This is a genomic window from Monashia sp. NPDC004114, assembly GCF_053603855.1.
In genome coordinates, this window is sequence record NZ_JBSGGK010000016.1 from 1 (window position 1) to 53,838 (window position 53,838).

The 53,838-nt window shown below is 68.9% G+C and carries 58 protein-coding genes (1 of these 58 only partly in view); 26 read left to right on the forward strand and 32 right to left on the reverse strand.

The window, feature by feature from the left end; all coding sequences use genetic code 11:
- Positions 1–595: 595 nt before the first annotated feature.
- Together ACWEOW_RS18525 and ACWEOW_RS18530 are read right to left on the reverse strand one after the other, a co-directional pair.
- Positions 596–1,267 carry an alpha/beta hydrolase gene (locus ACWEOW_RS18525; protein ID WP_452270707.1) on the reverse strand — a complete coding sequence of 224 codons (672 nt, stop codon included), beginning with the start codon at positions 1,265–1,267 and terminating at the stop codon, positions 596–598.
- 172 nt (positions 1,268–1,439) lie between these two features.
- Complete coding sequence (locus ACWEOW_RS18530; RefSeq protein WP_452270708.1) at positions 1,440–2,537, reverse strand: hypothetical protein; 1,098 nt, start codon at positions 2,535–2,537, stop codon at positions 1,440–1,442.
- Between the two features lie 220 nt (positions 2,538–2,757).
- Here ACWEOW_RS18530 and ACWEOW_RS18535 point away from each other — a divergent pair, with 220 nt between their 5' ends.
- Positions 2,758–3,012, forward strand: coding sequence for an alpha/beta fold hydrolase (locus ACWEOW_RS18535; protein ID WP_452270709.1), 255 nt, complete (start codon positions 2,758–2,760; stop codon positions 3,010–3,012).
- A 108-nt stretch (positions 3,013–3,120) separates the two neighbouring features.
- Here ACWEOW_RS18535 and ACWEOW_RS18540 read toward each other — a convergent pair whose 3' ends face one another.
- The 5 genes from ACWEOW_RS18540 to ACWEOW_RS18560 form a co-directional block, all read right to left on the reverse strand.
- A complete protein-coding gene (locus ACWEOW_RS18540; RefSeq protein WP_452270710.1) occupies positions 3,121–3,291 on the reverse strand; it encodes a hypothetical protein in 171 nt (56 codons plus the stop codon).
- 43 nt (positions 3,292–3,334) lie between these two features.
- Entirely contained in the window at positions 3,335–6,640 is a 3,306-nt protein-coding gene (locus ACWEOW_RS18545) for a family 78 glycoside hydrolase catalytic domain (RefSeq protein WP_452270711.1), read from the reverse strand.
- Positions 6,641–6,868: 228 nt separating this feature from the next.
- Entirely contained in the window at positions 6,869–7,408 is a 540-nt protein-coding gene (locus tag ACWEOW_RS18550; protein ID WP_452270712.1) for a hypothetical protein, read from the reverse strand.
- 572 nt (positions 7,409–7,980) lie between these two features.
- On the reverse strand, positions 7,981–8,673 hold the full coding sequence (locus tag ACWEOW_RS18555; RefSeq protein ID WP_452270713.1) for a DNA-binding response regulator: 693 nt from the start codon (positions 8,671–8,673) through the stop codon (positions 7,981–7,983).
- Positions 8,666–9,823 carry a hypothetical protein gene (locus ACWEOW_RS18560; protein WP_452270714.1) on the reverse strand — a complete coding sequence of 386 codons (1,158 nt, stop codon included), beginning with the start codon at positions 9,821–9,823 and terminating at the stop codon, positions 8,666–8,668. Before ACWEOW_RS18560 ends, ACWEOW_RS18555 begins: the two co-directional genes overlap by 8 nt.
- A gap of 346 nt (positions 9,824–10,169) precedes the next feature.
- Between ACWEOW_RS18560 and ACWEOW_RS18565 the strand changes: the two genes are divergently transcribed.
- A complete protein-coding gene (locus ACWEOW_RS18565; RefSeq protein ID WP_452270837.1) occupies positions 10,170–10,781 on the forward strand; it encodes an NADPH-dependent F420 reductase in 612 nt (203 codons plus the stop codon).
- A 76-nt stretch (positions 10,782–10,857) separates the two neighbouring features.
- On the opposite strand, the gene ACWEOW_RS18570 is transcribed toward ACWEOW_RS18565, so the two are convergent.
- Complete coding sequence (locus ACWEOW_RS18570; RefSeq protein WP_452270715.1) at positions 10,858–11,421, reverse strand: hypothetical protein; 564 nt, start codon at positions 11,419–11,421, stop codon at positions 10,858–10,860.
- Complete coding sequence (locus ACWEOW_RS18575; RefSeq protein WP_452270716.1) at positions 11,418–11,741, reverse strand: PadR family transcriptional regulator; 324 nt, start codon at positions 11,739–11,741, stop codon at positions 11,418–11,420. The genes ACWEOW_RS18570 and ACWEOW_RS18575 overlap by 4 nt, the downstream gene beginning before the upstream one ends.
- A gap of 68 nt (positions 11,742–11,809) precedes the next feature.
- Here ACWEOW_RS18575 and ACWEOW_RS18580 point away from each other — a divergent pair, with 68 nt between their 5' ends.
- Positions 11,810–12,361 carry a hypothetical protein gene (locus ACWEOW_RS18580; RefSeq protein ID WP_452270717.1) on the forward strand — a complete coding sequence of 184 codons (552 nt, stop codon included), beginning with the start codon at positions 11,810–11,812 and terminating at the stop codon, positions 12,359–12,361.
- Here ACWEOW_RS18580 and ACWEOW_RS18585 read toward each other — a convergent pair.
- On the reverse strand, positions 12,304–12,645 hold the full coding sequence (locus tag ACWEOW_RS18585) for an ArsR/SmtB family transcription factor (protein WP_452270718.1): 342 nt from the start codon (positions 12,643–12,645) through the stop codon (positions 12,304–12,306). The genes ACWEOW_RS18580 and ACWEOW_RS18585 overlap by 58 nt on opposite strands.
- 85 nt (positions 12,646–12,730) lie before the next feature.
- On the opposite strand from ACWEOW_RS18585, the gene arsM reads away from it, so the two are divergent.
- Entirely contained in the window at positions 12,731–13,597 is an 867-nt protein-coding gene (arsM, locus tag ACWEOW_RS18590) for an arsenite methyltransferase (protein WP_452270719.1), read from the forward strand.
- 42 nt (positions 13,598–13,639) lie between these two features.
- On the opposite strand, the gene ACWEOW_RS18595 is transcribed toward arsM, so the two are convergent.
- From ACWEOW_RS18595 to ACWEOW_RS18605, 3 genes are read right to left on the reverse strand one after another with little or no spacing between them, the layout of a single operon-like run.
- Positions 13,640–14,074 carry an arsenate reductase ArsC gene (locus tag ACWEOW_RS18595; protein ID WP_452270720.1) on the reverse strand — a complete coding sequence of 145 codons (435 nt, stop codon included), beginning with the start codon at positions 14,072–14,074 and terminating at the stop codon, positions 13,640–13,642.
- A gap of 58 nt (positions 14,075–14,132) precedes the next feature.
- A complete protein-coding gene (locus ACWEOW_RS18600; RefSeq protein ID WP_452270721.1) occupies positions 14,133–14,750 on the reverse strand; it encodes an arsenate reductase ArsC in 618 nt (205 codons plus the stop codon).
- Positions 14,747–15,511: an aquaporin gene (locus tag ACWEOW_RS18605; protein WP_452270722.1), complete on the reverse strand. Its 765-nt coding sequence runs from the start codon at positions 15,509–15,511 to the stop codon at positions 14,747–14,749. The genes ACWEOW_RS18600 and ACWEOW_RS18605 overlap by 4 nt, the downstream gene beginning before the upstream one ends.
- A 61-nt stretch (positions 15,512–15,572) precedes the next feature.
- Here ACWEOW_RS18605 and ACWEOW_RS18610 point away from each other — a divergent pair, with 61 nt between their 5' ends.
- The 3 genes from ACWEOW_RS18610 (at position 15,573) to ACWEOW_RS18620 (ending at position 17,955) form a co-directional block, all read left to right on the forward strand.
- Positions 15,573–16,244 carry an arsenate reductase/protein-tyrosine-phosphatase family protein gene (locus ACWEOW_RS18610; RefSeq protein ID WP_452270723.1) on the forward strand — a complete coding sequence of 224 codons (672 nt, stop codon included), beginning with the start codon at positions 15,573–15,575 and terminating at the stop codon, positions 16,242–16,244.
- 278 nt (positions 16,245–16,522) lie between these two features.
- Positions 16,523–17,350, forward strand: a complete 828-nt coding sequence (locus ACWEOW_RS18615; protein WP_452270724.1) for an alpha/beta hydrolase — start codon at positions 16,523–16,525, stop codon at positions 17,348–17,350.
- Positions 17,347–17,955 carry an alpha/beta hydrolase gene (locus ACWEOW_RS18620; RefSeq protein ID WP_452270725.1) on the forward strand — a complete coding sequence of 203 codons (609 nt, stop codon included), beginning with the start codon at positions 17,347–17,349 and terminating at the stop codon, positions 17,953–17,955. Before ACWEOW_RS18615 ends, ACWEOW_RS18620 begins: the two co-directional genes overlap by 4 nt.
- Positions 17,956–18,075: 120 nt before the next feature.
- Here ACWEOW_RS18620 and ACWEOW_RS18625 read toward each other — a convergent pair whose 3' ends face one another.
- The 5 genes from ACWEOW_RS18625 to ACWEOW_RS18645 all read right to left on the reverse strand — a co-directional run bounded on the left by ACWEOW_RS18625 (position 18,076) and on the right by ACWEOW_RS18645 (position 21,922).
- Complete coding sequence (locus tag ACWEOW_RS18625) at positions 18,076–18,714, reverse strand: HdeD family acid-resistance protein (protein WP_452270726.1); 639 nt, start codon at positions 18,712–18,714, stop codon at positions 18,076–18,078.
- An 18-nt stretch (positions 18,715–18,732) separates the two neighbouring features.
- On the reverse strand, positions 18,733–19,167 hold the full coding sequence (locus tag ACWEOW_RS18630; RefSeq protein WP_452270727.1) for a hypothetical protein: 435 nt from the start codon (positions 19,165–19,167) through the stop codon (positions 18,733–18,735).
- A 302-nt stretch (positions 19,168–19,469) separates the two neighbouring features.
- Positions 19,470–20,306 (reverse strand): alpha/beta hydrolase, encoded by an 837-nt coding sequence (locus ACWEOW_RS18635; RefSeq protein WP_452270728.1) that lies wholly within the window; start codon positions 20,304–20,306, stop codon positions 19,470–19,472.
- Positions 20,307–20,328: 22 nt separating this feature from the next.
- A complete protein-coding gene (locus ACWEOW_RS18640) occupies positions 20,329–21,117 on the reverse strand; it encodes an SDR family NAD(P)-dependent oxidoreductase (RefSeq protein WP_452270729.1) in 789 nt (262 codons plus the stop codon).
- 4 nt (positions 21,118–21,121) lie between these two features.
- A complete protein-coding gene (locus ACWEOW_RS18645; RefSeq protein WP_452270730.1) occupies positions 21,122–21,922 on the reverse strand; it encodes an alpha/beta hydrolase in 801 nt (266 codons plus the stop codon).
- Between the two features lie 207 nt (positions 21,923–22,129).
- Between ACWEOW_RS18645 and ACWEOW_RS18650 the strand changes: the two genes are divergently transcribed.
- From ACWEOW_RS18650 to ACWEOW_RS18675, 6 genes are all read left to right on the forward strand, one after another.
- Complete coding sequence (locus ACWEOW_RS18650) at positions 22,130–23,122, forward strand: LysR family transcriptional regulator (RefSeq protein WP_452270731.1); 993 nt, start codon at positions 22,130–22,132, stop codon at positions 23,120–23,122.
- A 138-nt stretch (positions 23,123–23,260) separates the two neighbouring features.
- Positions 23,261–23,587, forward strand: coding sequence for a three-helix bundle dimerization domain-containing protein (locus tag ACWEOW_RS18655; RefSeq protein ID WP_452270732.1), 327 nt, complete (start codon positions 23,261–23,263; stop codon positions 23,585–23,587).
- Between the two features lie 56 nt (positions 23,588–23,643).
- Positions 23,644–24,483, forward strand: coding sequence for a nuclear transport factor 2 family protein (locus ACWEOW_RS18660; protein WP_452270733.1), 840 nt, complete (start codon positions 23,644–23,646; stop codon positions 24,481–24,483).
- Between the two features lie 173 nt (positions 24,484–24,656).
- A complete protein-coding gene (locus ACWEOW_RS18665; RefSeq protein ID WP_452270734.1) occupies positions 24,657–25,346 on the forward strand; it encodes a VOC family protein in 690 nt (229 codons plus the stop codon).
- Between the two features lie 91 nt (positions 25,347–25,437).
- A complete protein-coding gene (locus ACWEOW_RS18670) occupies positions 25,438–25,908 on the forward strand; it encodes a hypothetical protein (protein ID WP_452270735.1) in 471 nt (156 codons plus the stop codon).
- A 67-nt stretch (positions 25,909–25,975) separates the two neighbouring features.
- Positions 25,976–28,762: an AAA family ATPase gene (locus ACWEOW_RS18675; protein ID WP_452270736.1), complete on the forward strand. Its 2,787-nt coding sequence runs from the start codon at positions 25,976–25,978 to the stop codon at positions 28,760–28,762.
- Positions 28,763–28,844: 82 nt separating this feature from the next.
- Here the strand turns inward: ACWEOW_RS18675 and ACWEOW_RS18680 are convergent, their stop codons facing one another.
- Entirely contained in the window at positions 28,845–29,426 is a 582-nt protein-coding gene (locus ACWEOW_RS18680; RefSeq protein ID WP_452270737.1) for a COG4315 family predicted lipoprotein, read from the reverse strand.
- 318 nt (positions 29,427–29,744) lie between these two features.
- Between ACWEOW_RS18680 and ACWEOW_RS18685 the strand changes: the two genes are divergently transcribed.
- The 3 genes from ACWEOW_RS18685 to ACWEOW_RS18695 all read left to right on the forward strand — a co-directional run bounded on the left by ACWEOW_RS18685 (position 29,745) and on the right by ACWEOW_RS18695 (position 34,016).
- Entirely contained in the window at positions 29,745–30,689 is a 945-nt protein-coding gene (locus tag ACWEOW_RS18685) for a hypothetical protein (protein WP_452270738.1), read from the forward strand.
- 339 nt (positions 30,690–31,028) lie between these two features.
- Positions 31,029–32,729, forward strand: a complete 1,701-nt coding sequence (locus ACWEOW_RS18690; protein WP_452270739.1) for an alkaline phosphatase family protein — start codon at positions 31,029–31,031, stop codon at positions 32,727–32,729.
- A 117-nt stretch (positions 32,730–32,846) separates the two neighbouring features.
- A complete protein-coding gene (locus ACWEOW_RS18695) occupies positions 32,847–34,016 on the forward strand; it encodes a pyridoxal phosphate-dependent aminotransferase (RefSeq protein WP_452270740.1) in 1,170 nt (389 codons plus the stop codon).
- 8 nt (positions 34,017–34,024) lie between these two features.
- Here ACWEOW_RS18695 and ACWEOW_RS18700 read toward each other — a convergent pair whose 3' ends face one another.
- The 3 genes from ACWEOW_RS18700 to ACWEOW_RS18710 are packed head-to-tail and all read right to left on the reverse strand — an operon-like array spanning position 34,025 to position 36,018.
- On the reverse strand, positions 34,025–34,387 hold the full coding sequence (locus tag ACWEOW_RS18700) for a hypothetical protein (protein ID WP_452270741.1): 363 nt from the start codon (positions 34,385–34,387) through the stop codon (positions 34,025–34,027).
- A 1-nt stretch (position 34,388) separates the two neighbouring features.
- Entirely contained in the window at positions 34,389–35,771 is a 1,383-nt protein-coding gene (locus ACWEOW_RS18705; RefSeq protein ID WP_452270742.1) for a DUF4331 domain-containing protein, read from the reverse strand.
- Position 35,772: 1 nt separating this feature from the next.
- Positions 35,773–36,018 carry a hypothetical protein gene (locus tag ACWEOW_RS18710; RefSeq protein WP_452270743.1) on the reverse strand — a complete coding sequence of 82 codons (246 nt, stop codon included), beginning with the start codon at positions 36,016–36,018 and terminating at the stop codon, positions 35,773–35,775.
- A 321-nt stretch (positions 36,019–36,339) separates the two neighbouring features.
- Between ACWEOW_RS18710 and sigK the strand changes: the two genes are divergently transcribed.
- Positions 36,340–36,942: an ECF RNA polymerase sigma factor SigK gene (gene sigK / locus ACWEOW_RS18715; protein ID WP_452270744.1), complete on the forward strand. Its 603-nt coding sequence runs from the start codon at positions 36,340–36,342 to the stop codon at positions 36,940–36,942.
- The gene (locus ACWEOW_RS18720; protein WP_452270745.1) at positions 36,939–37,838 is read left to right on the forward strand and encodes an anti-sigma factor; all 900 of its coding nucleotides are present in this window, start codon (positions 36,939–36,941) and stop codon (positions 37,836–37,838) included. Before sigK ends, ACWEOW_RS18720 begins: the two co-directional genes overlap by 4 nt.
- A 39-nt stretch (positions 37,839–37,877) precedes the next feature.
- Here the strand turns inward: ACWEOW_RS18720 and ACWEOW_RS18725 are convergent, their stop codons facing one another.
- A complete protein-coding gene (locus ACWEOW_RS18725) occupies positions 37,878–38,615 on the reverse strand; it encodes a phosphotransferase family protein (RefSeq protein ID WP_452270746.1) in 738 nt (245 codons plus the stop codon).
- A 183-nt stretch (positions 38,616–38,798) separates the two neighbouring features.
- Here ACWEOW_RS18725 and ACWEOW_RS18730 point away from each other — a divergent pair, with 183 nt between their 5' ends.
- Positions 38,799–39,689 carry a hypothetical protein gene (locus ACWEOW_RS18730; protein WP_452270747.1) on the forward strand — a complete coding sequence of 297 codons (891 nt, stop codon included), beginning with the start codon at positions 38,799–38,801 and terminating at the stop codon, positions 39,687–39,689.
- 103 nt (positions 39,690–39,792) lie between these two features.
- Here the strand turns inward: ACWEOW_RS18730 and ACWEOW_RS18735 are convergent, their stop codons facing one another.
- The 3 genes from ACWEOW_RS18735 to ACWEOW_RS18745 all read right to left on the reverse strand — a co-directional run bounded on the left by ACWEOW_RS18735 (position 39,793) and on the right by ACWEOW_RS18745 (position 42,399).
- Positions 39,793–40,191 (reverse strand): SHOCT domain-containing protein, encoded by a 399-nt coding sequence (locus ACWEOW_RS18735; RefSeq protein ID WP_452270748.1) that lies wholly within the window; start codon positions 40,189–40,191, stop codon positions 39,793–39,795.
- 141 nt (positions 40,192–40,332) lie between these two features.
- Positions 40,333–41,523 carry a threonine synthase gene (locus ACWEOW_RS18740; RefSeq protein WP_452270749.1) on the reverse strand — a complete coding sequence of 397 codons (1,191 nt, stop codon included), beginning with the start codon at positions 41,521–41,523 and terminating at the stop codon, positions 40,333–40,335.
- A 120-nt stretch (positions 41,524–41,643) separates the two neighbouring features.
- Positions 41,644–42,399 (reverse strand): hypothetical protein, encoded by a 756-nt coding sequence (locus ACWEOW_RS18745; RefSeq protein WP_452270750.1) that lies wholly within the window; start codon positions 42,397–42,399, stop codon positions 41,644–41,646.
- A 182-nt stretch (positions 42,400–42,581) separates the two neighbouring features.
- Here ACWEOW_RS18745 and ACWEOW_RS18750 point away from each other — a divergent pair, with 182 nt between their 5' ends.
- Both ACWEOW_RS18750 and ACWEOW_RS18755 read left to right on the forward strand, forming a co-directional pair.
- On the forward strand, positions 42,582–44,381 hold the full coding sequence (locus ACWEOW_RS18750) for an SLC13 family permease (protein WP_452270751.1): 1,800 nt from the start codon (positions 42,582–42,584) through the stop codon (positions 44,379–44,381).
- A gap of 116 nt (positions 44,382–44,497) precedes the next feature.
- Positions 44,498–44,797, forward strand: coding sequence for a hypothetical protein (locus tag ACWEOW_RS18755; protein ID WP_452270752.1), 300 nt, complete (start codon positions 44,498–44,500; stop codon positions 44,795–44,797).
- A 28-nt stretch (positions 44,798–44,825) separates the two neighbouring features.
- On the opposite strand, the gene ACWEOW_RS18760 is transcribed toward ACWEOW_RS18755, so the two are convergent.
- Both ACWEOW_RS18760 and ACWEOW_RS18765 read right to left on the reverse strand, forming a co-directional pair.
- On the reverse strand, positions 44,826–45,485 hold the full coding sequence (locus tag ACWEOW_RS18760; RefSeq protein ID WP_452270753.1) for a hypothetical protein: 660 nt from the start codon (positions 45,483–45,485) through the stop codon (positions 44,826–44,828).
- A gap of 135 nt (positions 45,486–45,620) precedes the next feature.
- Positions 45,621–46,268 carry a TetR/AcrR family transcriptional regulator gene (locus tag ACWEOW_RS18765; protein ID WP_452270754.1) on the reverse strand — a complete coding sequence of 216 codons (648 nt, stop codon included), beginning with the start codon at positions 46,266–46,268 and terminating at the stop codon, positions 45,621–45,623.
- Positions 46,269–46,306: 38 nt separating this feature from the next.
- Here ACWEOW_RS18765 and ACWEOW_RS18770 point away from each other — a divergent pair, with 38 nt between their 5' ends.
- Both ACWEOW_RS18770 and ACWEOW_RS18775 read left to right on the forward strand, forming a co-directional pair.
- Positions 46,307–46,714: a nuclear transport factor 2 family protein gene (locus tag ACWEOW_RS18770; RefSeq protein WP_452270755.1), complete on the forward strand. Its 408-nt coding sequence runs from the start codon at positions 46,307–46,309 to the stop codon at positions 46,712–46,714.
- Positions 46,711–47,661, forward strand: coding sequence for an SDR family oxidoreductase (locus ACWEOW_RS18775; protein WP_452270756.1), 951 nt, complete (start codon positions 46,711–46,713; stop codon positions 47,659–47,661). The genes ACWEOW_RS18770 and ACWEOW_RS18775 overlap by 4 nt, the downstream gene beginning before the upstream one ends.
- Here ACWEOW_RS18775 and ACWEOW_RS18780 read toward each other — a convergent pair.
- Together ACWEOW_RS18780 and ACWEOW_RS18785 are read right to left on the reverse strand one after the other, a co-directional pair.
- Entirely contained in the window at positions 47,555–48,232 is a 678-nt protein-coding gene (locus ACWEOW_RS18780) for a nucleoside/nucleotide kinase family protein (protein WP_452270757.1), read from the reverse strand. The two genes, ACWEOW_RS18775 and ACWEOW_RS18780, sit on opposite strands and share 107 nt — an antisense overlap.
- A 6-nt stretch (positions 48,233–48,238) precedes the next feature.
- Complete coding sequence (locus ACWEOW_RS18785; protein WP_452270758.1) at positions 48,239–48,922, reverse strand: DNA alkylation repair protein; 684 nt, start codon at positions 48,920–48,922, stop codon at positions 48,239–48,241.
- Between the two features lie 234 nt (positions 48,923–49,156).
- On the opposite strand from ACWEOW_RS18785, the gene ACWEOW_RS18790 reads away from it, so the two are divergent.
- Positions 49,157–49,444, forward strand: a complete 288-nt coding sequence (locus ACWEOW_RS18790; RefSeq protein ID WP_452270759.1) for a hypothetical protein — start codon at positions 49,157–49,159, stop codon at positions 49,442–49,444.
- An 89-nt stretch (positions 49,445–49,533) separates the two neighbouring features.
- On the opposite strand, the gene ACWEOW_RS18795 is transcribed toward ACWEOW_RS18790, so the two are convergent.
- Together ACWEOW_RS18795 and ACWEOW_RS18800 are read right to left on the reverse strand one after the other, a co-directional pair.
- Positions 49,534–51,930 carry a phosphoketolase family protein gene (locus ACWEOW_RS18795; RefSeq protein WP_452270760.1) on the reverse strand — a complete coding sequence of 799 codons (2,397 nt, stop codon included), beginning with the start codon at positions 51,928–51,930 and terminating at the stop codon, positions 49,534–49,536.
- Positions 51,931–52,069: 139 nt separating this feature from the next.
- Positions 52,070–52,243 (reverse strand): CsbD family protein, encoded by a 174-nt coding sequence (locus ACWEOW_RS18800; RefSeq protein ID WP_452270761.1) that lies wholly within the window; start codon positions 52,241–52,243, stop codon positions 52,070–52,072.
- Between the two features lie 250 nt (positions 52,244–52,493).
- On the opposite strand from ACWEOW_RS18800, the gene ACWEOW_RS18805 reads away from it, so the two are divergent.
- Entirely contained in the window at positions 52,494–53,516 is a 1,023-nt protein-coding gene (locus ACWEOW_RS18805; protein ID WP_452270838.1) for a cation diffusion facilitator family transporter, read from the forward strand.
- A protein-coding gene (locus tag ACWEOW_RS18810; protein ID WP_452270762.1) for a methylated-DNA--[protein]-cysteine S-methyltransferase crosses the window boundary here: on the forward strand, positions 53,513–53,838 show its 5' portion. 187 nt of this gene lie beyond the right edge of the window; the window shows 326 of its 513 coding nt (coding positions 1–326); it begins with the start codon at positions 53,513–53,515; the stop codon falls past the right edge of the window. Before ACWEOW_RS18805 ends, ACWEOW_RS18810 begins: the two co-directional genes overlap by 4 nt.

The window sequence follows — 53,838 nt, forward strand, 5'->3', positions numbered from 1 at the left end:
CGCCGGACGGCGCCGGCCTCAAGGCCACGCCGCTGCGCGGTCGACCAGGTCGAGCCTTGACCCCGGCACACTGACCCGGCGCGGATCGCCATGGCGCGCAGCCGCCCCCACGGCTCAGCCATCCCCGGTCACCCCGGGTGTCAGGCAGGTACCGGTCACGTTCTGTCGCGCGGGTGCCGAACCTTGACAGTAACGCAGCCGCCCGCGCGACGAGGTCCAGAGAAGCGGCTACCGAGTCCACGTCGTCCGGGAAGAGGGTAGGCGACCAGGCGAGGCGGACGAACCAGCGCGGTGAAGCCGCAGGGACCGCGTCTGATCCTCGGACACTCTCACCACCCACGCGTTTGCCCCGCACCGCCGAGTCGGCCGGTCCCGGTCACACCGTACGACCGTTGGGCGAGCGAGCATGCCCGCCCGTCGAGTCGGCTTGGCGTCGACCCTGATGTCGAGCGACGGCGGGCCGGTCACGGCGGGGCCGGCCGTCCGTGCCGAGGTGACCGCAGGCTCGGGAATTTCGGTGGTCGAGCTGACGCGGCGTTCGGTCCGCTGATGGTCGGGCGTTCGCGCGCAGAGCGGCACAGTGCGTTTGCGTACCTCATCCTCCGAACGCCCAGTCGACCATCAGGGGAAACTCACGACGCCAGAAGATGTCGCCATGTGAGCCGGCACGCTCCTTCATGGCGACGGTTGCGCCCGCTTTCACGAGCGCGGCCGCCCACAAAGTCGCGTTCCTGAGGAAGAACGGCTCCTGGGTGCCTCCAATCAGGTACGCACGCGGTAAGTGCTCTGGCAGTCTCTCCGGCGGGTGATATCCCGCCCCCGGCGAGGCGCACAACACCGAGCCAAAGATGTCGGGGTGCCGCAGCCCCAAGGCTAGGGCCAGCTCCCCACTCGCTGAGACACCCAGCACGGCGGTGCGTTCAGCGGGTATCGCCACTCCCCACCGCGTCGCCACCCAAGACCTCACATCCTCTATAAGGAATGCCTCGTGCGCCCCGAACCGGTCTGGGTCGAACCCCGGTGAGTATTCGTCGAGCCGAAGTGTCTCATCGGCGTGCCGGTGGACGCCCACAACCATCGTGGCCGGGAGGCCGGTCCCTGCGAGGTCAGCGCCCCAACGCGAGAGAACCTGCCCGTCCCCGGCGAAAACGATCGCCTCGGGCCGATCGGGCGGGACGTATACGGTCACTTGTCGACCACCGTCGTAGTCGTACGTCTCGGTGATGAACTCGCCCGAAACTGCGTCGGCGAGTGGTCGGTCCTCCACACGGAGATCGTCGCATGGTGAGGTCACCCCGCCGATCAGTGCCCGGCCCGCCATCGGCTGAGCGAGCACAACCGACCGCTATGTCCACGCAGGTGTGCGCGTTGTGGAGTCATGCTCTCGCGCTGCTCAGGGTAAGTCGGCGTACCCCAGTGTCGCCGTCGTTGCGCACCGCTCAACGAGTCTTGCCCGTCGCCGCCGCCTCAATGAGCGAAACGAGATTGGTCCTGGACCCGTCGTGTCCCATTCTCGGTCGCGCCTCGACGGCAGCCTGCGCCAGCTTCTCGCGATCCCCGGGCGACAGTCGAGGCATAGCGCCAAGCCCGGCCCTCAATGCGTGGTACTGCTCGAAGTTTGATGACGGATTGGAAATTGTTTTCACAAGGAGATCGACGTCAACGAGCTCAGGCCGTGCCTCCATGAACCCAAGAGCTAAGATGTGGTCTCCGGCCCGCTCTCCTCGCAGGAGGTCAGCAACATGGTCGGGCTCAAGGGAAATCTGTTTCGCAAGGTTTCGCGCGGCTTCGACGCTCCGCTCCATCTGACGTGTGCGTTCCGTGCCTGGGCGCATGTTGAGTCGCGTCATTTCGTAGTCTTGAGCAATCTCCGTCCTACGTTCGATCAGGTTTTGCGCCTCTTCCCGAAGCTGGTTCGCCGTATCGACATCACCCTCGGATGAAGCCCGCTGGGCCTTGGTCATCAGGTCGATCACCTGAGCACTCGTGTCGGCCTCCGCCATGCGCTTCCCAAGCCAAAGTCGCGCCGAGAGCCAGCCGCCAATAAACCCGGTTGCCACAGCGGACACGACCAGCGCCCCGGCGAAGACGACACCCGACGTGCCCGGGCTCAGGGATGGACCAATCGCAGCAAACAGCCGCCCAGCGGCTGAGGCGATAGCTGGAAATTGTGTCAATCCAATTCCAACCAATATCTTCGTGAGCCAGTCGCTGATCTGTTCGAGATTCGTATTTGCCACGATGAGAGAGGCGCGCTCATCCTGGATTGATGGTCTGGGCCGATCAGCGGTAAGGACCCGTGGGACTCCGAAGATGAAACCCACCAATGCACCGCTCAACAGTGAAGCCGCCGATATCAAACAACTTGTCGAGAACGTGGCAAGAGGTTCGCGTTGCTGCGCTGCGTAAAGCGCTAATATCAAGACCGCGAGTGCACCCAGACCCAGGATCCAGCCTGGGAAGTCCCAGAGACGACCAAGCCATTCCGGAATTCTTCCCCTGGAGCCACTGGCATTGGGCTCTAGAGAGTCGGCCACTGCTCGCTCCGTCCTAGTCTCTACCCGGGGAATACGTTCCCATTTAGTGTAGGACACCCTCGAGGATCGTTCACAAGATTAGTGAAAAGGGGTGGAGGTGATCGCTTCCAGGTCAAGGCTGTGATCCCCCGCGCGAGGATGACGAGTCCACGGTCGGCCAATTCGCCGAGGGCCCTCGGGGCTTGCGCCCCACGAGTTCGGGGCCGCCATGGCGCCGTCGATGTTCTCGCCATCGGCCGGGGGTGACCCGGTCAGCGCCTTCATCGACAGTCTGAGGGCGGTCCGTCCTGATGGCTTCCGAGCCATGACCCGGGCCTGCTTCGAGGACCAGAGCCATGTCCTTCCCGAGATCGACGTGCCAACGCTGCTGATGTACCCCGACCACGACGTGCGCGCACCCGCCGCGGTCGGCGAGGCCATTCGCGCGGCGGTGCCCAGTTCCGAGCTCGTCGTGCTTCCGGACCAGGCCACGTGAGCTCGGTTGAAGCCCCCGGCGACGTCACCCGAGAGCTGCGACGCTTCCTGCACTCGGTCGAGCGCCGGAGAGGCTGATCACAGGTCGTGCTGAGGCCAGCCGAGAGTGTCATGGTCCTCCGCGCTGGGCAGACCGCGCGATGACCGGGCCGGCCAGGGCGAAGATCGCCGTCAGCCAGACCGTGGGCGCCTTCATGTCGCCGACCAGCGCCTGGCTCTGGTCGACCTCCTGCCTGGAGCGCGATCCGGCCCGACGAGGAGAACCGCAGGTCAGCGGCATACTGACCTGCGGTTTCCTGGGGAGAGGGGACGGGGTATGCCGGTTACGTCCCGTTCCCCGGCAGGCGCGGGGCCTCGGTGCAGACCGTCGTCAGCCGGTCGAGGATGGCGGCCGCGGGCTGGGCGGTCGCCGAGAACACGTGGCAGCCGGCCAGCACGTCGGTGAAGGTGACATAGCCGCCCTCGGGAGTCGCCCAGCTCGGCCGGCCGTCGATGTAGACCCTGGTGCGCGAGGTCTCGGTGGTGGGCACGGCGACCGTGGCCCGGGTGTTGCCGGGCACCGACGCGACCAGCGTCGCAGTCCCGCCGTCGCCTTGGTCGAACGCCGCCCCGACCGACCCGCGCACGGTGGGCACACGGAGGGAGGCCCACTGCAGGCTCCCGGGCTGCGGCTTGATCGTGAACGCGGCATACCCCGGCTGGTCGGGCTGGATCCCGAAGAGTCCGGCGGGAACGACGAACGCCGGCGACGCTGCCCACGGATGTGAGTAGCTGAGGTTGGACTTCTCTGCGGCGTCCCAGGCCTCCATCGTCGCCCCGGCGCCCAGCGCGATCATGTGTAGCCAGCTGTGGGTCCCGGTGGAGGTCAGCAGGTCGAGCGCAGCCTGGCCCTGCCCACCGTCGTACAGTCCCTTGATCAGGAACCCGGCACAGTAGACGCTGCAGGCCAGTCCGCGGCTGGCGACATAGCTGGCAGCGCGTTCGGCCTGGTCCAGCTGGGGCACCCCGAAGGCGAGCGCGAACGCACTGGCCTGCACGGCGAAGTGCCCGGTCCGCTGCAGCGACCCGTCGGCACCGTCGTCGTATGCGCCCTTGACGGGGTCGTAGAGGTAGGTGTTGATCGCGTCCCGCAGGGAGGCAGCCTGGTCAGCCCACCGCTGGGCATCGGCGTCGCGGCCGATCGCCGTCGCCAGCTGGGACATGTCCACGAGAGCCCGGTAGGAGATCGCGTTGACCACGGTGTTGTTCTCGCGGAAGACGTAGCCGTCGCGCTGGCTCTGCGGCCAGTCGACGATGTCCTCGTCCGTGGAGCCCTTGCATCCGTTGACGCCGTCGGCGCCACACGGCTTGTCGACCAGATGCGTCGTCGGGTTCCACCACTTCTCGGTGGGCAGCTTGGTGACCAGGTTGTCGTAGTAGGCGGCGACCTGCTGCGTGTCACCGGTCTGCCGCCAGGCGTCGTGCACTGCGAGCACGACGAACACAGGCCATTCGGTCGGCCAGGTGCGGTTGGTCTTGAAGTAGTCCATCGAGTAGCGACCCAGGGACAGGTCGTCCATGAGGTACAGCGACGACATCTGCTGGAGGTAGCTGTCGGCCTCGTAGTTCGTGCGCTCCCGCTCGTAGGAGTCCGTGTAGAAGTTCTGGTTCACCGCCTCGATCGTGTGCTTCGACAGGTCGTACACCTGGACGACGCTCGGGTCGGAGGCCTGGAACTGGGAGGCGTCCGGGTCGAACGGGTACACCAGCGCAAGCGCCCGGAAGGACTGCGGCGTCAACGGGACGGGCGAGTCGACCACCTCGACGTACCGGAAGGTCCGCAGCCCCCAGGTGTCGAGGTGCTGCGCTCCGTCCTTGAGGGTCGGCGTGTCCAGGTATGTCGCCCCGGAGCGCGTCTTGTAGCGGACCGCGCCGTTCTCGACGACCTCGCCGAACCGCAGCTGCACCGACTGTCCGGCGTTGGCGTCGCTGATGTCCCAGCTGACGCCGCCGAGCCAGGTCCGTCCGAAGTCGACGATGTAGTGTCCACCGCCGAGGTCGGTGATGGACGCCGGCGCGTGCTCCTGCTGGGTCACCTTCGACATCGGGGCCGCCTGCAGGTTCGGGATCGGACTGCGCTCGACGGCGGGATGCCACGCCGATGCGTCGAAGCCGGGCTGATCCCAGCCGGAGGGGTACTCCCGCTCGTCGATGTTCTCCTTCGGCGCCGTGTAGCTGGAGGTGCCGTAGGACCCTGCGTCCGGGTAGACGAGGCTCCCGGACATCGCCCGCCAGTCGCTGCCCGTGCCCACGACGTCGCGTGTCCCGTCGGCATACTGGATGACGAGGCTGGCAATGAGCCGCGGGTCGGACGCCCGCGAGTAGGCCTGCGCTGAAAGGGTGTTCGCGCCACCCTGCCGCAGCAGGGGGGTAACGTCGAAGCCGTCGTAGCGGGTCTCGCTGCCCATGGACGCCGTGGGGCCCAGGCCCACGAACGTGCCGTTGACGGCGAACTTGTAGACGTACTGGCGTGAGGCCGACCAGCTGGTGGCGGTCGCGAAGAGGCTCGCCCAGGCGATCGGCTTGTCTGGCAGGGTGACGTCCTTGCGCAGCAGCGCCCACTCGTTGCCGAATCCCTTGAGGAGGCAGGACTGCCCCTTGCCGACCTCGAGCGCCCCGTTGACGACGGAGCCGCAGGCGAACGGGTTGGTGGCGCTGGAGAAGTCGGTGGCGAAGAGCTCGCGCCCGGTGCCGTGCTGGATCACCTGGACGTTGTCGAACCGGCCGGACTCGGTGCTGCCGTTGCGGAAGCCGATGATCCCGCTCGAGAACAGCGCGAGCGTGCGCTGGTCGACCTGGGTCCCGTTGACCGTGGTCGTGATGGTGGACCCGTCAACAGCGATGTCGACGTGGACCGGGCGACCGAGGGTGATCATGCCTGCGGGCAGGGCGACCGGGTCCAGCGCCGTGTAGCTGCCGCCGACAAGCCGGTGCGGGACCAGCTGGTTCCGGTCGGCACGGAACTGCCACATGTAGGCGTCGCCGCTGTCAGGAGACCGGAAGAAGACCCCGGTCGCGACTGACGTGACGGTGAGGTCGAAGGAGGCTGTGTAGTCGGTCCAGTCCGAGGTGCGCGAGGGAGTCCAGACCGGCGTGGCGCCGGACCAGCTCGACCCGGGGCCCGTGCCGAACCAGGACACGTCCGACCACGGCATGACCTCGTCCGCGTCGTTCCACACCCGGACCGACCAGAAGTACCGCTCCGAGCCTGAGAGCGCAGGACCGGCGTAGCGAATGCCGGTCTGGTCGGCGGAGACCACCTTGCCCGTGCTCCACACGTCGCCCTGGTGGGCGTCGGCCAGGTCCTTCGTGCTCGACACGACGATCTCGTAGGCGTGCTGGGCCCGGATGGCGGGCAGCTGCCACGAGAGCGTGACCGCCGCGAGGTCCTCGAGATCCGCCGGTCGGTCCCGGCCGTCGGCACGCAACGCCGAGGTCGCCTCGTGGTTGCCGCCGGGAGCCGCGTTCGCGCCGAGCGTGGACGGGGCTAGGCCTCCGACGGCAAGCACCGCGGCGAGGAACGCGAGGATGCCGGTCCGCTTGCGCCGGGACAGCCACGAAAGGGACGGGCGCAGGGAGCGAGTGCTCACGGAGGTCCTCCAGCTCATCGAGTGAGACGTCGTTGTCATCCACGTCGTGCGCCCATGACGCTAGATGAAATGTTTCAACCGAGCAAGAGGCGTCCACCGCTGGTTTGCCACCCCGTAGTGGTCACGCGACTCGTAACGTTTCACCGACTCCAGCACGTTGATGCTGTGTGGTGCCAAAGGCCCAGCTGGGCGTCCCCCTGGCACCACACAACCGATCCGCCCCGGGGATCACGTCACGACGTAGTAGGTGTAGTAGCTGCAGTAGTTGAATCCGCAGTCGTGGTAGACCGCCTTGATCCGCTTCTGCTGGTAGTGCGCCTGCGTGACGGCGTCGGCGAGGTTCGGCGGAGCGCCGCATCCCAGCGAGGCAAGGTAAGAGAGCGGCAGGTAGCGGCACACGTTGTTGATGTTGTTGATCGCCTTCCAGAGGGTCTCGACATCAGTGCGCGAGTAGTAGAACGTGTAGAGCGTGTAGATCGGGTCCGCCACGACCGGGTAGCGGAAGTTGGCCGACCGGTGCTCCACCACCTGGATCAACGACGGCCCTCTCACGACATACCTCGTGGGGACCGGGCGACCGTCGGCATCCTTAGCCCACGGCGCCCTGAACACACCAAGCGTCGTCCCATCGGCGTCGACGGCCTTTGCGCCTGAGCCGTCCGCTACCAGACGAGCTCCGGACGGGAGGCCGATCGGGTAGTCGTATGTGGATGGGGCCTCTTGGTTGCTGATCACGGTGAGAAGCTGGACGTCCCCGCTTTCGTGCACGACAGGAACTGTGCTGCTGCCGTTGCGGTTGTCGAACGAGGTCAATCCGTCTCGTGATCCGCTGGCGGCGTGCGCGTCATGGGCGAAAGGAAGCCCGATAGTCACTGTTCTGCCGGCGCGGATGGTGAGCCCGGCGGTTGCGTCGCGAGGGATGCTGACGCTCAGCGGCGCACCGCCGACGTGGGCGGCCACGCTCCCCGGAAGAGACGTCTCCGCGTCATGCAGGGCATCCGGCGCGACGGCCTGGATGGCATCAACGGCAGCACTATCCGGCGAGTCCGCGAACGCCGTCGGCCCCGTGGCCGCCAACGCCAGCAGCGTCGCCGCGGTAGCCGCGAACCGTGCAAATGCGGTGCCCTTCGGGCCCGACCCTGGTTTCGGCTCGATCCTGTACTTGCGCAAACCTGACCTCCACTTCGTGGTTGATGCCGCACTCCCGTGCGGCGGTAGAAGATCGATGCCGCGTGCTGCGGCCCGACCCGAACCAACCCTTCTGGAGGTGGCGTCGTCCGGGTACCCCCGGAAACGGGGGGTCCGGCGTCGATGCGGGCCGCCTTCGGAGAGGGATCGCGTCACGCGGGTTCGTCGTCGAACAGGTCCCCCGGTCCAACGCCGAAGGCGTGCTCGATGTCGCCGGCGCTGGTGTCGCAGAGGTAGTCGCGTAGCTTGAGACAGGCGGCCTGGTAGTGCTCGCGAGCCACACCTTCGGTGATGAACAGGGAGCCGGAAATGTCGTTCCAGTGGCGGCCGCGCGCGCGGGCGGAGATGACCTGGCGCTGACGAGGGCTCAGCTCAAGGCGGGCTCCGCGTCGGTCGAGCAGCTCGGTGAGCCCTACCAGCGACTGGGTCACGACGACCTGTCCCTTGGCGATGTCATGCACGGCCCGTGTCGCGACCTGGGGCGGGTCGGACTTGTGGACCACGCCGCTCGCCCCGGCTCGGAGACACATCGCGAGGACGAGGGCACGCCGTTCGTCCGTGTAGAGGCAAACACGGTGCCCCTGTGCGCGCAGGCTGCGGATTGCGGTCCGGCCCTGCTGGGTCGAGTGAGTCCCTGGTCGCGGACCGCGCAGCAGGAGGTCGAGCACGACTACGTCGCAATCCCGGGGGCTGGTGTCGAACTCCTCGACGCTGGCAAAGGTGCCCACGACCTCAAGGCCCGGATGGACGAGCGCGAAACCACCCCGGATCACGGTGCTGTCGTCGATAACAGCCACCCTGATGGGCGGCCCGGCGGGGACGTTGATCGAGCTCGGCTCAACCATGCGCTGCCCGTCTTGTTTGATCGACCTCCAGCCTGGTCGTCTCACAGACAGCTCCTGCGATGACCACCGACGTGCCACGACCCGGGGCCGAGTGGACCGCGGCAGAGACACCGACCGCCGAAAGCGCCTCTCGTACTTGGGTCTTCAAGCCGAATCCGAGCGCGCTGCTGGCCCGGTCGAATCCGACACCGTCATCGGCGATCACGATCTCCCAGCTCGACCCGTCGGTGTCTGCGTGGATGACGACCTGGGTCGCGTTCGCGTGAAGCCGCACGTTGTGCAGCGCCGTCGCGACGGCGCTGCGTGTGGCTGCCCGCACCTCTGGATCGAGCACGACCGCGCCGCCGAGGTCGACGGCCAGCTCGAGCGGCAGGTCGTCGAAACCCTCGAGCGCGGTTGCGATCATGCCACCCACGGTCGAGCGGTCGTCGACGTCGTCGTGGCCGACGACCAGCTGGCCGGTGAGATAGTGCCTCAGGCGCTTGGATTCCCGGTCGGCTTGGCGCCTGAGGCCCGGCAGCACCTCGGCTGGCGTGCCCTCGTCGGACAGCAGTCGCAGGATGCTCGTCGCGTCGTGGACGGTGAGCTGATAGCGCTGAAGCTCGAGGGCGCGGGTGGCGGCGATCGCGTCAACCCGGGCCTGGTCGGCGTCCGCAGCGAGCGCACGCAGGTAGTGGACGAAGAGGGCTATGACGACGGCATAGCCGGGTAGGGTGAGCGCGTCGTTGAGGTTCGTCTCCCACGTAGAGGTCCCCGCCGCGGTCGTCCAGGTGAAGTACCAGGCTCCCAGGGCCATCGAGATCAACGCTGCGGCGACCGGCCTCAGCCAGGTCGAGGCGAGCGCCACGACGTTGACGGCATACCCGGCAGCCCACGATTCCCACGTGCCCACGACGTGCGTGATGGGCAGGAGCAGGTTCATCGCGGGCAGCGCGACCCATGCGAGGGCGAGGTCAGGTACGTGCCATAAGCCCGGGCGAACCGCCCGCCTCAATGCGCACTGGATGATGAGAACGATCGATATCGCCACCGCCGCCCCGACGAGCGCAAGGTAGGCGACGGGGCGGCTCGAGAGGCGTGCCCCCGACGGCGCGCTGACAACGATCTGGACGAGGACCACGAGTCTCAGTGCCGCGGCGACGATTGCCATGCCTGCTTCGGCGCGAGGGGCCGAACCTGGCGCGTTCATGGAAGCGGCTGGCAGATCCACGAGCGACATCGTGACGGACAGTCCGGCACCATGCTCGCATTCAGGAAGCCCGTCGCCAGCCGCTGATCCACACCGGCAGGCGATGGCGGTTTTCGCAGATGCGGATCCGGGCCCGTGTCGGGGCCAACCGAGAGCATGTCGCCGACATGGGCGGGCACGAGCTGCGTCTCTGTAGGTGATCGCGTCCACTCTGGTATGCGGTCAGGGCTCCGGGCCAGCGCAAGACGGGCGGTGGTCCGGGGCCGCGGCCGACATGTGAAAGGCTCGATGAGTGACGACGATCGCAGTGCTTGGAACCGGTCCTGTCGGGCAGACCCTCGCCAAAGGCCTGACCGCTGAGGGACACACCGTCGTCCTGGCAAGCCGAACTGGCAGGTCGGTAGACGGCTGGGGCGGCGAGACCGCAACTTTCGCAGAAGCCGCTACGGCCTCAGACGTGGCAATCCTCGCAGTCAAAGGCTCGGTCGCGGAGGAGCTCGTCGGCGCCCTCTCGGCCGAGCTCGAGGGCAAGATCGTGCTCGACACCACCAACCCGATCGCAGACAAGCCACCCACCGACGGAGTCCTGAGCTACTTCACCAGCCTCGACGAGTCACTGATGGAGCGACTGCAGCGGCGCGCCCCACTGGCGCGCTTCGTCAAAGCGTTCAACAGCGTCGGCAACGCCCGCATGGTCCACCCGTCCTACAACGGAACACGACCCACGATGTTCATCGCCGGCAACGACTCACCGGCCAAGGACGAGACCACGGCCCTGCTGGACAGCCTCGGTTGGGACGTCGAGGACATGGGCACGGCAGCTGCGGCGCGCGCCATCGAGCCCTTGTGCATGCTCTGGTGCATTCCCGGGCTCAGGGGTGGAAGCTGGACCCACGCCTTCAAGCTGTTGCGGGACTGAGGGTCGGGCCAGAGCCGCCAGCTGCCTGCCCGGTGCTCCCGAGACCACCCGGTCCCGGCCGCCCTCGTCACGCTCGCTAGACCGTGCGCAGCGCAGTGAGCGTGTACGTGATTCTGGACAGGCTGAGCGCCACGGCGACGACGGTTGCTGGTGCGGGTGCACCCAGGGCGATGACCGTTGCCACAGCCGAGACGTCGAACGGAACGAGCGCGTATGCCGCGGACACCGAGGCGGTGCGCGTGGCTCGGTAGCGCAGCCGTCCGGTCGACGTGACGAGCAGGGTGACGACGACCGCCAGCAGCACTGCGGCTCCGAGGACGCGCACTGGCGTGCCGAGCGCGGACCGCAGCGAGGGCTGGGTCAGGAGCGCGGCTGCCCAGGATGCGCCGAACGCCGGCCCGGTGATGACGAGGGCTCGGGCGAACCGTCGACCGGGCGCGCGTGCGGCGAAGGCGGCGCAGATCGTCGCGGCGTCTCCGAACTCGGCGACCGTTGCCGTTGCGGCCTGGTCGGGGTCGAGCGATCGGCGCTGTGCGGCATACGTCTCTGCGTAGCCGTCGGCCAGCTCGGCGACGAAGGGCTCAGGCAGCTCATCCGCCAGGGCTGCGAGCTCGGCGTCGATGAGCGGGTGGGTGGTCATGACTGAGGTCCGAGCGCGACGGTGATGGCGGTGGACAGGCGATGCCAGTCCCGGCGCTCCGCATGCAGGGCCCGGCGACCGGCGGCGGTGAGCCGGTAGGTGCGACGACGTCGTCCTCCGACGACCGACCAGTCACCAACCACGAGGCCCGCGCTCTCGAGTCGGTGCAACGCTGGGTAGATCGTGCCGGTGGGCAGGTCGACCTCGCCGTCGGTCGAGTCCCGGAGTGAGTCGCGGATCGCGTAGCCGTGTCGCGGGCCTGCCTCCAGCGCGGCCAGCAACATCCCGTCCAGATGGCCCTTGAGGCGTTCTGCCCTCATAGGTAGCGATCCTACGCTTCGATGCGTAGCATTGGTATGCATAGCGTTACTACTCATGGGGGGTGACGATGGCTGGTGAGTCGCTTCTGCCGGAAGGTGTCAGCACCTCCTTCCTGGTCGTCCTCGCCGTGCACATCGCGGGCGGCCTGACCTGTGTCGTCTGCATCGCGGGTGCCGCCGTGTCGCGCAAGGGTGAGCGGCGGCACGTGCGCTTCGGACAGACCTACCTCTGGGCGTTGGCTGTGGTGACCGTGACCATGCTGATGCTGGGGATCATGCGCTGGCCGCGGGACAACCACCTGGTGGCGCTGGGGATCGCATCCGCTGTCGCCGGCTGGATCGGGCTCTCGATGGCAAGGCGGACGAGACCCCTCCTGCGGCGGCACGCCTGGTCGATGGCGAGCTCGGCGATCCTGCTGTTCACGGCTTTCTATGTCGACAACGGGCCGAACCTCCCGGTCTGGAAGCTCCTGCCTCATTGGGCCTTCTGGGTGCTTCCGGCACTGGTCGGCATTCCGCTCACGGCCTTCGCCGTGCACCGCAACCGAGCGCGGCTTGCCGCCTACTCGACCGACAACAGGGCCGACAACGCGGCCAGGGCGTCGGGCTGGATCCAGTAGTAGACGTAGGTCCCGCGTCGTTCGCAGTCGACGATGCCGGCGTCTCGCAGGGTCTTCAGGTGGTGGGAGATGGTGCCGGACGACAGGTCGAAGGCGGGTGTGATCTCGCAGACGCAGAGCTCGGGCTTGGCCGCGATCATCGAGGCCATCTGGAGCCGGGCGGGGTCGCCGAGTGCTTTGAACATCGGCGCGATGCGCTGGGCCTGCTCGGCAGTGACCGGGCTGGTCGCCATGCTGCAGCACGAGGTGTCGGCGGTCGGCGGCGAGGAGTCGAGGATGGTCACCCGCCTATCTTGACAGATATCAAATCAGAGCGCCATAGTGGCAGTGGCAGTTGATTCGATGATCATCAAGACAAGGAGACATGCGATGTCCAGCGGTACGCAGTCCGACGAGCAGGTCCGAGAAGCCGTCCGCGAACGGTACGCCTCGGCGGCACGGTTGTCGCTCACCGGCACGAGCTCAGGCGGCTGCTGCGGGAGCGGCTCGTGCTGTGGCGAGGCGGGGAAGGCCACAGCGATCGACCCGATCACCTCGGGCCTCTACGACGAAGCAGACACCCCGTTCGACGCCGCGTTGGCGGCCTCCCTGGGTTGTGGCAACCCGACGGCGCTGGCCGAGCTTCGCCCCGGTGAAGATGTCCTGGATCTCGGCTCGGGCGGTGGCCTCGACGTCCTGCTCTCCGCGCGGCGCGTCGCCCCGGACGGCACGGCATACGGGCTGGACATGACCCCCGAGATGCTCGAGCTCGCCGAGCGCAACCGCGCCGAGGCCGGCATCGAGAACGCGCGCTTCATGCTCGGGGCGATCGAAGAGGTGCCGCTGCCCGACGCGTCGGTCGACGTCGTGATCTCCAACTGCGTCATCAACCTGAGCCCTGACAAGGACGCGGTGATCGGCGAGTCGTTCCGTGTGCTTCGCCCGGGTGGCCGGTTCGCCGTGTCCGACATCGTCCTGCTGCGCGACATCCCGGACAGCCTGCGCGGGGTCATGGCGCTGTGGACCGGTTGCATCTCGGGCTCGCTCCGGGACACCGAGTTCGTCGACAAGCTCCAGTCGGCGGGCTTCGCCGACGCCTCGGTCGAGGTCACCCGTCGCTACGACCGGTCCGAGCTCGAAGGAATGGCGGACGAGCTCGACGCCAGCCAGCTGCCCCAGGGCATGAGCCGGGCCGACGCCGTCGCGGCGCTCGACGGAGCGTTCGCCAGCGCGTTCGTGCGGGCGGCCAAGCCCTGATCCAGGCGCTCGCGAGGTTCCAGCCGGTAAGCAGCGGTTGGATCAGCCCGCGAGGTCGACGGGCTCGACGTCGAGCTCGGCCAGCAGAGCACGCACACGGTCCTTGATCTCGTCGCGGATGGGGCGCACGACCTCGACTCCCTGACCGGCCGGGTCGTCGAGCTCCCAGTCCTCGTACCGCTTGCCGGGGAAGATCGGGCAGGTGTCGCCGCAGCCCATGGTGATGACGACGTCGGAGGCCTGGACCGCCTCGGTGGTGAGGATCTTGGGCTTCTCCGCGGAGATGTCGATGCCCTCCTCGAGCATCGCCTCGCGGACGGCCGGGTTGATCCGCTCGGCCGGGGCGGAGCCAGCCGAGCGGACCTCGACGGCACCACCGGACAGATGGTGGGTGTATGCCGCGGCCATCTGTGAGCGTCCGGCGTTGTGGACGCACACGTAGAGCACGGAGGGGCGTGGGCTCTGGTCAGCAGTCATCGGTCGGCCTTCTGGGTCGGGTCTGGGGTCGGTTGTGGTTGGTGGGAGAGGATGGGTGTCAGTCGAGGATCTCGCGCAGCAGAGTGGTCACGCGGGCCTGGATGTCGTCGCGGATCTCCCGGACGACCACGATGGGTTGCCCGGCTGGGTCCGCGACCTTCCAGTCCTCGTAGCGTTTGCCGGGGTAGATCGGACAGGCGTCGCCGCAGCCCATCGTCACGATGACGTCCGCGGCGCCGACAACGTTGTCGGACAAGGGTTTCGGGTACGGCGTCTGCAGCGAGATCCCGCGCTCGGCGAGCACGTCGATGACGAGCGGGTTCACCTCGTCGGCTGGGGCTGACCCGGCCGAACGGACGTGGACCCGATGCGCCGAAAGGTGCTCCGCCAGGGCCGCGGCGAGCTGGGACCGGCCTGCGTTGTGGACGCACACGAACAGCAGCTCCGGCACGGTCTTGGCGATCCGGCCCTGGGCCTGCGCGGCCGCCATGAGCTGCTCGCGCGCCTGCTTGGCAACGAGGATCGGCAGGAACGTCGGGATCCTCGAGACCGGTTCCAGGATGTCCCTGGCTGCGTTCACCGCCGCCGCGACGCTCTCGTGGGAGAACACTCCCTCGTACGCGTAGGACAGGTCGTCGACGATCGCGACGTACGGGTCCTTGCCGGTGATGGTCATGAGGGACTCCTTTCGCTGAGGCTCTCGGCCGCACCGACGGTGTGCGGCAGGACGACGTTGTCCGCGGCCCGGCTCGCGTCCGGGTAGAGCCCGAGGGTCACCACAACGCCGACGACGAGCCCGACGAGCTGGGCCGCGATGAACGCGGCGGCCGATCCGGGGGCGATCCCGGCGAAGGTGTCGGAGAAGATGCGGCCGACGGTGACGGCGGGGTTGGCGAAGGAGGTCGAGCTGGTGAACCAGTACGCGGCGCCGATGTAGGCACCGACAGCCGGAGCGGCGACCACCGCGCGGCCCGATCGGGCCAGGGCGAAGATCAGGGCCACCAGGAACGTGGTGGCCACGACCTCGGCGAGCAGGTGCCCAGCGGAGCTGCGGTCCTTCGTCGAGACCGAGGTGCCGACCTCGAACATCAAGTTCGCCAGGATGCACCCGAGGATGCCCCCGACAACCTGGGCCACGGCATACAGGCCTACGTCCGGAAGGCTCAGACCACGGCTGGTGGTCCGGCCCAGGAACCAGTCGGCGAGCGAGACGACGGGGTTGAAGTGCGCGCCCGAGATCGGGCCGAACAGCAGGATCAGCACGGTCAGCCCGAGCACGGTGGCGGTGCTGTTCTCCAGGAGCTGGAGACCGGTGTTGCCCGGCGACAGCTGCTGGGCAGCGATGCCCGATCCGACGACGACCGTGACGAGTAGCGCTGTGCCGATGAGCTCGGCGAGCAGGCGGCGGGTCAAGGGCGGCTGGGCGAGGGTGCTCACGGCCCCATATTGACGCTGACATAGCAGGTCAGTCAAACTTGACTCAATGGATACTGAGCAAATGCGAGAGCTAGTGCGGCGCGCTGAGGCGCATGCCGCCCTGGGTGACGTGACCCGGCTGCGGATTGTCGAGCTGCTCAAGGTCGGCGATGTCTCGGCGTCCGAGGTGGGCGCTGCCCTCGGGATCCCGTCCAACCTGCTCGCCCACCACCTCAACGTCCTCGAACGGGCCGGGCTGGTCCAGCGTCGACGGTCCGAGGGAGACGCGCGACGCACCTACCTGTCCCTCGTGCGGGAGACCACGTCGCTCGATGGCGCCGGGATGACGGATGCCGCTGCGGCCGCGAGGCGGGTGTTGTTTGTGTGCACGGCCAACACGGCGCGATCGCACCTCGCGGCCGCCTTGTGGCGGCGCGCGAGCCGGGTCCGGGTGGCGTCCGCGGGAACCCACCCCGGCGAGCGAGTCAACCCGCGTGCGGTCGCCGTCGCGGCGCGGCACGGGCTGAAGGTTCCGGAGGTCGCACCCCGGCTCCTGTCCCAAGAGATCCGAGAAGGCGACCTGGTCGTCACGGTGTGCGACCGAGCCCACGAGGAGCTGGGCGAGCTCGGGTGGGCGCACTGGTCAGTCCCGGACCCCGTCGTGGTCGATGCCGACGCGGCGTTCGAAGCGGCATACGACGAGCTGGCGGCACGCGTGGACGCCCTGGCCCCACGAGTAGCCAGGACGACCTGAACCGTCCGCCAGACTTCGTGCTGGGCATGGCCTCAGCCGACTGTGCAAGGAGCGTGGTCGCCGCTCACGCCCAGGTGGGCCTCGGGACCGCAGCACCTGAAGGGCCGACGCGGGTCTCACGAGCGCTCGATCGGCTCAGCGACGTCGCAGCGCTCACGGGTCGGTGACCCAGATCCGCGTCGGTGACCCAGGTCCGCGTCGGCGACCCGCCCGCTGGGGGTTGCGCCCGCTGTCAGCAGAGTCCCAGCATGGATTCAGCCGCCTCGGAAGGAGTAATCATGAGTGAGCCGACGACCAACGTCCTGCCGATCGTGCTGATCCACGGGCTCTGGATGACGCCCCGCAGCTGGGACCGGTGGGCGGAGCGGTACCGGGCGAAGGGACACGAGGTCCTCGTGCCGGCGTACCCGGGATTCGAGATCGAGGTCGAGGCGCTGCGCGAGAAGCCCGAGATCATCGCCGAGGCAACCGTCCCGGCGACCCTCGACCATCTCAGCGAGGTCATCGAGAGCCTGGATCGACCGCCGATCATCATGGGCCACTCGTTCGGCGGGACCTTCACCCAGCTGCTCGTCAACCGGGGCCTGGGCGCCGCCGCCGTGACGATCGACTCGGCCCCACCCGAGGGCGTAAGGGTCAACCCGCCGTCCCAGATCAAGTCCCTCTTCCCGATCCTGCACAACCCAGCCAACCGGCATCGCGCGGTCGGGTTCACCAAGGAGCAGTTCCACTACGCGTTCGCCAACACGATCAGTCGCGAAGAGTCCGACGCGGCATACGACCTCCTCCACATCCCGGCACCGGGCAGCTGGGTGTGGGCATACGGACTGATCGCCAACTGGAAGCCGGGGCACCAGGAGACCTGGGTCGACTACGACCTGGACGACCGGGCTCCGCTGCTGTTCATCTCAGGCGGCAAGGACCACCTGATGCCGCCGTCGGTGATCCGCTCGAACGCGAAGAAGTACCGCAACTCCGAGGCACTCACCGACACCTACGAGTTCCCGGAACGCTCACACTTCACCGGCGTCGAGCCCGGCTGGGAGCAGGTCGCTGACTACGCGCTCGAGTGGGCGACCACCCACGCGAGAACAGCGCAGGGGTGAACTCGCTACGCAACCTGCTGAGCGACTCCGCCACTATTGCGGACTTCCTGTCCACGCTCACCGGACCCATCGTGCTGGTCGGCCACTCCTATGGCGGGGCTGTCATCACGAATGCTGCGACCGGCAACGCCAACGTCAAGGCGCTCGTCTACGTCGACGCCTTCGCGCCCGACGGGGGCGAAACGGTGTTCCCGCTGGTCGGCGAGGGCTCGGCGCTGAACGCGCCACCTGACACCGTCTTCGACTTCGTGCCCTACCCGGGCGCCCCGGCCGGGGACGTCGACCTCTACCTCGAGCACGACCTGTTCATCACCTCGTTCGCCTCGGGCGTGCCGTCCCGAGAGGCGAATGCACTGTATGCCGCCCAGCGGCCGATCGCGTTCAGTGCGGGCACAGTGCCAAGCGGGCCTCCCGCCTGGAAGACGATCCCGTCCCGGTACGTCCTCGGAACCGAGGACCAGATCATCACACCGACCGCCCAGGAGTTCATGGCCACACGGGCCGCAGCCAGGATCACGCGTGTCAAGGCCGGCCACCTCAGCATGATCTCCAGGTCGCCTGCCGTGACCAGCGTCATCGAGCAGGCCGCGCGGTCGACCCAGTGACCCGACCGGAGAACTGGGCGAACACGGAGGTCGGACGCGGCATGGACGCGGACCGGGGCGGGGTGGCCTAGGTGCACACCCCGCCCCCTCCGACCCGCGCCACAGAGGACACGAACCGGGTCAGCTGACCGGCGCAAGCTGCTTGCGCGAGTCGCTCTCGTCGACGGTGCCGGTGAGCTCGTCGAACCTCTGGGGCAGGCTCTTGACGACGAGCGAGACCGCGATCTCCAGCACGCCGTAGAGCATCGCCGAGAAGCCGATCGCGAACACCGCCGCCAGGAGCGTGATGTCGGGACGCGTCAACAGGTACAGCGCGACGACGACCTCGAGGATGCCGGCGACCAGGATCAGGCCCCAGTACGGCAGCACGCTGCGGCTGCCTACCGAGCCGACGATGGCCATCGTGCCGCGGAACAGCAGCAGCCATCCGATCGAGAAGGCGACCACGAGCAGGGCCGGGCCGGGCCAGATGAACACGCCGACGCCGACGAACGCCTCGACGATCCCGAGCACGATGGACCAGGTGCGCAGCGACCCGTCGACCGGGATGCTGAACATCGTGAAGATGCCGCGAACGATCAGGACCGTCCCGACGAAGACGACCAGGCTGTCCACGGTCCACTGCGTGAACACGACGATGGCGCCGGCGACGATGCCGACCACTCCCGTGGTCAGCAGCACCCACCACCCCTTGCTGACGGCCTCGATCTGGCCGCGCGTCCAGGTGCGGAGCTCGGTGACTGGGCTGGTGACGATCATGGGTATCCCTTCTTTCCTTCAGTTGTGCTGCAGCTGGGCAGCGAGATCGTCGGCCTCCATGCGGGCCAGGGTTGCCTGGAGGACGGCGTAGTCGGCCTCCTCGACGGCGGCGTACGTGTAGTCGATGACGTACGACGCGTATGCCGCGGCCTCGTCCGCGTCCAGCTGGGCGGCTTCGAGGTCGCGCTTGGCGGACTGCTCCTTGATGCGCTTGCGCATCGTGGTGAGGTTCTCGTCCCACGCACGACTCACGTCCGTCCACCACGCGGAGACCTCGGCCTCGGTGGCGGCCACGGACTCACGCAGCGCCTCAGCGTTCTTCTTCGACGTTGCTTCGGCCTTCGCAACCTCGTGCTCGAGGTCGGCCCGGGCCTTCGTCCGGGCGTCCGATGCGTGCTGTTCCAGTTCCTTGGTGCGCTCGGCCAGGCGGCTGAGCTGTTCTGACAGGGACATTTCCGGTTCCTTTCCGTTCCAGGCTGTGCTGGTCGGCTGGTTGGTTGTTGTAGCGGTGGTGGTTGCGGTGGTGCTCGCCGCTTCCTGCTTGTGGTGAGTGCTCCACCACCACCGACTTTCGCCATGTCACGAGCGCGTCGCACCAGGGATGAACCCTGGTCAACCCCCTGGGGGCGAGATCGTCGCGGAGCGTGAACCGGAACCCACCGCTCCGACGGCACCCCACGTGACGACGTCAGGGCAGCGGGCATGACGCAGCGCCGGAACCGGATGGACCGGCGCCGGCGCTGGGCACTGCCTACTCAGCCAGCCGAGGCCGCCTGTTCGATCAGCTTGACGAACCTCGTCGAGTAGTGGGTGAAGCCGCCGGCGTGGCTGGCGTCATCGAACGTCACGACGGTCGAGCCGGCCCGGGCTGCCATGTCCCGCTGGAGCGCCGGGTCGATGACCCGATCGGCGGCCGACACGGCGTACCACGACGGCAGGTCGCGCCACGCCACCGGGCCAGACGGCGTGAAGAGGATGCCGAGGCTCGTCGGGGTCTGGGCGGCCGCCATGGACCCGGCGAGCTTCGGGTTGAGGTCCTGGGCGAAGTCGTCTCGGAAGTTGGCCGGGTTGATCGTCGCGAACGAGAACTGGTCGACGATCAGGTGGCCGGGGGCCAGGAATGCGGCCGGTGCGTAGCCGACACCGAGTCCGGCGATGCTCTCGCCCTCGTCCGGGACGAAGGCTGCGGTGTAGACCAGCCCCGTCACGTCAGCGCGCCCCGCCGCGGCGTCGGACACGACGAACCCGCCATACGAGTGGCCGACGAGGAGCTTCGGTCCGGGGATCGCGTTCAGCGCCGCGCGGACGGTCGCGACGTCGTCACCGACGCCGGTGAGTGGGAGCGCAGGTGTCACAGTCGTGTAGCCGTCCTTCTGCAGTCCGGCGGTGACCTCGCTCCAGGCCGAGGGCGCAGAGAACGCGCCGTGGACGAGCACGATCGTGGGCCGCTGCGGGCTGGCCTGGGCCGAGGTCTGCGGGGTGAGGCCGACGAGCGTCACGAGGGCTGCGACGGTGGCGGCGACGAGGGCGAGCGCGCGGCTCCTTCGACGTGTGCGGTCAGCGGACGGCATACGGATCGACTTGTGGGACATGGGTTCTCCTCGAGCAGACCGGTCAGAGAGTGGCGACGAGGCCGCCGTCGATGGTGACGTCGGCGCCGGTGATGTTGGCCGCGGCGTCGCCGGCGAGGAACGCGACGAGGCGGGCGATCTCGACAGGTTCGGTGAAGCGGCCCGTCACCGACGCGGCCGCCGCGTCAGCCGCGATGTGTGCAGGGTCGGCGCCGCTTCGTGCCGCGAGGGACGCTGCGACCCCGTCCGGGCCGAGCCAGAGATCGGTGGCGACCGGACCAGGGCTGACCGTATTGACTCGGATGCCCTGGGGCCCGACTTCCTTGGACAGGGCCTTGCAGAAGTTGGACAGTGCCGCTTTGGCAGCGCTGTAGTCGACTACCGCGGGGTCGGGAAGGAACGCGTTGACCGAGCTCGTCGTGACGATCGACCCGCGGCCGGCGGCGAGCATCATCGGGAGTGCCGCGCGCGTCGTGCGCACGGCTGACATGACGTTGAGGGTGAATGCCGTGACCCACTGGTCGTCGGTCACGGACCGGAAGCCATCGGGGCGTGGCGTCACGGCGCCGACGTTGTTGACGAGGATGTCGAGCCGGCCCCGGCCGGCCGCCGCGTCGATGAGGTGGGCTGGCCCGTCCGGCGAGCCCAGGTCGGCGGCCACGAACTCGACGCGCCCGGATCGGGTCAGCTCGGCCAGCTCCGGTGTCGAGGTCCGGGCGCCGGCGATGACGACCGCGACGCCCTCGTCGAGCAGGACCCGTGTGACGGCAAGCCCGATGCCCTTGCTCGCGCCGGTGACGATCGCGACCTGCCCGGCGAGCCCGAGGTCCACGAGCTCAGAGTCCCTTGTCGGCCAGCCAGGCGAGGACTGCCGTGGCCACCTCGTGCGACCCGCTGTCGATGGTCAAGGAGTGCCCTCGGCCCTCGAACTGGCGCAGCTCCGTGACGGCCGTCGAGTCCCGGTACTGCTTGAGCGTCGAGCGGGTGACGACATCCGGGACGGTGTGGTCGGCCGTGCCCGAGACGAGCAGCAAGGGACCTCGGTCCACGTTGCCGGTGTCGACCTTGGCCTCGGAGTGCATGACGAAGTTCGCTGCCGCCGCCTGGAACAGCGGGCGGGCGGGTGACGGGATGGTCCACTTGTCGTAGAGCGCGTCCGACTCCTCTTCCGACACTGCGTTGCCGAATCCGAAGCGGAACTCCTTGCGCGTCAAGGAGATTGCCTTGTGTAGGTTCGCCGGGTTCTTCAGCGCCGGAAGCCCCGACCGGAGCTGCGCCAACGGGAGCGGAAGGACACCCTTGATCTGGGCAGGGTCGATCGCCACCGCGGCGGCGCCGGCCCCCTGCCCCAGCAGCTTCTCGGCGAACAGCCCGCCGAACGAGTGGCCGATGATCACCGGCTCACGGTCGAGCGACTTGATGAGCTCCGCGTAGTGGGAGGTCACGTCGTCGATGCCGAGGTCCGCCACAGCATCCGGGTCCGTCCGAGCCCCCTCGACCGTGTCGGCCTCGTGTGGCCAGCCCGGAGCGACGGGGTCGTAGCCCGCCTCACGGAACAGGTCCAGCCACGGGCTCCAGCTGGTCGCATGGAGCCACAGGCCGTGGATGAAGACGACGGGACGCCCGTCAGCACTCATGGTGGAACCTTTCGCGAGGGGGGCCGCTGCCAGGTGGCGCGTCCTTCACAGCCTCCTGCCGCCTGGTGGGTCCCGTCCAAGATCTGATTCGCACGGATCGATAACCGCCAAATGCTTTCTCGGCGCGAATCATGGTCAGTAGCGTGCGTGACGACAGCGCGAGAGACGACCGAGACGGGCGCGGCCACGCGCCCGAGAAGAGGTGGGATGGACCTGGACCTGCGTCTGGTGCGGTACTTCGCGACCGTGGCCGAAGAGCTGCACTTCGGGCGAGCCGCCGCACGGCTCTACATCAGCCAGCCCGCACTGTCCAAACAGATCCGCAAGCTCGAGGAGCAGCTCGGCGAACCGCTGCTCGTCCGCGACAGCCGCCATGTCGCCCTCACCCCTCGTGGCCAGCGCTTCTACCAGGACGCCCGGCGCCTGCTGGTCATCGCCGACACGATGCAGCAGACGCCTCAGGCACGGGGCGTGCGGATCGCGCATGTCTTCGAGCTCTCGACGAGCCGGACCGTCGCGGACGCGTTCGCTCGCGCACACCCTGAGATGCCGCTGCTCGAGCACGCCATGGACAGCATCACCCAGCTGAACGCCGTGATGGAGCGCCGCCTCGACGTCGCGATCCTCCGAGTGACCCCGCGAATGCTGGTCTCCCATCCCGACGGCTGGTGTCATCGGCTGCTTCGCCTGGAACCGCTCGTGCTGGTCGGGCCGCGGGACGACGAGCGCAAGCCCACCGCGTCGTTCTACGAACGTCCCGTCGACGTCTTCGGGGACCCGCCTGAGTCAGGCACGTACAACGCCCACGGGCAGTACCTCACCTCGCTCGAGCACCATCTCGGACTCACCATGCGATGGCTCGGCACGCCGGGAGCCTTCAGCCACTGCCTTGCTCACGTCAGCCGAGCCGCCGGACCGTCGCGCTACCTCGAGTTCTTCAGCTACGCACAGAAGTACGTCGAGGCGGGTCTGCCGATGTACTGGCCGGAGGAGGTCCAGCCGTACTACCCCTGGTCCCTGGCCTGGCGCAAGGACGACGACTCGCCGACGACCCACCAGATGCTCGCAGTCGCAGCCGACGTCGCCCGGCGGGAAGGCTGGCTCGACCTGTCACTGCACGAGCGGCCAGAGGGGCCCGTGGCGCCGCCCTGGCTGCCGCCCGACGAGCCGGTGCGGACCGAAGCGCTCCGCAGCACGTGAGGTCGAGGCGGCCATCGCAGAGGATGGCGCGGTTCGGGTCGCGGCAGGAGCCGGCTGCCCGACGCCGGGCCCGCGCCGCCTCGGGCAGGTGGCGCCAGGGCTTGTGCGACCGATCGGGTTGCCGCGACAGTTGTGGTCATGAGCGAGCCCGAGCCTGGTCGTCTGGGCGAGTCCGCGAATGCGCACGAGTCCAGGGCGATCGAGGAAGTCGTCGCCCGGCTGAGTGAGCGCTTCCCCGGTGTCGCGCTGGAGGTCATCGAGGCCGCCGTGCGAGTTGCACACGAAGGGCTCGAGGGTCCGGTTCGCGACTACGTTCCGGTGCTGGTCGAGCACGCCGCGCGTGATCGCCTCGCCGCCTTCGCTGACCGGGAGGACTCGCCGCCGCTGAACGCGCCCGATTCCCGCGCCGATCTCGGCGGTGCGCCAGAAGACGGCGACGAGCGAGACAGCCCTGACCGCGTGTGAACACCCGGGCCCCGATGGTGGCCCTGATGTGAACGCGAGCGTGGGACGCTGGTCGTATGCCGTGGGCACCTGAGCTGTTCAGCGCGCCGGCGCTCGAGCGGCTGCGCGGGCGCCGACGACGCGAGGAGCTCGTTGCGGTGCCGTTCTTCTCCGGGCTCATGGCTGGAGAGCTCGACGCGCTGGTGGACTCCTTCGCGGGAGAGCCCGAGGTGCACGACCCGGTTCGGGGGCGGATCAGGGGCGTCCGGGCATTCGAGTCCTACGTCCGCGAGATGACGGCATGGTTCAGCCGGGAAGAGGTGTCCGTCGAGGACATCGGCCATGTCGTTCTCGGAGGCAGCGGCTTCGAGGAGGTGGTCCTGCACTTCATCGGCGAGGCAGGCCCGGTCGAGCTGCCGGTGGCTGTCGTCGCCGACCATGCCCCGAACGCACGGCTCCGGGAGCTGCGGATCTACTACAGCAACCAACCACTGACCGGCCGGCGGACGCACCGGCCGCCACTCTTGCAGCTCGACCCCGACCTTGCCGTCGCCGATGTCGTGGGCGAGTACATTCGGGCGCTCTCGGGAGGCGACCTTGCCGCCGTCGTCGACACGTTCGAACCTGACGCCTTCGTGCGCCAACCGTCGGGCCCCCGCGACGAGGGCCATGGCCGAGACGCCGTTCGCGCCTTTCACGCGCAGCTGCTCACTCGCAGCGGCGGCATACGGTGGGACGGGTGCGCCGTCGTCGACGACGGGCAGACCTGCGCCTTGGAAGGCAACCTCGTCGGCTGGGGAACGGTCGAGCTGGCCCCGCAGGCGGCGCTCGGCGTCTTCGCACGCGGGGACACCGGGAGGCTCGCCGCGCTGCGGCTCTACGACGACGTCGACCTGTCGGTCACCTCGTTCGGGTAGGTCACGAGTTCGTCGAGAACCCGCCAGCGTTGCTCGGCCCTTGAGAGCAGCCGAGTCAGTCTGCGCCTATCCACCAGGTGGCCCGGGGGTGGACCAGTGTGTATCCCTGGTGTGACGCCACGATGGGATCGCCACAGTGGTGATGGAAAAGCATCAACCCAAGGAGGAAAGTCATGGACACCGCAGCGACCACCAACGAGACCACCAACGAGACCACCACGAGCCCGACTACCGGCATCGTCGACCTGAGGCTCGAAGCTGTCGTCATCCCCGTCGCGGACGCAGACCGGTCGAAGGGGTTCTTCGAGAGCCTCGGTTGGCGGCTCGATGCGGACTTCGGCTTCGACAACGGGTTCCGCGTCGTCCAGTTCACACCTCCGGGCTCGCCCAGCTCGATCCAGTTCGGCACCCGGATCACCTCCGCCGAGCCGGGCTCGGCCCAGGGCCTCTACCTCGTCGTCTCCGACGTCCAGGCGGCGCGCGACTCGCTCGCGGCCCGAGGTGTCGAGGTCAGCGAGGTCTTCCACCCGGAGGCACCCGGAGCCCAGTTCCAGCCCACGGGCTCAGACGGGCGGGCTGCAGGGCCGGCGAGCGAGCGAGCCAGCTACGGGTCCTTCGCGACCTTCAGCGACCCGGACGGGAACGGCTTCCTGCTGCAGGAGGTCACGACGAGGCTTCCCGGTCGAGTCGACCCGACTGAGACGTCCTACGCCTCCGCCACCGACCTGGAGGGCGCCCTGCGGCGCGCGGCGGCCGCCCATGGCGAGCACGAGGCCCGCATCGGCGAAGCGGACGAGAACTGGCCGAAGTGGTATGCCGCATACATGGTCGCCGAGCACGCCGGCGAGCCGCTCCCTTCCTGAGCACCCTGCACGCTTCCCCCGGTGGCGACACCACGTACGTGCCGCTACCGGGGCAACGCAACCACCCACACGACTCATCGACGGAGAAACAATGCCAACGATCCGCTTGCACCAGAACACGACCGCGACCCCCGAGCAGTTCCTGTCCGGCCTGACGGACTTCGGGCCGGGCCGCGGGCAGCTCTTCCCCAACAGCACCGATGACTATCTGGTCGTCCATGCCCTGGGTGCAACGAGCGCCGACGTCACCGAGGGCTCGAGGGGCATCTGGGAACGTCTCCTCTACGACTGGTCCGATCCCGCCCGGGTCGTCATGACGACGACGGACTCCAACCTGTGGGGTGGCGCGTCCGGCCACACGTACACCTTCACTCGGCGACCCGACGGGACCACCGATGTCGACGTCGTCGTCGTCCGAGAGGGCAAGAACCTCAAGGGCCGCCTTCTCGGACTCGTCATCGGGATCGGCGGAAAGCGCGTCCTCGGGAAGGCGCTACGGAGCACTGCCCAGGCCATCGAGGCTCGGAGCAACCAGGCGAACGGCACCGCTCACACCGCGTGACCGCGGGCGAGCGGCATACGTCGGTGAGCCGGCCGCGAACGTGAGCCGTTGCCCCTAGTGTGGCCAGATGGCAGCATCGCCGGCGCCCGTCTTCCTGGGGCGCTCGCTAGAGCGTCGTGAGCTGGACGTCGCGCTCGACCGGGTCCGGGGCGGCGAGAGCGCGGCGCTGGTCATCCGTGGTGAGGCCGGCATCGGAAAGAGCGCGCTGCTGCGGTACTGCGCCGGCCGGGCCGATGGTTTTGCCGTCAGGGAGATCGGCGGGGTCGAGTCGGAGCTGCACCTTCCCTTCGCCGCACTCCAGCAGCTCTGCGACCCCATGCTCGACGGGCTGGCATCGCTCCCGCCCCCGCAGTCCGACGCCCTGCGCGTGGCCTTCGGGCTGACCACGGGGACACCACCCGATCGCTTCATCGTGGGCTTGGGTGTCCTGGGCCTGCTGGCCGACGGCGCCGCCGAACAGCCACTCTTGGGTCTGGTCGACGACGCACAGTGGCTCGACGAAGCCTCCGCCCAGGTCCTCGGGTTCGTCGCCCGCCGCCTGCGAGCCGAGTCCGTCTTCCTGCTCTTCACGGTCCGGGAGCCAGTCGACGAACCGGTGCTCGCGGGCATCCCGGAGCTCAGTGTCAGCGGGCTCTCGACGGACGACGCCCGGGAGCTCTTGGCGGCTGCGATCCCGGGCCATCTGGACGAGCAGATCCGTGACCGTCTGATCGCCGAGACGAGCGGGAATCCCCTTGCGCTGCTTGAGGTTTCCCGCGGGATGAGCAGGGCTGAGCTGCTCGGCGGGTTCGCGTTGCCGAACGTCGGAACCACCTCGACCCAGCTTCAGGACCACTACCGGCGACGCATAGAGCAGCTGGAAGCCCCCGCGCGACAGCTGATGCTGCTCGCGGCAGCCGACCCGACCGGCGACGCCACGCTGGTGTGGCGGGCGGCGCACACGCTCGGGCTCGGACCAGACGCTGCGGCCGCGGCTGAGATCGAGGAGCTCCTCGAGATCGGCTCGGCGGTGCGGTTCCGGCACCCGCTGGTGCGCTCTGCGGCGTATGCGGCCGGGTCGGCACAGGACCGCCGGGACGCCCACCTGGCGCTGGCCGCCGCGACAGACACTCGGTCGGACCCCGAGCACCGGGTCTGGCACCTGGCCGCGGCGGCCACCGGTCCGGACCAGGCCCTGGCCGCCGAGCTCGAGCAGGCGGCCGAGCGGGCCGAGGCATGTGGCGCCGTGCCGACCGCGGCGGCGCTGCTGCAGCGTTCGTTCGGGCTGACGGCAGACCCCGGGCAACGGGCGGACCGCGCTCTGGCAGCCGCCCACGCGCACCTGGATGCCGGCGCGTTCCGCGCCGCGCGAGGGCTTTTGGCGGCGGCCGAGGCCGACGCGACGACCGATCTGCAGCTCGCTCGCGTCGAGCTGCTGGAAGGGCAGCTCGACCGGGCGTCGAACTCCGGCCGCGATGCGCCCGGTCACCTGCTGCGCGCCGCGCGGCGTCTCGAGTCCCACGACCTCAGGCTCGCCCGGAACACCTATCTCGAGGCCTGGGGCGCGGCCCTGGTTGCAGGTCCGCTCGCAACCGCCGAGGGTCAGCTGCTCGACGTGTCTCGGGCAGCGCTGACGGCCCCGCCGGCGGCGACAGGCCAGCTCCCGGCCGACCAGCTGCTCGAAGGCCTCGCGACGATGGTCACTCGGGGGGTCAGCGCCGCGGCTCCCGACCTGCGCAAGGCAGTCGACGCGTTCCTCGGCGACGAGGTCTCGCCCGACCAGTGGCTTCACTGGGGTGTTCCCGCCGCCAACGCGGCGCTCGCCCTCTGGGACCTTGACGCCTGGGATGCGCTCAGCGCTCGCAACGTCGAGCTCGCCCGGGCCTCCGGCGCGCTTTCTTCGCTGGCCGCCGCGCTGAACGTACGCCGAGTGGTGGCCCTGTGGTGCGGGGACGTCGAGGCGGCTCGCTCCCTGGGTGTCGAGGAGGAGGCGGTCAAGGAGGCGACGGGGGTGCGGAGGGCCTCGTACGGCGCCCTGTTCCTCGCGGCATACCAAGGCCGTGTCGACGAGGCCGTACCGCTGCTGGCCGAGGTCGCGGATGAGACACTCGCCCGTGGTGAGGGTCTCGGTCAGCAGATCACCGAGCGTGCCGCGGCGATCCTGCACCTGGGTCTCGGCCATTACGCCGAGGCGCTCGTCGCCGCTGAGCGTGCTGCTGCTGAGGAGCTCGGTCCGTTCACCGGACAGGCGCTCCCCGACCTCGTCGAGGCCGCCGCACGCGCCGGCAGGCATGCCCTCGCCGCCGACGCGCTACGGAGGCTGACGGCATACTCGGCGGTCGAGGGGTCCGACTGGGCCGCGGGCCTCGAAGCCCGCGCACGCGCGCTGACCAGCGAGGGCGGCGACGCCGAGCGGCACTACGAAGAGGCCGTCCAGCGCCTGAGCCGCACGAGGCTTTCGCTCGAGCTGGCCCGGACCCGGTTGCTTTACGGCGAATGGCTTCGTCGCGAGCGCCGCCGGGTCGACGCACGTGACCAGCTGCGCGCCGCGCACGATGCGTTCGACGGGATGGGCGCCGATGGGTTCGCGGCCCAGGCCCGGCGTGAGCTGCTCGCCACGGGCGAGAAAGTCCGCAGACGCGTGGTCGACCCGGCGAACGACCTCACCCCGCAGGAGGCGCACATCGCCCGGCTCGCCCGGGACGGTCGCACCAATCCCGAGATCGGCGCCGAGCTCTTCATCAGTGCCCGAACGGTCGAGTGGCATCTGCGGAAGGTGTTCGCCAAGCTCGGCATCACATCGCGCCGGGGTCTCCGAGAGGCGTTGCCCGGGGACCAGCACGCCGTCAGTCGCCTTCGCTCGCACTCCCGTTGATCGTCCCCACGAACAGCGAGGCGTCCGCGTACACCGCCCCAGCGCCCCAGCGGCTCGGCGGCTCGGCGGCTCGGCGGGCGCGTCAGGTCGCGGCGTGCATGCCGTCGAGCTGCACTGCGTACCACCTGCCGCCGTTCATCTCGACGTTGTGGCACTTCACCTCGTGCTTGCCCTCGTGCGCGTAGAAGTACAGCGGGTGGCCTGCATACGTGACCTGAGTCTTGCCGTCCGTGCGCGTCGTGGTGCCGAGCAGGCCCGCCTGCACGCCAGCGCCCGCGGCGGGAGCCCCTTCGGTCAGCACCGGTGGCCACGCGGCCGCGCACGCGTCATAGCAGGCCGGCGTGGATGTCTTCTCGACGTCGAAGGTGTAGATCGCCTGGCCCGTGCCGTCGAACAGCACCGTGCCGAACTGGCTCTCGCCTCCGGCGATCTGCGTGCCGTGCATCATCGGTGCCGATGAGGACGACGAGGAGGACGTCGACGAGTCGTGACTCATCAAGGTCTCGCCCGCGGCGGGCGTGGAGGGGTGGTTCATTGACTCGCTCGTGCTCGAACCGGCCCCGGAGGGTGAGTTGCTCGCTTTCGCGCCGCAGCCCCCGAGCAGCAGGCCGAGGAGACCTACGCAGATCAAGGCGGCACGCGTGGTTCGGCGCTGAGTTCTCATCTCCCCAGTCTTTGACCGGTCCGTGCGGGCGGCAATGGGGCCGGGCATGACGGAGTCCTTACGGATGGTTCCAGTGGAGGTTGCGCGGAGACGCCCCGGTATCAGGCGGTTCGCACACCGCGTCTGGACCACATGTCGAACAACCAACCAGCTGCCGGTACAACACCCGGCAGCGACAACCACCACGCGCCGGATGGAGTGGGACAAGCCCTGCTCGACCGGCCAGGTCCGCCATCCCAGCCGGACTCACACGAGCCTCCGAACCAGCCGTCTCGAGTCGCGTCGGCGCAGACTCCACCAGAGCACGATCAACCGACCATGCGAACCAGCGGATGGCGCGTCGAGGTCCTGGGGCGCATCGCCGAGATACTCCAGGAGGTTGACCTCGCCGAGCGGGAAACCTGCCCCGCAAAGCAGGTGAGAGACGCCATGGACGATGCTGCCGGAATCGTGTCGCGAAGCACGACGAAGCAGCGTCGACTGCGCCGCTGGTGGAGCGGAGCGGACGTGCAGGGGGCGTGGCTGGCGATTCACCGGGGGGCGGCCCTGATGCCACTTGTCGTCTCGAACAAGCGGCTCGGAACTCAGTACATCCACGCTCGCAAGCGCGCCCTGCAGTGGACCGTGCGGGAGCCCTACCAGATTGCCGTCACCGACCAGGAGCTGGTCAAGCGCATCAGCAATGGAAAAGCGACCGGCCGCGACAGAGAGCTCCTGCGGGCCATCCTTCAGGAGACCTACGCCCTCAGCGACGATACGCACCAGGCGCTACGCAGCTGGAGGAACCGCATCCTGGTGACGACGTTGGTCACCCTTGCCGCGCTCACCATCCTCCTGGCCGTCGTCGCCTTGTTCCCCACCATGCTTCCCATGTGTCCGGAGCTGGCCTCAGCCGGCACGACGGTGTGCCCGTCAGGATGGCGGGAACCAAGCGGCGGCGACGCTGCCAAGGTGGCCGTGGTCGGGATCCTCGCCGGCGGGTTCCTCGCAGCGGTATTTGCGCTGCGCAGCACGGAGCCGAGCTCGTCTGCCTACCGGATCACGCCGGCCCTCAGCTGTCTTCGTCTCTCGCTGGCGGGGCTGACCGCCGTGTTGGGCGTGCTCATCGTGCAGAGCGGGACCGTGCCCGGCATCACTGTTCTCACGTCGACCAGCCAGATCGCTCTCTACGCCGTGGCCTTCGGCTTCTCGCAGGAGGCGGTGACCAAGCTTCTCGAAGGTCGCGCCAAGGCCGTTCAGCAGGCCGTCACACCCACTGGGTAGGGCTCTCGCGGTGAGCCCCGACCCCCCTGGAACGACTCACCGCGAGTGCCTCGATAACGTTATCGACCCCGCGCCGCGGAGTGGGAGCCTCGTCTCGCGCTTCGGGCCGAGGCACCGCCTCCCCGGCTCCCACACGGAAGCGCTGCCGGCGCACACCCCAGCGCTGCCGGTGCACGCCCGAGCGCTGCCGGCGCACGCGACCCGGCAGCCTCGAGCGCCGGGCAGTCTTCGCGCAAGGTTCGTTCAGAGTTCCCCAGTCGAAGCGTCCGCTCGCCGCCGCCGATCTGCTTTGCTTGGTTCGCGTCGCCAACGCAGCTGTCCCTCTGCAAGGAGTAGTCGATGCGACTTGGAACGCGGATAGGAATTTTGGGAGCGGCGAGCGCAGCGGCGCTGACCGTCGCGATGGCGGTGCCGGGAGGTGGGGCGAACGCTCTCGCGCGCAACGATGCGCTCGGCGGCTACTCGCACCTCGTCGTGATCTACGAGGAGAACCACAGCTTCGACAACCTCTACGGTTTGTGGGGCAAGGTAGGCAACCAGAAGGTCAACGGCATCCCGCAAGCTGACCGTGGCACCACCCAGGTCGATCAGACCGGAGGGTCCATCACCTGCCTGCTCCAGAACGACAACAACCTCGTCCCCACGACGACCACCGTCAAGTGGCTCGACGGAACATCGCACCCTGGTCTGCAGTCGAAGGAGTGCTCGGGGACCACCGCCCGCGGCGCCGCATTCGACAGCCACTTCACCAGGAGCGCGCCGTTCTCGGTCAACGCCTATATCAACGCGCCGGACAAGACCTGCCCACCGCCGACCGTGTTCGCCGCGAGCGGCGTCGAGAAGGGTGACCCAGCCGGCCTGGAGGGTGGCTGCACGCGCGACATCGTGCACCGCTTCTACCAGGAGCAGTACCAGCTCGACGGCGGCAAGCAGGACCGGTACTCGACCGGCAGCGATGCGGTCGGCCTGACGCAGGGCTACTACGACACCACGCAGCTTCCGGTGTACAAGTACCTGCACCGCGCCGGCGCCCCGAACTACGTGATCGCCGACAACTTCTTCCAGTCCGCGTTCGGCGGGTCGTTCCTGAACCACCAGTTCCTCGTCGCGGCTAAGGCGCCCGTCTGGGACACGTCGCAGAAGCCGGTCCCGGCCGGAAAGAACAGCGTCATCGACGCCGCCGGGTTCCCCAACAACGGCTACCCGCTCTACGCGCCGCAGTCCGGGGTGTCCTACGTGGACGGGCCGCTGACCCAGGCGTGCGGGCAGCCGACCACCGTCGCGGGCTACGCCTGCGGCAACTCTGCCGTGAACACGATGCAACCGACCTGGGCCCCGAGCGCAGGCGGCTCCAACGTCCTGCCGGGCATCAACGACATCGACCCGAGCAAGCCCTTCTACGAGGCCAACATCGGCGACCGGCTCAGCGCCAAGGACGTCTCCTGGGCGTGGTACTCCGGCGGCTGGAACGACGCCGCGGCCGGCCATGCGGATCCGCTGTTCCAGTACCACCACCAGCCGCTCAACTACTTCCAGAACTACGCACCGGGCATGCCTGGCCGGGCGCACCTCAAGGACGAGACCGAGTTCGTCGCCGCCGCAAAGGCGGGCACGCTGCCTGCGGTGTCGTTCGTGAAGCCCATCGGCGAGGAGAACGAGCACCCCGGCTACGCGAGCACGCACAACGGCGAGAGCCACCTGGTGGACCTGCTCCAGACCATCCTCAACGGTCCCGACGGCAAGGACACGCTCGTCGTGGTCACCTACGACGAGTTCGGCGGGCAGTGGGACCACGTCGCCCCACCTGGGCAGGGGCCGACTGCCGCTGACGGTCCTTCGGACCTGTACGGGCCGGGCACCCGCATCCCGGCGCTCATCATCGGTGGCGGATTCACCCAGTCCGGCGTCGACCACCAGTCGCACGACACCACCTCGATCCTGGCCACCATCGAGCACGCTTACGGGCTCACGCCTCTCACCGCCCGCGATGCGGCCGTCACCGACCTGCGCCACGCGCTGACCGTCGGGGGCACTCGCTAGGACGGAACGGCATACGCCTGAGCTGGTCGGGCCCCGTCGTCTCGGGGTCCGACCAGCTCGTTCTCCGAGCGCCCCAAAACACGGGCAGCCTTGGCGGGACGGGTCGATAATCGCTGTGTGGGAGTGCGCCTGGAGGGAATCCCGGGCTTCGGCATCGACCGCGTAGCAGCTGCGGCCGGGTCCGATCCTGAGGTCCTCCGTCTCGAGAACTACGACACCGACATCCCGCCGCATCCCGAGGCAGTCGAGGCGACGAAAGCGGCAATGGGGCGCGACGAGGCCAACTCGTACCTACCCTTCTCGGGGCTGGACGAGATGAAGGAAGCGGTCGCCGAGCTGGTCGCGCGTCGAGGCGGCCCGCGGTACGACCCGTTCAGTGAGATCGTCATCACCGATGGTGACGGCTCCGCCATCCTGAATGGGCTTCTCGCACTGACGGATCCAGGCGACGAGGTGATCCTCACCGACCCGACCTACGCGGGCATGATGCAGCGGGTGCGGCTCGTCGGGGCCGTGCCGCGGCTGGTGCCACTCCGCGGCGACGCCAGCGGGTGGCGCCTCGACCTGGAGGCGCTCCACGCCGCCGTCTCGGATCGCACGCGCGTGCTCTTTCTCATGAACCCAGCGATCCCCTCCGGGTGGGTCGCGAACGACGAGGAGTGGGCGGCCATCACCGCCGCCTGCCGCCAGCGTGGGATCACGCTTCTCTACTGGATGCTCTGGGAGGCGATCGTCTTCGGCTCGCGTCCCGTCGTCGTCCCCTCCGGCCTGGAGGGAATGCGCGACATCACCGTGACAGCGGGCGCGGTCTCGCTCGAGCAGCGGATGATCGGATGGCGCGTCGGATGGACCGTCTCCAACGCCGAGCTCGCCCCGGTGCTCGCGAAGGTCCACATCTACAACGGGGTGGTCGCAAGCGGCTTCGGACAGGTCGGCGCCGCCGCGGCACTCCGGATCGGCGACGACGACGTCCGTGCGGCCACGGCTGAGTGGGAACGACGCCACGACGAGCTCGTGCGCCAGTGCGCCGGGCTGCCCCTGGTGCCGGCGCACGGCGGCTGGTCCGCCCTGTTCGACGCGAAGGCATGCGGACTCGACGCGTCCGAGCTTTCCAGCCGGCTCCTCGAGCAGAAGGTGGCCGCGACACCGATGACAGACGCTTGGGGGGCCATGGCCGCCGAGAAGTACGTCCGGTTCGTGTTCAGCAACGAGCCTGTCGAGCGGCTTGCACTGCTCGGCGAGCGACTGCGCGCGGCGCTCCCCCGTCGGGGACCATCGCCCGGCTAGCCAATGGCTCAGTCGGGCCACGTCGCGCGCGTCACTCCCCCTCCCGACACCGTCGCCGTCATGGCCACGGGCCCCGCCGGCAGCGGGAAGAGCTCGTAGTCACCCTCGTGAACTGACGGGTAGACGAGTGTGGGTGCCACGCCGAATGCCGTCGGGCGCGGCACGACCGCCACGTGCGGGTAGTGATGATGACCGCCTCGCTGGGTGCTGCCCGCGGGCCGGATCTCGACCTCCAGCCCGACGGTGTTGGTCGGCATCCGTACGACGAGGGCACCGACATCGCCGCCGATGTCGAGCAGCACCGCACTCCGGCCCGCGTGCGGGTTCTCCACGGCTGCAGCGAGGTTCGTCTCGTGTGATGAGGTGTCCATGTCAGGCCGCCGGTGTGCCGGGCGTGCTCTGGAAGCCGCCGGCAGGATCGGGCATGTAGGGGAACGACGGCAGCACCGCGAGGTTGGTGTTCGAGGTGCCGTCGGTGAGCAGCCCGGCGGCCGCGTCCGGTGTGAAGGTCGCATCCACGAGGGGGATCGTGGCCCCGGCCACGGCTCTGAGCTCGATCGCGACGACGTTGTCGACCAGGCGCCGCCCGTTGGGGAAGCCCGCGGGGTCGCCTCCGATGAGCCCGATCGGGTTGGGGCTCGCGCTCGGAGGGATGGCGAGGTTGAGGCGGAGCAGGTCGGCCTGAAGGGTGCCGGTGAAGTTCTGGAAGCCGGGCACGACGCCCGCGGGTATGCCGGTGAGCAGGATCGCGAGAAGGTCGGCCCGGTCTTTGCGGTACGCCGCAAGCTTCGGGAAGACGCCGGGATAGAGGACGGGGAGCAGGCGAGCCAGCTCCGGCTGAGCCACGTACTTGGCGAACTGCGAGTCGTTGCGCGGCGCCGCCGAGTTCCACCGGTCCTTGTGGGCCATCGGCGCGATGACCTCGTTGAACAGTGGGTTGCCGAGCCGCGAGACCTGCTGGAACGGCCCGACACCGACGGAGCGGCCGGCATCCGCGTCCCAGATCCGGGCGACCTGCCGGCTCGCGGTCGCCCACACGCCGATGACCGACGCGGCGTCCATCGGGTTCGTGGGGGTGTTCCCGTTGCGGCTGACGTCGGAGATCGGGACCTGGATCGCGATGGTGTGCACGTTGAGCGACTGCAGCCCGTTGACGCCAGGTGCGGCAGGCAGCGGGATGAGGTGCAGGTTCTGGAACGGCCGGAGCACCCCGAGGTCGAACACGCTGCCGAGGTCGACGAAGAACGCGTCGCCGCGCTGGCCGGCGAACACCGTCCGGCCACCACGGATCGGGTGCACGGCGGCGGCGGTGAACGTCGCCCCGTAGTTGGGTGTGCTACGCCGGCCGACGTTGACGGGCGGGCACGTCAGGCCTGAGGCGAGCTGCTCGGGCGCACGCCCTCGGGCGACTCGGGTCACCGAGTAGAACTGCGGGCGGTTCCAGTCCGGGTCGGTGATCGAGGAGATCGGTCCGGTGTTGTAGAGGAACGTCTCCGAGCTGCGGACCGTCGTGCTGAACCGGAACTGGTACGTGACGTCCGCCTGGGCGTCACCCCGGTTGCTGACCTTGATCTCGTAGAGCACGTCGTCTCCGAACTCGTAGAAGTTCGGACCGCCCTGCGGGTTCTGGAACGGGATGAAGTTGGCGACGAAGGTGACGGTTCCGGGCTTGTCGGGGCTGATGAACGCGTACACGTCGGTGTTGTCGGCGACGGGGTCCTTCGAGACCTCGGGCGCTTCGCGGTGGGACGACATGTCATCGCCTCCCGGCTGCACGCGTGAGGCGTTGCACGAGCGCTGGGTCGTGGACGACCCGCGCCTCGGTGCCGACGTAGAGCACGAGGGTTCCGGAGCCGGGGTCGCTGACGTGTGCGACGAGAGGCTCGGTGCCCGAGCGCTTCGTCGTCGACGAGACCGCGAAGGCACCGGCGGCGGGCGTGACGACGACCGTCGTGACGGCGCCGGCCCCGGCGAGGAACGAGCGGCGTGAGGGTTTTGCCATCGGGACTCCTTCGAGACAGGACCGTGCCGGCGCCCGTGGCGGCCATCCGTCGGATCGGCCGACGTGACCCATGTGCCCAGAAGCTGTTCCACGGCGCCCCGGTCGCAGGTGGTTCGGCGCGACATCCGAACCGGATTGGTGTGAAAGGCGACCCATCTGACGAGCCCGCGGCGCCGAACAACGTGCGCAACCGGCATACGCGTAGAGCACCGGTCCCGACGGACCGCCACGACCGTCGCCGGTGGGCTCAGCTCGCCTTTCGAACGGCCCTTCTGGCGGTTCCTCGGCGCGGCTTGACCGGTCGAGCGAGAGGATGAAGCCGTGGCACGTTTCTCCGTGGCTCCCGCCGGCGATGACTCGCCGGAGGAGGCTGCGCGCGCCCCGGAGCTGGAGCGGCTGCTGCGCCGGTCGGCGCAGGGCGACGAGCCGGCATTCGGACGGCTTTACGACCTGGTCGCGGCACGGGTCTATGGCCTGGTCCGGCGCGTGGTGCGCGACCCCGCCCAGTCCGAGGAGGTCACGCAGGACGTCTTCCTCGAGATCTGGCGGCACAGTGCCCGCTTCGATGCGACCAAGGGCAGCGCGCTGTCCTGGATGCTGACCATCGCGCATCGCAAGTCCGTCGACCGGGTGCGGTCCGCCGAGGCGGCGCGCGAACGCGACGAGAGCTACGGCGCCGCGAACCAGGACGTCGGCCACGACTCCACCGCTGAGCTGGCGGTCGAGCGACTGGACGCCCAGCGAGTGCGTCAGGCCCTCGACACACTCACGGACACCCAGCGGGGTGCGCTCGAGCTCGCCTATCTCTCCGGCTACACCCACACCGAGGTGGCGGCGATACTCGACCTGCCGCTCGGCACCGCCAAGACGCGGATCCGGGATGGGCTCATCAGATTACGAGACACGTTGGGGGTGACGACATGAGCGACGACCTGAGCGACGACATCCACGCGCTGTCCGGGGCGTATGCCGTCGATGCCCTCGACGACGTCGAGCGCGCACGGTTCGAGCGTCACCTGTCCGGCTGCTCGGCCTGCCAGGCCGAGGTCGCCGGCCTCGCCGCGGCTGCCGGCGAGCTCGCGGTGGTGGCCGAGCACGCTCCGCCACCGGGCCTGCGCGCCAAGGTCCTGGCAGACATCGCGCTGGTGCGACCGCTGCCACCGCTCGCGTCGTCCGCGATGTCACCCGGGTCACCCGACCGGCCTCAGTCCTCCGACCGGCCCGAGCCCACCGACCGGCCCGAGCCTGATGACGGGCCCGAGCCTGATGACGGGCCCGAGCCTGATGACGGGCCCGAGCCTGATGACAGGCCCGAGGCTCCCGCAGCCGGGACCGCCGAGGAGGCGCCGATCGGGGATGAGCTGCGGGCACGCCGCAAGCGCCGGCTGTGGCGTGGCCTCGTCGCCGCCTCGGTCGCACTCCTTCTCGCGATCGGCGGGTTCACGATCTGGCGCGCGACGACGGGCCAACCGGGCCAGAGCGTGGCCGACCAGGTGCTCGCAGCGCCGGACGCGACCCGGACCACCAAGCGGTTCCCCGACGGGTCGACGGCGACGGTCGTCCGCTCCGACGAGCTGGGCAAGGCCGTCCTCGTCACGTCCGGGATGGCGGCGCCCCCGAGCGGCAAGGTCTACCAGCTCTGGCTGCAGGACCCGAACGGCCACTTCGCCTCCGCCGGGCTCATGCCGCCCGGATCCGACCAGGTCGTCGTGCTCGACGGCGACGCCCGCGCGGCGACCGGCGCCGGCATCACCGTCGAACCGGCCGGCGGCTCGAGCCAGCCGACCACCACCCCGATCGCCCTGTTCGCCTTCACCTGACGCGGCGCAGGCGGCATACTCGGCACGCGTTGCGAAGCCTCACAGCTGAGCCTTCAGCACGTCGACCTCGCAGCCCGGGGCGGAGGGGTCGAACCCGTGCTCGACAAGCCAGCGGATGGCCGTCAGGCTGCGCAGCGACCACCAGGCGCGGATCACGTCGAGGTCGACGTCTGCGCCGTAGCCGGCGACGACGTCGCCGAGGTGTTCCGGGTGTCCGAGCGTCAGGCTCGCGAGGTCGTACATCGCATCGCCTCGACCCGCCTCGGACCAGTCGAGCACGCCGGTGATCTCGTCACCGTCGACGAACACATGGGCCACCTGCAGGTCGCCGTGCATGAACACCGGTGCCCACGGTCGGAGCGCAGCCTCGGCAACCTGGCGGTTGCGTGAGACGAGATCTGCGGGAAGGACGTCGTTCGCCAGGAGCCAGGTGCATTCGCTGTCCAGGCTCGATGCCTTCTCCTCGAGGCTCGCCCCGGACCATGGAGGCAGCGGCGCATCGTGCAGCATCCGCACCGTCGCACCCGCCGCGGCCCATGCCGCCGCCGACGCGGTCGACGGCTCACCGAGCCGGCCGAGGGCCGTTCCGGGGAGCGCGTCGAGCGCGAGCACGGGCGGCTCGCGCCACAGGACCTTCGGAACCGGGACGGGCGCCATCGTCATCGCCTCGACCTCGACATCGGTGCGACTCTGGTCTGCGTCGATCTTGAGGAACACCTCGCCGACACGGACGGTCGCCCGCTCGTGATGGGCGACAACGATCTCGATCTGGTCCACGCCGGCCAGTTTCGCGCAAGGGCCACGACGCCCCCACCGAATTTGTCGCCTGCCGCCGACTCGGGCAGCCCGAGTCTGGCGACGCGACGGTGTATCTACGCACGTCGGTTCGCGTCATATTCGTGGGCACCCCCGGCCGGCGCGGTGCTCGAGGTTCCGATGGACAGCTCGAAGGAGAGCGCCATGAAGATGCCAACAACTGACACGTTCGAGCGGCCGCCCGCTGGGACGCCGAAGGACGAGCCTCCAATGCTCTTCCTCCACTCCTACCTCGCGATTCGCACCGCAGTGGGGGTCATCGGGATCCTGCTCCCGATCGTTCTCGCGCTCGGGGACTGGTTCTTCGTGAGCGCCGGGATCGGCGCCAAGGGCCTGCCTCCGGTGGACAAAGCCACCAGTGGCTGGGACCTGCTGCACCTGCGCGGGTCGATCAGCGCGTACTACCACACCGGGGTGGGCGACTACTTCGTCGCCGGTCTGGCGGTCGTCGGGGCCCTGCTCATCCTGTACCTGGCCGGGCAGTGGGCCAAATGGGACTTCTGGCTCAGCCTGGGAGCCGGCATCGCCCTCCTTGGTGTCGTCTTCTTCCCGACCGCGCGTCCCGGCAAGACAATCCCGACCGGGGACTTTGTCCCGGTCCTGGCGTGCGGGGACAAGCCGACCCCGACCGACTGCTCACCGATCCAGACCTACTTCGGCGAGACGGTGACAGCCAGCATCCACTTCGGCTGCGCGGTCATCTTCATCAGCCTGCTCGCAGCGATCTCGTTCGTCTTCGCAAAGCGCATGAAGACGTACGAGGAGAAGAACAAGTACCGCTACGTCCAGACCACCTGTGGATGGCTCATCATCGCCGCCATTGCGTGGGTCGCGATCGGGCACTGGTTGAACTTCGACATCGCCGGCCTGACCCCGCTCTATGTCGGTGAGCTCGTGTCAGTCTGGGCCTTCGGGACGTCATGGCTTTTCAAGGGGCTGTCCCTACGGGCGCTCCTGTCCCCTCGCACGCACGTCGTCCCGCCGCCCGAGCCGACATCGCAAGACCCGGAATCCGCCGCCCCTGCACTGCACTAGTGAGCCGCCCGTGACGGCCTGGGGCAGCCCAGGGGTGTCACTGAAGCGCCCCGCACCAGTTCCCTTGTGCGAGAACGGTTCGGGGCGCTTCCGTGAGCGCGGATCAGGCGGTGCCGAGGGCCTGCGACTTGAGCTGGTCGAACTCCGCCTGGGTGATAGAACCGTCGTCGAGCAGCTTCTTGGCCGACGCGATCTGGTCAACACTCGATCCGCCCCCGCTCGTGGCGACCACGGAGCGCACGTACTCCTCCTGCTGGGCGCGCAGCTGCTGCTGCTGTTCCATGGAGCGCTTGGTCATGCCGCCACCGCGGGCGATCAGGTATACGAACACGCCGAGGAACGGCACCAGGATGATGAAGATGATCCAGATCGTCTTTGCTCCGCCGCCCATGTCGTCGCTACGGAAGATGTCTGCGAACACATAGAACACGCACATGATCCACGCGAAGAAGAGGAAGAACTCGAACATCGCGAGCAGAAACGACCCGTTGTCGTTGAACATCTGACTGCCTTCCGGTGTGGTGAGTGTTGACGAGGTGTCTCAACAGCGACACGTGGGCCTCCGCCGAGCCCCGACTCGCCAACGTGCGTGATCATTCGACCGCATCCGGCGTCCCCACGCTTCACCCCAATCGGGGGGTTCTCAGGGCTTCGCAGCCGCCGGGACCTTCGCCGGGCCGGTCTTCAGGCCGCTGCCGCACAAGGGGACCACGACCTCGCCGGTGCGAAGCGCCACGATGGCGTCCTCGTCGGGACCGGTCGTGCCTGTCGCGGAACGCGCCCGGTCGAGGGCCGCGTAGCAGACGGCGGACGTCGGTTCGACGAAAAGACCCTGCGCCGCGAGATCGGCCTGAGCGACAAGGACCTGGTCGTCGTCGACCGTGACGATCGTCCCCCCGCTGTCGCGGACCGCGGCGAGAATCTGCGCGCCGCGCGGTGGTGCGGTGATGGCGATGCCTTCGGCCACGGTCGGGCGCGTCGGGACCGGGGAGACGTCTCCACGCCCTGCCGACCATGCGACCGCGAGCGGCGCGCATGCGCTGGCCTGGACGGCCACGATCCGTGGGACCCGCTCGATGAGCCCGTGGTGGTGCAGCTCGGCAAACGCGAGCGCGCAGCCGAGCACGAGGGTCCCGTTGCCCACGGGCACCATGACCACGTCCGGCGCGCGGCGGCCGAGCTGCTCCCAGATCTCGTACCCATACGTCTTGACGCCATGGACGAAGTAGGGGTGGTAGACGTGGCTGGCATAGAGCACACCTGGCTCGCCAGCCGCCTCGAGTGCGGCAGCCGCGGTCGCTGCCCGGTCGCCGTCCACGAGGACGACCTGGGCGCCGTGCGCGTACAGCTGGGCCAGCTTGCCGGGAGAGGTGGCGCCGGGGACGAAGACCCGGACGGGCACACCGGCACGAGCGAAATATGCCGCCGCGGCCGTGCCGGCGTTGCCGCTGGAGTCGACGATCGCGCTCCGGACACCGAGGCGCCTGGCAGTGGTCGCCAGGACGACGGCGCCACGATCCTTGAACGAGGAGGTCGGCATCAGGAAGTCACACTTGAGGGACACGTCCTGGTGGGCGAGCGACGGCACGAGCGGCGTGAACCCCTCCCCCAGTGACACCTGCGCGTCGAAGGGGACCGGCATGGTGCTCGCGTAGCGCCACATGGAGCTCGGGCCTGCCGCCAGTCCCGCCAGGTCAAGTCGCGTGCCGAACGGCGCCGCATCGAGCACGCCTCCGCACGCGCACCTCCACTGCAGTGAGGCAGCCGGGTACGTCGTGTCGCATGCGCTGCACACGAGGTCGGGCAGCACCTGCCGGTCGGTCTGGACCCCCATGTGCGGCAGTCAAACACGGATCCATCGAGAGCGTCAGGAGGCACGAGCGCACGCAACGGTTGGGGCGACTCGTGCCTTCTGACCAGACGGATGAGCGTTCCGTCACAAACGTGGCGAGGACTAGGGATTCGCCACCTTCAGCTTGTTGCTCAGTTCAGTGACTTCGGCCTGGAGCGCGCGAACTTCGTTGAGAAGCGTCGCCAAGCTGGTATTGGCGCTGATGGCTTCACGTGTGCCACGCTCCAGCCAGCTGCTGGCCTTCGATGCGCCGCCGGTGACGCTGTTGGTCACCGCGACCGTCCACGTGTCTTCGGAGATCTGCGCGATGGCGTTGAGAATCGCCTTCTGCTGCTCTGGTGTCATGACGTTGTCCTTTTCATATGCCGCCCACGTCATGGAGACATGGTCGCGGTTGCCGGTGTCTGGGCCCGCGCTCTCGCCGGAGAGGCCGTTGCGGTTGTCCTTGTAGGCAGTGACCTGGCCCTGGGCTGAGTCCGCAAGCGGGTCAGCGTCGATCCGGACCACGTGGATGTGCCGCTGCCACTTGTCCGGGATGGCCTCGCGGAACCACGCCGCCGAGCCGAGGCTTCTGGCGAGCGTCTCCAGCGTTCGGGCCTGCACGTCGTTCAGGTGCTCGGCATCGAGGTCCACGACCCCGGCTCGGGTGTGGGTGAAACCTGAGTCAGGGTCCCGAAACAGCTCTTCCGTGCTGCCATCGGGTTTCCGAACCGTCACGCCCTGGAAGCTGCCCGCCTTGCGGATGGGCCGGACGAGAATGTCGGGCCCGGTGATCCGGGCCAGCTCTTCGAGCATGTCCACGGTCGTTGCGTCGGTCCAGATCCCCCTGAACCCCACCACGTCGAATACGGCGACCATCTGGTGTCCTCCTGTGTGAGGCTGGCCTCGAGGCAGGGGCGCCCCACGGGGCCAGGCACCAATACAGATGCACGGCGACCGCGAGCAGATACACCATCCGGGGTCGACGCCGCCGGGGACAGCGGGCACACTGAGCGGCAGGACTCGGGCGGGACGTCCGACTGTCAGCAGCCGGAGGACCCGTGAGCGACGCGACCTGGAGCCTGGTGGTTCTGGCGGTGACGGTCGCGCTGTTCATCTGGAACCGGTTGTCGGTCGGCCTGGTTGCGGTGATGAGCGCGTTGGCGCTCTACGTGACCGGCGTCGTGGACGCCACCACTGCGGTGTCCGGCTTCGGCGACCCCGTCGTCGTGTTCATCGCGTGCCTGTTCGTCGTGGCCGCAGGGCTCGAGACCGCGGGCGTCACCGCGTGGGCCGGACGCGCGTTGGTGCGCCGGGCCGGCTCCGGACGCACGATCCTGATGATCTCGTTCATGCTGCTGGCCGCGGTGTTCTCGGCCTTCGTGACGCCCAACGGCTCGGCAGCGGCGATGCTGCCGGTCGTGGTCCTGGGGGCACGGCATACGGAGCTGTCGCCGTCACGCCTGCTGATGCCGCTGTCGTTCGCGGCCATCGCCGGCGCGCTGCTCCTGCTGTCGGGCGGCCCGACGAACGTCATCGTGTCGGATGCCCTCGTCGCCGCGACCGGCCAGAGCTTCGGCTTCTTCGAGTTCGGTCTCATGGGCGTGCCGCTGCTCATCGTGACGATCGCGGTGAGCGTGCTCTTCGGAGAGCGTCTGCTGCCGCACCGCAAGCCGGAAGAAACCGTGGCCGACGTGTCCGACCATCTCGAGACACTGCTCGAGCACTACCGCCTCGAGGAGGGCTTCACCCGCGTCCGGGTGCGTCCGGGCTCTGGCTTCGCCGGGACGCCCCCGGACCAGATCGCCGTGCCCGACGGGCTCACCGTCGTGGGAGTGCAGCACGCCGACGGGGCTCCCGGCGACGTCGGCGAGGTCGTGCGCGCCGGTGACGTCGTGGTCGTCAGCGGCGACACCTCGGATGTCGCGCAGCTCGTCGCCTCCGGAGACGTCGAGGTCGTCGCGACCCCGCTCACCAGGCAGACCAGAGAGGCGCTGCTGGGCCGCGAGGCCGGTGTGGCCGAGGTGGTCGTGCCGCCGCGATCGGCTTTCATCGGGCAGCGCGTCTTCCCAGGGCAGGTGCGCTCGGGGCTGACGGTACTGGCCGTCCGCCGCTTGGGGCGCGACCGAGGCCCACAGGCCACCAACGCCGCCGAAGGCGACCTGCTCCTGCTGCACGGACCGTGGGCTGCGGTCTCGGCGCTCGCGAAGGACCACGACGTGCTCCTCGTGACCGATCCCGACCTGGTGCGTCAGCAGAACGCCCCGCTCGGTGGGCCGGCCTGGCGGGCCCTCGGCGTCCTCGCCGTCACGGTCGCCCTGCTGGCGACGGGCGTCACGACTCCCGCGATCGCGGGACTCGTCGGGGCCGGGGGCATGGTGCTGACGGGTGTCCTCACGCCGCAGCAGCTCTACCGTGCGGTCTCGTGGCAGACCGTCGTGCTCATCGGTGGGCTCATCCCGATGTCGGTGGCGATCACGACCAGCGGCGCCGCCGACATCGTCGCGGGACACATCGTGGACCTCGTGGAAGGTGGAGGGCCGCGGCTGCTCCTGGCGGCACTGTTCGTCCTCACGCTCGCGCTCGGGCAGGTGATCTCGAACACCGCGACCGTGCTGGTGATCACGCCGATCGCGCTGGCTGCCGCCCACGATGTCGGCATCGCCGCCGCCCCGGTGCTCATGCTCGTGGTCGTGGCGGGCACGACGTCGTTCCTCACTCCGATAGCGACACCGGCCAACATGATCGTCATGGGCCCGGCCGGCTACCGGTTCGGCGACTACTGGAAGCTCGGTCTCGCCACGACCGTCGGCTGGTTCGTCATCGCGATCACGCTCATCCCGGTCTTCTGGCCCACCTGAGCCCTTGGCGATGTGAGCGATGTGGGCGACGTGGGCGAGGAAGGCGAGCCCGACGCCGACCTCCAGTCGTTGGGACAGGTGCGCGGGTGATCTGCTCGTAAGGGAGGATGGCGCACATGGCCAAGCCCCATGCTGGCCCCCGGTTCTTCAAGCGACGCGGCCACGAGCTCACCGTCAAAGACTCCGAGGGTGTCAAGCACCAAGCCCACCTGGAGCGAGTGGATGCCGACTCCGGGCAGCCCGTCACTCAGGACGACGGCGCGTTCGCGTTCGGCTACTGCAAGAGCTGCGACTGGACCGGCCCAGCGCGGCGGGCTCGCGACAAGGCTCGCCGGGACGCGAAATCGCACATGGACGAGTGCCCCGAGGGCAAGGGCAAGATCCGCATCGGCATCAGCGAGGGCGACCCTCGATAAGCCCGCGCATCGTATGCCGCACGCGCACCTAAGGTGAGCCGGTCCGCCCGTGGCCGGTGGAGCTCTGGTCAGTGCTGTTCGCGGTGCCCCTGGGCGTGGGCTCGCCGCCGGGGCGGCTCACCAGACGTGTGTGGATCTCGTGGATGCGCGCATGCAGCACCTCCTGGCGGGCCAGGTGCTCACGATGGAGCTCGGCGATGATCTCCTTGGTCGGCTTCCCGCCCATGAAGTCCGGGTGGTGGCGCCAGCAGAGGTAGAACTGCCCGCCGGCAGCGGGATGGTTTCCGACGCGCCAGCAGCCTGGATGGTGGCAGTTGTACTTCTTGACCAGCTGGTAGACCCCCGTGCTGACCGCACCGATCAGGGTCAGCTCGGCGATGTCGGACCCGATGCCGGACCAGAACCCGTAGTAGGGCCCGGTGAGGTCGGTCAGTCCGGTGTGGACGGCCAGCCAGCTGTCGACGTCTGTCGCGTGGACGATCCACACCATGGCGACGCCCAGCAGGGTCACGGCGATGGCGATCAGGGCCCCGAGACGAAGCCTTCTCTGGCGCCCGAAGATGACTCGCTCTTGAGCCGGCGCTGCTGCCGGCAGTGCGAGCCGGTCGGACGACGCGTCCGGCCCGGCCGAGGCTGAGGCGCCTTCCGCCGGTGGCGGCGGCGAGGGTGCAGGACTGTTCGTGGACATGGCTCCCACAGACGAAGATGCGATGAGGCGATGCCGTCTCGGTGGCCGAGGCTACGGCCCCAGTATCGCAGCCCTCCCGCCCACAGATGGACCCGCACCAGTCGCCCAACGCCGAGAATGCCGCGTGGCGTGCCTTCAGAGGAGGGCCGCGGTCATCGCGTCTGCGACGAACCGTCCGTAGCGGTCGAGCGGCATACCACGGCGCATGACGAGCAGCTCGTAGAGCTCGGCGGAGCTGTAGGTCCACATGATGTCCGCCGCGGCGGCGACGCTGACGTCGGAACGGAGGTGCCCGGCCCGTTGGAGTCGGCGCGCGTTGGCGGTCATCCGTCGCAGACGCTCGGCGTCGATGTCGTCGAGCAGCGACTGAAGCTCCGGGTCGGAGCCGGCCGCGGCGCGGACGAGCAGCAGGAGCGGGCTGGCTCGCGGCGCGAGCTCGGTGACGAACCGTCCCCATCCGGCGATGATCCTGCGCGGGTCGGTCTCCTGCGCCTGGAGCGCGTCGGAACGGTGCTCCGCCGGGACCGGGCCCTCGCCCTCGATGGCGCGGCCGACGATCGCGCGGACCAGGCCCGGCTTGCCGCCGAACGACTTGTAGATGGTGTCCACCGAGACGTCGGCAGCTTCGGCGACAGCGGAGATCGACGTGGCGGCATACCCGTTCGCGAGGAACAGCCGCTCCGCGGCCTGGACAACACGCGCCCGGCTCTGGCGTGCCTGCTCGCGGCGACGGGAGGAGTCGTATGTGCGCGGGGTCTTGACGCGGTCACGTGGTGGAGTCATAGTTCATTACAGTCTACTGGAACGAAATCAGGTGGACCATGGACGACACACAGAGATGGCTGGATCGGCTGATCGGGGCCGCCAACGAGCACGATCTCGATGCACTCGTTGGCTGCTTCGCCCCTGACTACGTGAACAGCACCCCGGCCCATCCCGGCCGCGGGTTCATCGGCCGAGACCAGGTACGGCGGAACTGGGATCAGATCTTCACGTTCGTGCCGGACCTCCACGTTGCCGTCATAGCAGCCGCATTCGACCGTTCGACGATCTGGACGCAGCTGGACATGCGCGGCACACGGAGGGACGGAAGCCCGCATCACATGACGGGCGTCGTCGTATTCGACATCGACGGGGACATGGCTCGAAGGGCTGCCTTCTTCGTGGAGCCGGTCGACGAGGGAGCTGACACGGTCGACCAGGCCGTGCGCGACCAGGTCGTGCGGTGAGAGCGCTCGTTGCCGGGGGCACCGGCCGGCTGGGGTCGCGCGTCGTAGAACGCCTCGTCGCCCAGGATGTCGAGGTCCGGGTCCTGACGCGTGACGCGCGACGAGCGGAGCCGCTGCACCGGTTGGACGTCGACGTGGTCGAAGGTGACGTCCGGCGGCCCCGGACGCTCGGGCCGGCAGTCGCGGGCGTGGATGTCGTGGTGTCGGCCGTTCACGGGTTCGCCGGCCCCGGCTGGGTCACCCCGAGATCCGTCGACCGGGACGGAAACGCGAACCTCGTCGCGGCCGCCCGAGGCACCGACGCGGCATACGTGATGGTGTCCGTCGTGGGTGCGTCACCGGACAGCCCCATGGTGCTGTTTCGAGAGAAGTACGCCGCCGAACAGGTCGTGCAGTCCAGCGGGCTCGCATGGACGATCGTCCGGGCGACGGCGTTCGCCGAGCTGTGGGCAGAGGCTGTCGGTCACGGGATCGTCCTCGGGCGCGGGGACAACCCGATCAACCTCGTATCGGTGAACGATGTCGCCGACCTCGTCGCTGGCGCCGTCCTCGGCCCGACCTACCGCGGGCGGATCCTCGAGATCGGCGGCCCGCGCGACCTGTCGCTCAACGAGCTGGCTGCCCTGCTGCGCGACCCTGATGAGTCGCCGGCTCGGGTGCGGCACCTCCCACGAGGGGTGCTGCGGGCCTTGGCTCCGCTGCATCGTCTGCCTCAGGCGGCCTTGCTGATGGACACAACTGACCTGACGTTCCGGCCGAGCGGGCAGGGACGCTACATCGGCCCGACCGACCCCGGCGCGCTCGCGCCGCCGCCCGCCCCGCCGCCCGCCCCGCCGCCCGTCACGGGTCGGTCGTCAGCCAGCCGCGAGGCGAGTTCACCACGAGCCGGTCGGCCAGATCGGCCGACTTCATCACGAGCGCGGCGTTGGTCTCGTCCGAGCCCATGACCCACTCGGTGGCGTCGTCTCGGCCCTTGCCGAACTGGACATGTCGGTCGATGAGACGGCTGACCCGCACCTCGTCGTCGGTCGCGACGTACCAGACCTGGTCCAGCTGTGCCCGTGCGCGGATCCACGGCTCCTGGTCCAGCAGCAGGTAGTTGCCTTCGGTGACGACGAGCTTCGCGGACGGAGCGACGACGAGGGCTGCTGCCAGCGGCTGTTCGAGCGTGCGCTCGAAGCCCGGAACATAGATCACCTCGTCCGGACTGCTGTGCACACGCTCCAACAGGTGGGCGTACCCGGCGACGTCGAAGGTGTCGGGGGCTCCCTTGCGGGACAAGGCGCCGAGACGTCGCAGCTGCACGTCGGCCAGATGGAACCCATCCATCGGCAGGTGGGCGACCCAGTCAGCGCCCCGAGTCTGCGCCACGTGCGCGATGAGGGCCTCGACAAAGGTCGTCTTCCCGGCTCCCGGGGCACCCGCCACTCCAAGGACCACGCGTCGCCCGTCGACGACGAGGCCCGCCGCACGCTCGGCGAGCCTCGAGAGGCCGGGTGAGCCACCGCCTGACGTCATGGCGTGCTACGAGCCCTGTCGGCGCACCATCTCGGTGATCCAGATGGGCGCGAACGGCGAGGTGCAGTTCGGCGGGGTCGGGTAGTCCTTGAGCACTTCAAGCCGCTCACCGATGTCCATCGCCCGGGCTCGGTACTCAGGATGCTCGATCCCGATCTGGGCGAGACAGGTGTTCATGGCCCACTGCAGGCGCGAGGGGGCGCTCTTCATCTCGGCCTCGATGAGGTCGAGCAGGCCCGGCAGGTCGAGGCCCTCAGGACTCCTGGCCACCCGGTCGGCGGTCAGCGCCCAGCCCGCGCTCGCGACAACCGGATCGCTGTCGGCGAGCCAGGAAACACGCAGCTCCTCGCAGTGCGGGCTCTTCTTGACGACGTACCCCACGAGCCAGTCGTGCACCTTGGGAGTGCGCGCCTCGCGCAGCATCGTGTCCAGCTCGTCGCGCCCGAACGCCTTGGGCCGGCAGATCAGGATCGCCAGGAGCTTCGCCGCGGTGTCGTCGGTCTGCCAGAGCCCGAGAGCGAGGTCCTGCTGTGTCTTGAGCCGCTTGGCGAGGGCACGCAGCTGGCCGAGGTTGACGGCGTGGTCGTCCCCGTGCCTCGTGTTGACCTCGAGCGCCTTCGGATCCTGCATCGCGGCCAGCTCGGCCATCACCTCGGCAACCGTCACCTCGCCCACTGTCGTCCCAGCCATCTCAGCCTCCCTGTCGCTGTGGTGCCTCCTTGGAACTCTAGAGGCGCCGAGGTCTGCCGTCCTCAGGGTGGACCGTGCTCGAGGCACCACCCAGCGCTCGAATCCGAGAGCCAGCCCGACAGGACCTGGCAATCTCCTGAGGATCGGCACGACACGCCGCGCAGCCTCGAACGCGAGCCCCGGAACGGGCGTCTCCGTCTGGGGCTCAGACGGGGCCCCAAGGAGGAAACGGCCATGCGAACTCGACTTATCGCGGCCATCGGAGTCAGCCTTGCCAGCATCGCCATCGCGGGCGCGGCACCGGCTCTGGCCAGCGGCGACCCTGCGGGCACCGGCCCACCGAGCCAGTCTTGTCAGGACATCGAGGCTGCCGGCGGCACGACCCCAGGGAACGCCGCCTCGTCACCGGGATCGCCCTTCAACGAGCCCGGCATCAACTCGACGCTCGGAGGCACGGGCGGCCAGAACTACAGCCCCAGCTCGCAGTACGACGTGGCCTGCTACCACGTGTCCCAGCACTAGTGCGGGAGTCGAAACCACCACCGAACAGGACGTATGCCGTGGGCCTCGCCCCACGGCATACGTCAAGCGCCGCTGCAGCGGCGACCCACTCAGCCGCGCTCGTCCTCGGGCGTCCGCACCCAGTCGCGCACCTCGGGCATGTCCTCGAGGTGGTCCACGATGTACGTCCCGTGCCGCTCGAGCTGGGACTCGCACCATGACTTGAGGTCGCTCGCGCCCCGCACCTGCCGGCGCGTGTTGTTGATCGCGTCGATGACGAGGTGGTAGCGGTCGACCTCGTTCCGGACGACCATGTCGAAAGGCGTCGTCGTGGTGCCCTCCTCGCTGAAGCCGCGCACATGGAAGCGGTCGGCGTCCGGGCGCCCGTGGACGAGCTGATGGATCGCGCCGGAGTACCCGTGGAACGCGAAGACGACGTCGACCGAGTCGGTGAACAGCTCCGCGAACCGCACGTCGTCCATCCCGTGCGGGTGGCTCCGCTTCCGGGGCAGGGTCATGAGGTCGACGATGTTGACGACGCGCACCCGCAGCTGAGGCAACCGCTGCCTCAGGATCTCGGCCGCAGCGACGACCTCCATCGTCACCACGTCCCCTGCGCAGGCGAGCACGATGTCCGGGTCCTGCGACCCGTCGTCCGTGCCGGCCCAGTCCCAGATCCCGCCTCCCGCCGCGCAGTGCGCGACGGCCTCGTCCATCGTCAGCCACTGCGGCTGTGGCTGCTTGTCGATGACGATGAGGTTGACGTAGTTGCGTGAACGGAAGCAGTGGTCGGCAACGGACAGAAGGCAGTTCGCGTCCGGCGGCAGGTAGATCCTGGACACGTCGCCGCGCGCGTTGAGCACGGTCGTGATGAGTCCCGGACCCTGGTGCGAGAAGCCGTTGTGGTCGTTGCGCCACGTTGTCGACGTCAGCAGGATGTTGAGGCTGGGCACCTTGGCGCGCCAGTCGAGGTGGTTCGCCTCCTGGAGCCACTTGCAGTGCTGCACGGTCATCGAGGCGCTGACCATGGCGAACGCCTCGTAGGTCGCGAACAGCCCGTGCCGGCCGGTGAGGTTGTAGCCCTCGAGCCAGCCGTGGCAAGCGTGCTCGGACAGGACCTCCATGACCCGGCCGTCGTGCGAGATCTTCTCGTCGTCGTCATCGATGCGCTCGGCGAGCATCCGGTCGGAGACATCGAACACCGCGCCGATGCGGTTGCTGTTCGTCTCGTCAGGACAGAACAGCCGGAACGTCGTCGGGTTGCGCCGGTAGAGCTCGCGCATCATCTCGCCGAGCGCGCGGGTCGACTCGGCGCGCACCGTCGCCGGCGACGGCACGTCTCGGGCGAACTCGCGGTAGTCGGGGATGTCGAGATCCGTCGTCAGCACGCCGCCGTTCGCGTGGGGCGACGCGCTCATGCGCAGGTCACCGGATGGATTCGCCTGCAGCACAAGGGCAACCGGCGCTCCGCGCTCGTCAAAGAGCTCCTCCGGACGGTACGACTTCAGCCACTCCTCGAGCTGCTGGAGGTGGGCCGGGTTCTCCTTGACGCCGGACAGCGGCACTTGGTGGGAGCGCCACGTCCCGGTGACGCGGACGCCGTCGACCTCGTCCGGACCGGTCCAGCCCTTGGGCGTCCGCAGCACGATGAGCGGCCAGTGCGGCCGCATGCCGTCCCAGTCGCCGCCACGCGCGGATGCCTGGATCGCCGTGATGCGGTCATATGCCGTCGCGAGCGTCTCCGCGAACCGCTCGTGCATGCCGGGCAGGTCGTCGCCCTCGACCTCGAGCACGTCGTAGCCGTGCCCCTCGAGGTAGCTGCGCACCTCGGCGGGGTCCTTGCGGCCCATGACCGTGGGGCCGGCGATCTTCGCGCCGTTGAGATGCAGGATCGGCAGGACCGCACCGTCACGCGTCGGGTTGAGGAACGAGACGCCGTTCCAGGAGCCCGCCAGCGGGCCCGTCTCTGCCTCGCCGTCACCCACGACCGCGAGCGCGAGCAGGCCAGGGTTGTCCATGACGGCCCCGAAGGCGTGCGTGAGCACGTAGCCGAGCTCGCCGCCCTCGTGGATCGAGCCCGGTGTCGTCACCGACACGTGGCTGGGTATGCCGCCGGGCGCGGAGAACTGCCGGAAGAGCCGTCTCAGCCCGGCCAGGTCGCAGGTGACGTTGGGGTACGTCTCGGTGTACGTGCCCTCGAGGTAGCCAGCGGCGACGAGCGCCGGGCCGCCGTGGCCAGGTCCGGTGAGGTAGATCGTCTCCTGGCCGCTGTGCCGGATGATCCGCGACATGTGCGTGTAGACGAAGGACAAACCCGGGCTCGTGCCCCAGTGCCCGAGCAGCCGCGGCTTGATGTGATCCGGCGCAAGGTGCTCGTGCAGGAGCGGGTTGTCCTGGAGGTAGATCTGGCCGATGGTCAGGTAGTTGTTGGCCCGCCACCAGGCGTCCATCGCCGCGATCTCGTCTGCGGTGGCTGCGGGGACGGTGGGCACGGTTGTCGTTGTCACAGGGTGCCGCCTCTCGACCGAAGAGCTCGGGGGTTCAGAACGAGCCTCACGGACTCAGCGGATGGCCGCAAGGCCTCGCCCCAGAACGGGGGTATCCGCGTGCCTGCGCGGGCACGCGGATACACCTCGAGCGTTCTGCTCAGCTCTTGAACGCGTCCTTGACGTGCTCACCCCGTTGCTTGAGGTCTGCCGCTGCCTGGTCGCGCTTGCCTTCGGCCTCGAGCCGCTCGTTGTCGGTCGCCTTGCCGGCGGCCTCCTTGGCCTTGCCCTTCACGTCCTGGCCGGCGTTCTTGGCCTTGTCTGCGTTACCCATGTGCGGACACTCCTTTCGCATCCATTCGGACACAGGCCTCCCTACCCGTTTCGCTCGTCCGGTCACCAGCCGGACGGTGGACCTGGACGAGACAGTCGGTGCCCTTTGCGACACTGGAGGGGTGTCACAGCCCTCCACCCAGCCCCCCGAGCAGTCCGAGTCATCGCCTGAGTCATCGCCTGAGTCATCGCCTGAGCCATCGCCCGAGTCGTCATCGCCTCAGCCCGCGCAGTCCACGTCGGCGAGCCGCGTGCAGCGGCCGCACGACCTGAGCAGGTTCGCGTACCTCTCGATCGCTGCGGCGATCGTGACGATCACGCTCAAGGTGGTCGCGTGGCAGATCACCGGCTCGGTGGGACTGTTGTCCGACGCTGCGGAGTCGGTGGTCAACCTCGTCGCCGCCGTCGCCGTGCTCATCGCGCTCAAGGTCGCGGCCATGCCCGCGGACAAGAACCACCACTTCGGCCACACCAAGGCGGAGTACTTCTCGGCGGCGATCGAGGGGGTCATGATCTTCGTCGCGGCCCTGGTCATCATGTGGACGGCGATCGACCGGTTCCTGCACCCGCAGGCGCTGGAGAACGTCGGCCTCGGCCTCGCCATCTCCGTCGTCGCCTCGGTGGTCAACGGTGTCGTCGCCGTTGTGCTGCTCCGGGCCGGGCGCCGCTACCGCTCCTTGACTCTGACGGCCGACGGCAAGCACCTCATGACGGACGTGTGGACCTCGGCCGGCGTCGTCGTCGGCGTCCTCATCGTTGCGCTGACGGGCGTGGCCCGGCTCGACCCGGTGGTTGCCTTCCTCGTCGGTCTCAACATCGTCTGGACCGGCTGGAAGCTGATCCGGGAGTCCACCGAAGGCCTCATGGACATCTCGATGTCGAAGGAGGACAACCGCGCGATCGCCGACATCCTCACGAGGTTCGTCACGAGCGAGGTCCACTTCCACGCGCTGCGCACTCGTGAGTCCGGTCACCACCGTTTCGCCGAGGTGCATGTCCTCGTGCCGGGCGCCTGGACAGTGCGGCAGGGACACGACCTGGTCGAGGAGGTCGAGGCGGCGGTGCACCGCGACTTCGGGGAGATCGCGCTGACGTGTCATCTCGAGCCGAGGGAGGACCCGCGGGCGTACGGCGACTACTCTGCCGAGTTCCCGGTGCCGACGCACGAGGACATCCTCGCCGCGCACGAGCCCGAGACCGGCCCCCGCGGCGCGACGAGCAGGACCCAGCGGGGCGCGTCCACCGCGACCACTCCGGGTGGCGACCGGCTGTGAGCCGCAGCCATGTGGTCCTGCCCTCGCCCATCGGCGAGCTCACCGTCGTCGCCGAGGACGACGCGATCACGCACCTGCTCATGGACGCGGCGAGGCACCGGCCGGACGACGCGGAGGTCTACGGACCGGTGGGCGACATCGAGCAGGAGCCCTTCGCGTCCGCGAGCGTGCAGCTGGCGGCATACTTCACCGGTGCCCTGACGACCTTCGACCTGCCGCTCGCACCCCAGGGCGACGACTTCCACCAGAAGGTGTGGGCGCTGCTGCGCGAGATCCCGTACGGCGAGACCCGCAGCTATGGCGACCTCGCTCGCGCGCTCGG

What these genes read in the sequence shown, in the direction of transcription:
- ACWEOW_RS18710 (WP_452270743.1), bottom strand. Translation starts at nt 36,018, where the DNA reads ATGGCAAAACCCTCACGCCGCTCGTTCCTCGCCGGGGCCGGCGCCGTC.
- ACWEOW_RS18740 (WP_452270749.1), bottom strand. Translation starts at nt 41,523, where the DNA reads ATGGGGGTCCAGACCGACCGGCAGGTGCTGCCCGACCTCGTGTGCAGC.
- ACWEOW_RS18535 (WP_452270709.1), top strand. Translation starts at nt 2,758, where the DNA reads ATGTTCTCGCCATCGGCCGGGGGTGACCCGGTCAGCGCCTTCATCGAC.
- ACWEOW_RS18675 (WP_452270736.1), top strand. Translation starts at nt 25,976, where the DNA reads ATGGCAGCATCGCCGGCGCCCGTCTTCCTGGGGCGCTCGCTAGAGCGT.
- ACWEOW_RS18630 (WP_452270727.1), bottom strand. Translation starts at nt 19,167, where the DNA reads ATGTCCCTGTCAGAACAGCTCAGCCGCCTGGCCGAGCGCACCAAGGAA.
- ACWEOW_RS18625 (WP_452270726.1), bottom strand. Translation starts at nt 18,714, where the DNA reads ATGATCGTCACCAGCCCAGTCACCGAGCTCCGCACCTGGACGCGCGGC.
- ACWEOW_RS18735 (WP_452270748.1), bottom strand. Translation starts at nt 40,191, where the DNA reads ATGTTCAACGACAACGGGTCGTTTCTGCTCGCGATGTTCGAGTTCTTC.
- ACWEOW_RS18595 (WP_452270720.1), bottom strand. Translation starts at nt 14,074, where the DNA reads ATGACTGCTGACCAGAGCCCACGCCCCTCCGTGCTCTACGTGTGCGTC.
- ACWEOW_RS18765 (WP_452270754.1), bottom strand. Translation starts at nt 46,268, where the DNA reads ATGACTCCACCACGTGACCGCGTCAAGACCCCGCGCACATACGACTCC.
- ACWEOW_RS18770 (WP_452270755.1), top strand. Translation starts at nt 46,307, where the DNA reads ATGGACGACACACAGAGATGGCTGGATCGGCTGATCGGGGCCGCCAAC.
- ACWEOW_RS18670 (WP_452270735.1), top strand. Translation starts at nt 25,438, where the DNA reads ATGCCAACGATCCGCTTGCACCAGAACACGACCGCGACCCCCGAGCAG.
- ACWEOW_RS18680 (WP_452270737.1), bottom strand. Translation starts at nt 29,426, where the DNA reads ATGAGAACTCAGCGCCGAACCACGCGTGCCGCCTTGATCTGCGTAGGT.
- arsM (WP_452270719.1), top strand. Translation starts at nt 12,731, where the DNA reads ATGTCCAGCGGTACGCAGTCCGACGAGCAGGTCCGAGAAGCCGTCCGC.
- ACWEOW_RS18660 (WP_452270733.1), top strand. Translation starts at nt 23,644, where the DNA reads ATGCCGTGGGCACCTGAGCTGTTCAGCGCGCCGGCGCTCGAGCGGCTG.
- ACWEOW_RS18560 (WP_452270714.1), bottom strand. Translation starts at nt 9,823, where the DNA reads ATGGCAATCGTCGCCGCGGCACTGAGACTCGTGGTCCTCGTCCAGATC.
- ACWEOW_RS18745 (WP_452270750.1), bottom strand. Translation starts at nt 42,399, where the DNA reads ATGGTCGCCGTATTCGACGTGGTGGGGTTCAGGGGGATCTGGACCGAC.
- ACWEOW_RS18665 (WP_452270734.1), top strand. Translation starts at nt 24,657, where the DNA reads ATGGACACCGCAGCGACCACCAACGAGACCACCAACGAGACCACCACG.
- ACWEOW_RS18780 (WP_452270757.1), bottom strand. Translation starts at nt 48,232, where the DNA reads ATGACGTCAGGCGGTGGCTCACCCGGCCTCTCGAGGCTCGCCGAGCGT.
- ACWEOW_RS18580 (WP_452270717.1), top strand. Translation starts at nt 11,810, where the DNA reads ATGGCTGGTGAGTCGCTTCTGCCGGAAGGTGTCAGCACCTCCTTCCTG.
- ACWEOW_RS18700 (WP_452270741.1), bottom strand. Translation starts at nt 34,387, where the DNA reads ATGGACACCTCATCACACGAGACGAACCTCGCTGCAGCCGTGGAGAAC.
- ACWEOW_RS18800 (WP_452270761.1), bottom strand. Translation starts at nt 52,243, where the DNA reads ATGGGTAACGCAGACAAGGCCAAGAACGCCGGCCAGGACGTGAAGGGC.
- ACWEOW_RS18730 (WP_452270747.1), top strand. Translation starts at nt 38,799, where the DNA reads ATGAAGATGCCAACAACTGACACGTTCGAGCGGCCGCCCGCTGGGACG.
- ACWEOW_RS18600 (WP_452270721.1), bottom strand. Translation starts at nt 14,750, where the DNA reads ATGACCATCACCGGCAAGGACCCGTACGTCGCGATCGTCGACGACCTG.
- ACWEOW_RS18720 (WP_452270745.1), top strand. Translation starts at nt 36,939, where the DNA reads ATGAGCGACGACCTGAGCGACGACATCCACGCGCTGTCCGGGGCGTAT.
- ACWEOW_RS18650 (WP_452270731.1), top strand. Translation starts at nt 22,130, where the DNA reads ATGGACCTGGACCTGCGTCTGGTGCGGTACTTCGCGACCGTGGCCGAA.
- ACWEOW_RS18685 (WP_452270738.1), top strand. Translation starts at nt 29,745, where the DNA reads ATGCGAACCAGCGGATGGCGCGTCGAGGTCCTGGGGCGCATCGCCGAG.
- ACWEOW_RS18760 (WP_452270753.1), bottom strand. Translation starts at nt 45,485, where the DNA reads ATGTCCACGAACAGTCCTGCACCCTCGCCGCCGCCACCGGCGGAAGGC.
- ACWEOW_RS18645 (WP_452270730.1), bottom strand. Translation starts at nt 21,922, where the DNA reads ATGAGTGCTGACGGGCGTCCCGTCGTCTTCATCCACGGCCTGTGGCTC.
- ACWEOW_RS18690 (WP_452270739.1), top strand. Translation starts at nt 31,029, where the DNA reads ATGCGACTTGGAACGCGGATAGGAATTTTGGGAGCGGCGAGCGCAGCG.
- ACWEOW_RS18575 (WP_452270716.1), bottom strand. Translation starts at nt 11,741, where the DNA reads ATGAGGGCAGAACGCCTCAAGGGCCATCTGGACGGGATGTTGCTGGCC.
- ACWEOW_RS18570 (WP_452270715.1), bottom strand. Translation starts at nt 11,421, where the DNA reads ATGACCACCCACCCGCTCATCGACGCCGAGCTCGCAGCCCTGGCGGAT.
- ACWEOW_RS18635 (WP_452270728.1), bottom strand. Translation starts at nt 20,306, where the DNA reads ATGTCCCACAAGTCGATCCGTATGCCGTCCGCTGACCGCACACGTCGA.
- ACWEOW_RS18755 (WP_452270752.1), top strand. Translation starts at nt 44,498, where the DNA reads ATGGCCAAGCCCCATGCTGGCCCCCGGTTCTTCAAGCGACGCGGCCAC.
- ACWEOW_RS18540 (WP_452270710.1), bottom strand. Translation starts at nt 3,291, where the DNA reads ATGCCGCTGACCTGCGGTTCTCCTCGTCGGGCCGGATCGCGCTCCAGG.
- ACWEOW_RS18790 (WP_452270759.1), top strand. Translation starts at nt 49,157, where the DNA reads ATGCGAACTCGACTTATCGCGGCCATCGGAGTCAGCCTTGCCAGCATC.
- ACWEOW_RS18785 (WP_452270758.1), bottom strand. Translation starts at nt 48,922, where the DNA reads ATGGCTGGGACGACAGTGGGCGAGGTGACGGTTGCCGAGGTGATGGCC.
- ACWEOW_RS18610 (WP_452270723.1), top strand. Translation starts at nt 15,573, where the DNA reads ATGCGAGAGCTAGTGCGGCGCGCTGAGGCGCATGCCGCCCTGGGTGAC.
- ACWEOW_RS18555 (WP_452270713.1), bottom strand. Translation starts at nt 8,673, where the DNA reads ATGGTTGAGCCGAGCTCGATCAACGTCCCCGCCGGGCCGCCCATCAGG.
- ACWEOW_RS18705 (WP_452270742.1), bottom strand. Translation starts at nt 35,771, where the DNA reads ATGTCGTCCCACCGCGAAGCGCCCGAGGTCTCGAAGGACCCCGTCGCC.
- ACWEOW_RS18655 (WP_452270732.1), top strand. Translation starts at nt 23,261, where the DNA reads ATGAGCGAGCCCGAGCCTGGTCGTCTGGGCGAGTCCGCGAATGCGCAC.
- ACWEOW_RS18615 (WP_452270724.1), top strand. Translation starts at nt 16,523, where the DNA reads ATGAGTGAGCCGACGACCAACGTCCTGCCGATCGTGCTGATCCACGGG.